A 55779-nucleotide genomic window follows, 5' to 3' on the forward strand; every position below is an offset into this window, starting at 1 on the left:
TGTCGCTGACGGCATCGGCACTCACGAGGAGCTGCTCGCCCGCGCCGGTGATGTCCTCGATGGTATCGAACAGGGTTGGCTGACCTCGCGGATCCACACCACCCTGCCGCTGACCGAGGCGGCCGAGGCGCACCGTGTGCTGGAGAGTCGCGAGAGCATCGGCAAGATCCTGCTGTCTCCCGGGGCCTGAGGTGTACCCACAGGGCCTCCTGCCCGTGCCGGACGCTTCTTAGAGTGGAGACCACATCCGGGCGGGAGCCCGCCATTGCTGAAGAATCTTCACCGAACAAAGGACGATCATGACCACCATCGCCATCATCGGAGCCGGGGCCGGACTCGGCCAGGCCACCGCACGCCGCTTCGGCCGAGAAGGATTTGCCGTCGCGCTCATCTCCCGCACTCAGGCCAACGTCGACACGCTCGCCGCTGAGCTGACCGACGAGGATATCACCGCCCGCGGCTACGCGGCGAACGTCCGCGAGCCGCAGGCGCTGCGGGCCGCCCTCGACGCCGCGGCCGCGGAGCTGGGCCCGATCGAGGTCTTGCAGTACAGTCCGGTCCCGGCGGAGGAGTTTATGAAGCCGGTGCTCGAGACCACCGCCGAGGATCTCGTCGGCCCCGTCGAGCAGTCCGTGTACGGGCCCGTCACTGCAGTGCAGCACGTTCTGCCCGGTCTGCGGGAGCTGGGCCGCGGGACGATCCTGTTCATCAACGGGTCCAGCGCCGTGCGCCCGAGTGGCGGCGTGGCCGGCACCTCGGTCGCCTTCGCCGGTGAGTCTGCCTATGGGCAGATGCTCCACGACGCCCTCGCGGACGACGGCATCCACGTCGCGCAGCTGATCATCCCGCGCGGCATCGGCGGCGGCGAGCCCGACCACGAGCCCGAAGCTTTGGCCGATCGCATCTGGTCTCTGCACCGCGACCGCGGCGAGTTCCACACCTTTGTTGGTGATGGGACCGCATGACCGGCAGGAGCATTTCATGTCGCGCATCCTGATCACTGGGTCCACCGACGGCGTGGGCCGGGCCACCGCCGCGTCACTGCTCGACGACGGACACGACGTCGTCGTCCATGCACGAAACCCTGAGCGCCGTCGAAGATTTGACCTCCCGGGGCGCTGTGAGCGTTGTCGGCGACCTCGCGCACCTCGACGAGGTGCAGGCCATCGCCGAGCAGGCGAACCGGCTCGGACCCATCGACGCCGTCATCCACAACGCCGGGGTCATCGACGGCCCCGGGCTGCTGCCGGTCAACGTCATCGCGCCTTATGTGCTCACCGCGCTCATCTCGGCGACGCGGCTGGTCTACCTCTCCAGCAGCATGCACCACGGCGGAAGCGCCGACATCACGGGAGCGGACTGGGGCGGTTCCCGGAAGACGGCATCGTATTCAGACAGCAAGCTCTACGTCACGACCTTGATGGATACCGTTGCGCGACGGCGGCCCGACGTGCTCTCGAACGCCGTCGACCCTGGCTGGGTGCCGACGAGGATGGGCGGTCCGTGGGCGAGCGATGACCTCGCACTCGCCCACGTCACCCAGGCGTGGCTCGTCACCACAGAGGATCGCGAGGCTCTCGTCTCCGGCCGCTACTGGCACCACCAGCGCACCGTGCAGCCGCATCCGGGGGTGCGGGACGAGCTGTTCCAGGACGAGTTGCTCGCAGCTCTGGTCGAGTACACCGGCGTCGACCTGCCGCGTCCCTGACCCCTGACCGCCCGAACTCGAGGAGAACGCGCTCATGACCGTCACCTACTTCACCGGCGAGACAGCCTTCGTGACCGGCGGCAGTGCCGGAATGGGCGCGGCCACCGTCCGCGCTTTCGCCGAAGCTGGTGCGAACGTCGCCATCGTCGACCTTGACGGGGACCCGGCCCAGAAGCTGGCCGATGACCTCGCGGCCAAGTGCCTGAAGGCGCTGGCGGTGCAGTGCGATGTCACCGATGACGACCCGGTCGCGGCGGCAACCGTCGCGTGGACTGGTGGGACATTCGAGCGGGGTCAAGTTTGCCGTCAGACAGGCGCGGGGGCGAGCCGGTATCCTGAAGTTCTATGACTGACGAAACGCCGCTCGTCCGTTCCGTCGCTCGCCTGACCGGGGCTGCTGCTTTGGCGCTCGTTCATTCCGCAGAGCGGGCGGCGATGGAGCAGTGCCTCCAGGTTGCGGTCGCGATCGTCGGGGACGCCGGCCAGGAACTCGCGACCTACTGCATGGACGGGACCGGGCCACAGGCACTAGGGGTGGCTAGGAAGAAGGCTTATTCCGCGATCGCTTATCGGATGCCGACCGATGAGTTCCACGAGCAGACCCATGAGCGGTTCGGTGCCGACGGGGCAGCGATGATCACGGCTGCTGTGGAGGGGACGATGCTGCTCGGTGGCGGCGAACCTGTCGTGGTCGACGGCTACGTCGTCGGTGCTGTCGGCGTCAGCGGAGGCCGAGGCGAGCAGGATAGGGCGATCGCCGGCGCGGCGATTTCCGAGGTCGTCGGGTCCTCTTCTGCTCCGGCCGAGGGCTCCTCGGCTGAGAGGGCCGCACCGCGGTTGCAGTGACGGCGCTGCCGGTGCACCGTCGAGGGTTCACTCTGGGGCGAAGAGCTCCTTGGCCACGCCCATGGCGGCCATGCCCTTGGGCCAGCCGGCGTAGAAGGCGACGTGGGTGATGGCCTCGATGAGCTCGTCCTGGGTGAGGCCGTTCTCGATGGCGCGGCCGAGGTGGAAGCGCAGCTGGTCGGTGTCCTCACCGGTAGCGAGGACGGCCACGGTGATGAGGCTGCGGTCGCGAGCGGGTAGCTCGGTCCGGTTCCAGACGTCGGCGAAGAGCACGTCGTCGGTGAGGTCGGCGAGTTTGGGCGCGAAGTCGCCGAGCGTCTTCCTGCCGCCGCCGACCTGCTTGGGCTGGTCCGTCATGGTGGTCTCTTTTCTCTTGTCGTGCTGCGATGCCGACGTCGTCGCCGGCAATCAGGCCTCCGCGGAGACGTCCTTCGCTTCCGTGAACGCCGGTGCGGTCCAGCTGGCCAGGAGCTTCATGGCGTCGGCGGTGGGCGAGTCGGGCTCGACGGTGTAGACGAGCATGACCAGGCCGGGGTCGGTCGACAGCTCGAAGGACTCGTAGCCGAACTCGAGGTCGCCGACCTCGGCGTGGGTCAGCAGCTTGGCCCCGGCCCGGTAGCGGAACACGTCGTGCGAGGCCCACATGGTACGGAACTGATCGCTCTGGGTTGACAGGGTCCCGATGACCTCGATGAGCTCCTTGTCGTAGGGGTCCTGCGCGGTCGCAGCGTGGAGCAGGGCCACGACGTTGTGCGCGGCGTCGGCGTAGTCGCGGTGGAACCGCTTGGCCCGAGAGTCCAGGAACAGCCACTGCGCGTAGTTGTACTGGTCGTGTGATCCGTCGGCCGGCAGGGAGTGCAGGGCCCGTCCGATCCGGTTGAAGGCGAGGCGGTCCAGTCGCGCGTTCTGCACGAGCGCCGGTGTGTCGATCGAGTCCAGTACGCTCTGGATGCCCGGTCTGACGATCGTGCGGTTCGAGCTCTTCTTCCGCGGCGATCGGCGCTGGGTGATCTGGACCAGATTGAACAGGTGGTCGCGCTCGTCGTCGTCGAGCTTGAGGGCGCGGGCGACGGCTTCGAGGACCTCGCGGGATGCTCCGGAGATCTTGCCGCGCTCGAGTCGGGCATAGTAGTCGGAGCTGACGCCGGCGAGGTGGGCGACCTCCTCGCGGCGCAGGCCGGGGACCCGACGGGAGCCGCTGTAGAGCGGCACGCCGGCCTCCTCGGGGCTGAGCCGGGCGCGCCGCGAGTTCAAGAAGCTGCTGATCTCGGCTCGGGAATCCATGTATTCAAGGCTACGCTGGGCTTCTCGATCCAGACAGGGTCCAGCGGACCAGGACCTGGCAGGTCCTGTTTCTGGCGCGCATTCGCGGGCAGCGCCCACGGATGCGCCTGGGGTGTCCGGGTCGCCGTAGCTCATGCAGTCCAGCGCTAAGCGGCTGATCTTCAAGCCGGTCGTGCCGCGGCGGTGCGTTCCATGGTGATCTCTGCTTACTGTCAGTTTTGGTCGAGCATGAAGTCGGCCATCAGTGCCTGGACCGCCTCGACCATGTCACTGCCGGTGGCGGTTCGGCATCCGGTGTCTCGTGCGGCCTGGATGAACGGGGTGGTGCCGTGACCGGCGATGACGTCGCCGACGAACATCGACGCGTCGAGCAGCGAGGGGTCGATCGGCAGCGGGTCGCTGTCGGCCATGCCCAGCGGCGTGGCGTTGAAGACGAGGTCGAATCCGGTCGGGTCGCCGGGGCCGGCAGTGGCCTGTCCCGTGCCGAACCCGTCGAGCACTTCGATGAGTCCGCTGGCGCGGTCCTCGTCCTTGTCGTGGACGACGAGCTCCTTGACGCCGGCCTCGAGCAGGGCGACGGCGATGGCGCTGCCCGCGCCGCCCGCGCCGACGAGCAGGGCTCGCGCGCCGTCGATGGTCGCGCCGCGGTCCTGCTGGGCTTTCACGAAGGCGAGGCCGTCGAGCATGTCGCCGTGCCAGGAGCCGTCAGGGCTGCGGCGGATGACGCTGACCACCTCGAGCAGCCGTGCCCGGTCCGAGCTGGTGGCGCAGTGGGCGAAGGCCGTGTGCTTGTGCGGCATCGTGACCAGGATCCCGTCGATGTTCCCCGTCGCGGTCAGGCCCGCCATCACCGGGTCGAGCGCGTCGTCGGGTACCTGCATCGGCACGCAGATCCCGTCGTGGCCCCGGTCGGCAAAGGTCTTCGTCAGCCACACCGGGGACTCGACGTACTTGATGGGGTCCCCAATGATCGGGTACAGCCGGGAGGCTCCGGTCGGTGAAGGAGCCATCGTCGTCTCGCTTTCGTCAGGGTTCACGGGATCAGCGGCCGGTGCGCCGGGGAGTGACCCGGACGGTGGTTGAGCGCGGTCCATCGGCGACCACGGCCGCGACGTAGGGGCTGCCGCTGTATTTGTCGCGGTAGGCCTCGTCGACGACGTCGAGCACGCCCGCGTCCGCAGGGGCGAAGGCGACCTCGTGCTCCGCGCCGGCGAGGCGAATGCGGCCCGCTTTCTGTGCGATCGCCGCCCGGTACCACCTCGAGCCCGGCCCGTTGTAGGGCCGGATGTACAGGTTCCCGTCGGCAACGACCGACCAGATGAACGTCGGCGTGCCTGGCGTGGTCCCGTCCTCCCGATACGGGGAGACGTGGAAGTCGTCGGCGGGCGCGAACGACTGCAGTTCGCTCTCGGTCCAGGTGCTCATGGAGTTGTTCTCCTTCTCTGGTTGGTTCATGGTCGCAGCAGCGCCTTGATCGCGCGGCGCTCGTCCATCGCCTTGAAGCCCTCGGCGGCGTCCTCGAGTGGGAGATCGAGGTCGAAGACCTTGCCCGGGTCGATCTCGCGCTTCCAGATAAGGTCGATCAGCTCGGGCAGGAAGCGGCGGACCGGGGCGGGACCGCCAGTGAGGTGGACGAGGGCGAAGAACAGCTCGTCGCCGGGCAGGGCGACGTCGTGGGAGACGCCGACGTAGCCGACGTGCCCGCCGGGGCGCGTGGAGCGGATGGCCTGCATCATCGACTCCTGCGTGCCGACCGCCTCGATCACGCTGTGCGCGCCGAGCCCGTCGGTGAGCTCCTTGATCCTCGCAACGCCGGCGTCGCCGCGCTCTTCGACGATGTCGCTCGCGCCGAACTCCCGGGCCAGCCTCTGTCGGTCCTCGTGGCGGGACATGGCGATGATGCGCTCCGCGCCCAGCTGCTTCGCGGCCAGGACCGCCATCAGGCCGACCGCGCCGTCGCCGACCACGGCGACCGTCTTGCCCGGGCCCGCCTCGGCGGCGACGGCGGCGAACCAGCCGGTGCCCAGCACATCGGAGGCCGCCAGCAGGGACGGGATCAGGTCCTCGTCAGGTTGGCCGGGTGTGGCGACCAGGGTGCCGTCGGCGAGCGGCACCCGCAGGCGCTCGGCCTGTGCGCCGAGGGTGCCCATCAGCACCGCGTGGACGCAGCGGGACTGGTAGCCGGCCCGGCAGATCTCGCAGGTGTTGTCCGAGGCCCAGAACGAGCCGACGACGAAGTCGCCGATCTTCACGTTCTTCACATCCGCGCCGATCTGCTCGACGACGCCGACGTACTCGTGGCCCATCGGCGTCGGGCCGTTCACGGGCTCGACCCCGCGGTAGGGGTGCAGGTCCGAGCCGCACACGCAGGCGGCGACGACCTTGATGACTGCGTCGGTAGGTTCCTCGATGACCGGCTCGTCCCGGTCGACCACCCGGACGTCGCCGGGTGCGTGCATCATTGCTCCGCGCATGGCGAAGCCTCCTCTCGTCCAGCGTTCGTGGTGCCGCTCAGGGGCGGCGGGAGGCGTCGTCGGCGACGTGCTCGAGCCAGGTGGTGGTCGTGGCCGGGTCCTCGCCGTTCTCGGTGATCGCCAGGTGCTCCATAAAGTTCTCCGGCGTCGCCCCGTGCCAGTGCTCCTCGCCGGGCGGCGTGTACACCGTCTGCCCGGGTTGGACGTCGAGCACGGTGCCGTCGCGTTGGCCCAGGAGAGCCACGCCGGCGATTACGTGCAAAGTCTGGCCGCGCTCGTGGGAGTGCCACGCGGTCCGGGCACCCGGCGCGAACCGGACCCGCCCAACGACCGCCTGCTGGCCGGCCTCCTGCGGGGCCGCGACCACGTCCAGCCACACGTCGCCGGTGAACTGCTCCGGCGGATTCTTAACCGTCGCCGGCTTCGGAAGTATCTCCATCGTTCTCGTCTCCTCTCGATGAGCGGCCGTGCGCGCGTCGACGCCCGATCGATCAGGGGACACGCGCTCTGAGAAGCCGCGTCTTCGACGCTACGCCGACGCCCGGGGCTGAGACAGGACCTGTCAGACCATGGTTCATCCGGTCCTTCCGCGCGCTGGTGAGACGAGGGATCGTCGAAGAGTCCACCGCCAGGCCTGCGCCGTCGTGCTGCCGCGGTGCGGAACACCGATCCAATGAAAGAAGACGCCCTCGCATGACCCATTCCACCGACACCGCAGCGCCCGGCCGCACCCGGCTGCCGTTCGTCGTGCCCCTGCTCACCCTCGGCACCTTCCTGATGATCACCACCGAGTACATCGTCGCCGGCCTCCTCCAGGAGATCGCCGCCGACCTGCACGTGAGCATCGCTCAGGTCGGCCTGCTCATCACCGCCTTCGCCGTAGGAATGATCGTCGGCTCGCCGGCGATGGCGCTTGCCACCCTGCGGCTGCCGCCGCGTGCCACCCTCGTGCTCGCGCTGGTCGTCTTCGCCATCGGGCACGTCGTCGCCGCTCTCAGCAGCGACTTCACCGTGGTCCTGATCTCCCGCGTGGTCACGGCGCTGGCCGCCGGCGCGTTCTGGGCCGTGGCGGCGGTGGTCGCGACCACCGCCGCCGGACCGGAGCGCTGCACGCGCGCTCTGGGCGTGATGATGAGCGGTGTCGGCCTTGCCACCGTCGCAGGCGTCCCCCTGGGCACGTTCGCCGGGCAGCTGCTCGGTTGGCGCGGCACCTTCTGGGCTCTGGCCGTCCTCGCCCTCCTGGCCGCTCCCGTGATCGCGAAGTTCACCCCGCACGACGCCGACCGCGCCATCCCGTCGATCCGCCGCGAGCTGTGCGCCGTGGCGACCGGGCGCATGCTGGTCCTCGTCATCGCGACGGTACTGGCCACCGGCGGGTACATGACCGCGTTCAGCTACCTCTCACCGCTGGCCACCGAGCGCGCAGGGATTCCCGAATGGGCGGTGCCACTGGTGTTCGTCGCGTTCGGCGTCGGCGCGGTCATCGGCACCAACCTCGCCGGCCGCTTCGCCGACCGGCGGCCCCTGACCACGTTCATCGCGGCGACGTCAGGGACGATCCTGCTGATGACCCTGCTCATCCCGCTGTCAACGGTCCCCACCGCCTTGTTCGCGCTGATGCTCCTCCTGGGTGTCGCGGGCATGGGCATCCCGCCCGTCGGCACCGGCCTTGCCGTGCGCTTCGCCGCGGCCGCGCCCACCCTCGCCGCAGCCCTCGCCGTGTCCGCGTTCAACGGCGGCACCGCCCTGGGTACGTGGACCGGATCGATCGCCCTCGAGTCCTCGCTCGGCCTCCTCGGGCCCCTCACGATCGCGATCGCCATGGCGGTCCTCGGCCTGGTCACGCTGGTGATCATGGCCGCACTGCGCTTGACGACGGAGCACAGGCGCGTCGGCTGATGCACCGACGTCGGCGTCTCGGAGACATCACCTCGACGAGACGGAGCCCGGCCGCCGAGGTGATGTCGGTGGTCGGGTCTCAGAAGTCAATCTCGAGTTCTCGTCGCGCGAGGCGGGCCTTTCGAGACGTCGGGCCCGCTGCTACGGGCGCTCGACGGGATAGGCCTCGTCGAGCCGCTCCACGTCGGCGCTGCCCGGTCCGGCAGCCAGGGATGCGGCGGTCTCGCGCCACGACGTGAGCTCGGCGGTCGCGCGGGCCGGGTTCCCTGTCGAGAGCGCCGCCCGCGCCGCCTCCGTGAGGTCTCGCGCGCAGGACTCCTGATCGGTCGGCGATAGCGCGAGCGTCCAGTGGAGGGGCAGCGATCTCGAATACCGCAACCGAAGCATGTGAAACGGAGATGTATCGCGGCTGCAGGGTAGTCATTCACGCCTTCCGACATACCTCTGACCAGGAGGTTTGCTCCGCAAGCAGAGGCATTCAACTACCGCACACTTCAGCGAAGCATGTCTCAGTACGTGCTTCGGCAACTTGCCGGTAGTAAGTGATTTGCTCGAATATGAGGCTGTCTGGCCGCTGAGAATTAGGCTGCGGTCCTGGTTTTAGCTTCTCGCGCACATGCGCCCGTCACGTTATTTCGTGGCGGGCGTTAGTGTTTTTTTGGGTGGGCCGGTTCGATCATGACGTTCCTTTGTCAGGGTCGCTACCCGCAGAATTGCAACGATCCGATCGACTTGCGCCAATGTCAGCGCTGGCGCGCCTTTGGCCTTGATTGCTCCTGCTCGGCGGAGGCTTTCTAGGGCATAGACAGGCACCGATAGGGTCGGCTTGAGCTTCCGCGAAGAGCGTTCGTTTCCGATGGGTGGTGAGGCCATGCTCGTTGAATTCCGAGGCCGGGGTAATACTTGTTTTGAAGCTCGGGCAGAATCGCGCGGAGGCACTCCGCGTCGTAGTCGTAGCTACGGCTACGGCTCCGACAATTCGGCGGCCCGGAGTCAAGTCGTCAAGACAGTCTTGTCAAGCTCCGTGCCGGCATCCTTGAGTGCCGCCAGTGCATAATCGCCGGTCGAAGCCCCTGCATGCAGGTGGACGCATGCACCCTAAGTGCCGCAACGATGGAACGCTAGGAAGTCGGACACGAGCTTGCCGGAGGATCGCATGGTGGCGGACGTCGCGCCGATCGTGCGAAGGTACGCGGTAGCAGGCTGCGCTATCTCGTCCGCATGCTTCGCAAGGTTCTCTTCGTCGGCGATGCGAGCTAGGGCAAGTCTCCTTTATTCGAGGCTGTAGGGCTGGCACTGTGGACGGGTGACTACGCACGACCGCCATCAAGTCTTCATGGACGAGCAGTGGGAGAAAGTCGAACCGTTGTTCGTCGGTGAAGACGTGGCGTCGTTGGTCTGTAGTCACTCATTCAGCGTGTCAGTTCAGAACTCTTGAATAAGGGAGACATGCCCTAGTTTGGGTGCCTGTTTCCCGCGCTCATAGCCCCATACTTTCGTGGAAAGTTGCTGGGTATGCTCCTGGCTGCAGAATCCGACCTGTGCGACCAGAGATAAACCTGCCCCGCGAAGTTCCGATGGACTTAGCCCGTTGAGCTATCGTCCTGCCAACCTTGCAACGCAGACACATAAGCACCTTGGAGCAAGGTCAGAACCGATGGCATTGGCAGACCTTGCTTATTGAGATCCAGAAGCTCTCGTGGGTCGAACATCATGTTAAATAGGAAGAGGGCATTCTCCAAGTGCTCGTCGCGTATGCAGTGTGCCTTCATCACACGTCGAAGTGGTCGCTCCCAAGCTTCTCGGACCACTTGCATGGTCTCATCCCCCGAGCGCAAACGCTCTAAGAACCCGCGTCGAGAGCGCAGCTGCACAAGGCCCGGACCATAGATTTCCACGACCCTGCCCCACTCGCCGAGAACGTCGTTGAAGAGCGCGGTGCCGGGTGTGTTGCAGTCGTGCGAAAAATCGCGTACTTGGGAGACGACTTCGGTGAGGTATCTTCCGAGAAGAGCCTCTGTCGAAGGATAGTAGCGATAAACGGTCGGTGCAGAAAGCCCAGCACGCTCAGCGACGGCGGGAATAGTAACGCCTTCGGGGTCGACCCTCATGATCTCCCCAGCAGCCTGCAGAATCGCGCGGTTATTTCTGACGACGTCCTTGCGTTGGACTTGCAGCATTCACGCCCCCTCTGTTTCTTTTCATGGTACCCATTCGCCGCCATTTTCGCATGAAACACAAAAGTGCTCCTAGTTTTTCGCAAGCCCTGTCGACTCTGATCTGCCTTGGGATGTGGTCCGTCGCCCGACCGGCACAAAGAAGACGGGCAATTCAATCCAGCGACTGTGACGATTTGAGTCATTGCTGAGCTGGACGGTACTTCGCTCGTATGGAGATAAAGTGCGACTGGTGTTGCATTTTATTGTTGGTGTGACTAGCGTATTGGAAAAGCGACACGTGACGCGCATCACTCCCTTCGCCGTGAGCCAACGAACGCGAGGGAGCGCTATTCGAAGGGTGAGCCCAATGACGAGAACAATTGACCTAGTAGCCGACGTCGGAGAGGCATTTGGTGCCTATAGCCTTGGCGATGACGTACACCTGCTCGATCTCCTCACCTCAGCGAACGTGGCCTGCGGGTTCCACGCTGGTGATCCGCAAATCATGACTAAGACCGTGGCAGCCTGCCGAACACGAGGGGTGGCGGTGGGTGCACATCCAGGGTTCAACGACCTCCGCGGATTCGGACGGAGAGCAATCGCGATGTCAACAGATGAGGTCCGCACAGACGTTCTCTATCAACTTGGCGCGTTGCAGGGAATCGCTCAAGCTCAAGCTGTGGAACTCTCCCACGTCACCCCACATGGGAGCCTCGGAAATCTGTCTGTGACCGATGAAGGTTATGCACGCGGAGTAGCGGAAGCTGTCGCAGCGTTCGATCCAAATCTACCGATTGTCACTCAAGAGGGTCAGCTTTCGAAGCTCGCTCGCTCGGAGGGACTTCGAGTCGCAATCACTGCGATGGCCGACCGCTCGTACAACCCGGACGGCTCACTGGTCTCACGAAAAATAAAGGGAGCTGTCATTCACGACGAAGACGTTGTCGTTGAGCGGGCAGTACGTATGGTCACGGATGGAACCGTGGTCGCTCACGACGGTTCTCTGATGGAGATCGACGTCGACACGGTCCTCCTTCACGGCGACAACGCCGAAGCTGTCGAAGCTGCAGGCCGAATTCGCGATGCTCTGTCTGCGGCAGGCGTCGGGTTCGCGTCACTGGCGACAGTCCTCTCGGAAAAGAACAGCGTATGAAGGAAATAGTTCTTTCAGATCCCTCCGGCTCGGCAGCACGCACGGTGCACGTGCGACCGTTCGGTGACTCAGCGTTGCTCGTCCACCCCAGCGACGATGACAAGGAATCACGATGGCGGATGGCCCACGCTCTCGCAGCATCGCTTCGAAAGGCGAATCTCGTCGGCGTAGAAGGCATCACGCCGACATTTGAATCTTTGACCATCGAATATGATCCGTTGCGATTAGATGTCTTCTCTCTCTGCGAAAGCCTCACTGAGGCTCTCTCAACCGCAGGCAACATTGCGATCGAAGAGCGTCTTGTCGAGATACCTCTCGTCTACGGAGGCGACTTTGGCCCCGACCTGACTTCGGTTGCTGGCCACCTCGGAATCAGCGAAAACGACGTAATCGAGAAGCACTGCGCGACCATGTGGCGACTGGCTTTCAATGGTGCCCCTGCTGGTGCTCCGATGCACGAAGGTGACGCCTTCGGCACGCCGATTCCGCGAATGAGCCACCCTCGGGTCAAAATTCCCGCTGGGTCCGTCGCGGTGTCGGGACACCAGGGCACTATCTACACGATTCCTGCCCCTGGAGGATGGCGGCTCATCGGAACTACGCCATTGCGGATGAACAATCCTTCAGGACAACCATTCGTCGCTTTGACCCCTGGCGACACACTCCGATTCGTTCCTATCTCTGTCGATGAGTTTCACCGAACTGAACCCGTCTTCATCGGAGAGCTGTTATGACTTCCGTAGAGATCAACATCCGCGAAGCGGGAGTATCGGTTGTGACTGATCTAGGACGGTACGGCTTCACCGATCAGGGCCTCCAGGTCAACGGGGCTGCAGATCAGTTCTCGGCAATGGCTGCCAATATTCTTGTCGGCAATGGTGAAGGTTCTCCGGTGATCGAACTTACTTCGATCCTTCCATTCGAAATGTGCACACCGGAACCAGTGTTGTTTTCCATTACCGGTTCGACCGGAGACATCACCATTGATGGAATCAATTTCACCTCACGTACACCGATCGTGACATGGCCAGATGCCTGCATACGCATAGAGCCGGCCCAAGCGGGACTGCGCGGCTATATCGCCATTCACGGCCGTATTGAGGGCGATGAGTACATGGGCTCGTGTGCCTATGACTCGCTCATTAACCGAGGCTGCAAGCTTGCCGACGACCAAAGGCTCCGAGTCGACGGCCACTGTGTCCAAGCGCCTCCGCATATGACTCCCTGTTTTCCCATCAGAGCACCACGCGAGCTCTACTCTCGTCATACTCCGCTAGGCATCATGCCTGGCCCGGAACTGCACGAGTACCCCGGCTTCTTCGACAATATTTCGAGCCAAATGCGCACAGTGGGCGCGCAGAGCGACCATGCTGGCATACGACTGGAAGGCACGGATGCTCCACGCAGTCGCACTTCGGAAATCCTCTCCCGTGGAGTGCCGGTCGGCGCAATCGAGGTACCGCCGGCAGGAGGAATGATCGCACTTCTCCGAGGGAGACCCCTCACCGCCGGCTATCCGGTGCCAGCAGTCGTTGCCCGCGGTTGGCACTCACAACTAGCTCAGATACGGCCCGGGGACACTGTATCCCTCATTCCCACTACGCCCGCTCAATCAATAAGCGTCGCACAGAGGCGAAGGGGTGAGCTCGACATACTCCGTAAGAAATGTTCGACGGCGTTCGCCGCTTCTCGACTTTTCAGCCCACGCACCACGTCCATGATCTAAACCTTCAACTCCACACAGGAGAGAACATGTCCACAACAACATCATCAAAACCAGAAGAGCTCTCGCCCAAACAACTACGGCGTGCAGTTTTGGGTGGAAGTGCCGGAGTCTTCGTCGAATTCTTCGACTACGGCATCTACGGCTTCCTCGCCGGAACCATCGCTATTGTCTTCTTCCCTCCTGAATCGCCGACTGCCGGACTGATCATGACGTGGGGGATCTTTGCACTGACCTTCCTGGTTCGACCCTTGGGCGGTATGGTGATCGGCGCATTCGCCGATCGAGTCGGCCGTCGTTCTGCTCTTGTTCTCTCGCTCATGTTGATGACCGGCTCTACGGTGGCGATCGGGCTCTTGCCCGGGTACGCAACCGTCGGGCTATTGGCTCCAGCCCTGCTTCTTATCTGCCGTTTGGTCCAGGGATTCTCTGCCGGTGGAGAGGTCGCTAGTGCCTTTTCGTTCGTCGCCGAGAATTCGCCCGACCACCGTCGTGGCTTCCTGACGTCACTGCCGCAGTTCGGTTCCTATTTGGCTATGCTTTGCGGAACCAGTCTGGGAGTAGGGATGGCAGCCTTTCTGCCTGAAGACTCGCTACAGGAGTGGGCATGGAGAATTCCGTTCCTTCTCGCTGGTCCGATTGGGCTCATCGGCTTCTGGATTCGCCGAACTTTGCACGACACCGTGATCTTCCGACAGGCGAAACAAGAGGGGGATACCGTCTCCAATCCGCTATCCGAGAGTCTAAAGGACAAAGAGACCCTGCGCCGTGTGTTCTTTGCCATCACCTTGGCTCTGCTCAACAGCTCGGGTTACTACGTTCTGTTCAACTACATGCCGTCGTATCTCAGTCGGGAACTGAACTTCAGCACCGGCGACGGGCTCGGAGTTACGGCTCTTGCCGTGCTGGTGATGCTGGCAGGTATCCCCACGATGGGAGCGCTCTCAGACAGAATCGGCCGGCGAAAAGTTCTGATCGGGTCGGCCGTCGCCTCTGCCGTGCTTGCCATCCCCAGTTACTGGCTGATGGCGCAGGGCAGCTTCTGGCTGGCCGTTATCGGTGCGTTGGTCATGGCCGCTGCCTTCTGCGGCCACTCCGCCACCATAAATCTCACCCTCGCTGAACTGTTCCCCACCCGAGTGCGAGGCACAGCATATTCCCTGGGATACAACATCTCCACGGCGCTCTTCGGTGGAGCGGGACCGCTGGTCATGACCAGCTTGATCGCCGCTACCGGTGTGACCTCGATCCCGGCCTACTACGTGGTACTCACAGCACTTGGCACTGGTCTCACCGCGTTCTTCATCGCCGAAACCGCCCGCAAGCCTCTCGCATAGAAGTGCGTTCCTCGAATTCGATTACAGTAAAGGTGTAAGGAGCAACATGGAACAGTCAGCATTTACGATTCCGGTCACTCCTCCTGGGTCCTCTGCTCTCACGGAGAGAATCACGCAGGTCTCACGTCGCCCTAGCAATCTCGGTCAACTAATGCCCGGAGTAGTTTCTCTTGCGATGGGGGAGCCCAACGCGGACACGGCTCCAGAAATCGTCGCGAGCGCAGTGGGTTCCTTGGAGTCTGGGCGAACTCACTATGCCCCGCTCAGCGGACTTCCCGATTTGAAAGTCGCCCTAGCCGAACGAATATCTGCGACAACAGGTCGGAACACATCTGCCGACGAAGTGGTACTCACTCACGGTGCCAGTGCGGCTTTGGCCGCGGTCACCTTGGCATTGGTCGAGTCAGGGGACAAAGTCGTCGTTCCCGAACCAACCTATTCGCTCTACGCTGACCAACTGGCGATGGTAGGTGCTGAGATAGTGAACGTCCCTGCCCTCGAGGATGGATCGAACGATCTCGCGAGCATCGGCGAAGCTCTCAGAGGTGCACGCATGCTCATCCTGTGCAATCCATCGAACCCGACAGGGGCGGTCATGGATGGCGAGGACATGGCACACCTCGAAACCCTTCTCACCGACAACCCTGAAACTGTGTTAGTTGCCGACGAAGCATACAGCGGCCTGGTCTTCGATGATGAGGAATTCGTCTCTGCATTGTCACTGACCTCGCTGCGTGGTCGGACGATCATAATCGGCACATTCTCGAAGACGTACGCCATGACCGGATGGCGACTCGGTTATTCCGTAGCTCCCGTGAACATTGCGAAGCGGATCGACCTCGTGCACCGAACTATCAACGGTGCACTTAACACCTTTGTTCAAGACGCCGCGGTCACAGCGCTGGAGACTCCTCAACATGTGCTCAGCAAGATGCGCGACGACTACCAACGGCGTAGGGACCTGGTCATCGATGCACTGTCGTCCATGCCGAAAGTGTCAGTTAATGCGCCCCGGGGGGCATTCTATGCATTTCCGAAGATTCACAGCTCACTGACCTCGGAACAGTTGGTCGAGGAGTTCGCGAAAGGCGGAGTACTGGTGCGCGCCGGTTCCGAGTACGGAGCCTCTGGCGAAGGGCATGTGCGCATCTCTTTTGCCGCTGACGAGGCAAGTATAGAAGAAGGACTGCGTCGCTTCGGCCAGGTGCTTGAGGGCTTGTCCGCCTGACCGTTGCACCGGAATTAAGAATAGACGCTTCGGCAATCACGAAAACCAGTAGTACACAACGGGAGGACATAGCAATGGCACTCGAAGAAAAGGTTTTCGCCCGATTGGGAGAACTGGGCGCGGCGACAGTTTATGAAGCACACGGGCAGAAAGGGGCCATCGATCCGGCGATCAAACCACTTGATCCAACCTCAGTGCTCGCCGGTCGAGCTGTCACCGTCAAGCTCGATCCGGCCGATAACTGGTTTATCCACGTGGGACTCATGCACGCAGGTCCCGGTGATGTCCTCGTTGTTGACATCGGAGGCTACACGGACGCTGGCCCTTGGGGAGACGTATTGACATTGGCTGCACAGGAAAGAGGGGTTGCTGGCCTCGTCATCGATGGGGCGGTTCGTGATAGCCGCGACATTGTCGAGTCCGGGTTCCCTGTCTTTACCCGCGGAGTGTGCATTCGTCGCACCACGAAACGGCAGATAGGAGCGATCAACGTCCCGGTCACGATCGGCGGCATCGAGGTCGTGCCAAAAGACATCATCGTTGGAGATGCTGATGGGCTGGTCAGAGTACCGGGGGTGGAAGGGCAGGCGGCGCTGAAGTCCGCTGAAGCCAGAGAAGCGAAGGAGATAGGACAACGGGAGCAATTGCGCCAGGGTGCTTCTACGCTTGATCTCCTTGGCCTTTCTTGGCCAGAGTCTATTGCGAGACTTGGCTCTGAAACATGAGTACAAAAATTCTCCGGAAATGATGTCGCCACCCGACTAGTGCCCGGATATTCGAGACGGAACCCCGGTCCCGCCTCAACTATCCAAACATGGATCTCAAGCACAGACTGACCAATCGACGCGCTCAAACGTGTACTCGCCCCCGGTCTCCGTCTGTGCTGGGTCCGGCGTAGTGCCGATCGCGCGGCTGTTCATTCTGGACTGAGTGCCGATGTTGCTCATGTTCCTGGAGATTCACATAGGGATGTTCATCTTGGCGTCAGGGGGTGCCGGAAACATTCTGTCGGGCCCTGCGCAGATTTTCCGACACAGGTCTAGCCTACGGGGGCTTCGTAGTCCTGCGACCTAGCCGGCATCTTCTCGCAGGAATGACTTCATCGCTTATTATTCGGACGACCGAGAGTGGCCCGTTTTCGACAGGAACAAACGGTGCTTTTGACTGCTGAGATGGCAATCACTGCATTGTGCCGACTGCCTTTCGGACGACTTCATATCCGCGATCAATGGCCTCGCGCTGATCACGCGTGACCTCGTGTACGGGGTACTCGTCGAATGCCCAGACGAACGGGTCGGGAGTGAGCTTGTCGATGCCAGCAAGAGTTTCGACCACCGAAAGCCCGCAAAATGGAACATAGGCAGGGGAGTACCCTCCCTCATGCGAGAAAACAAGCCTTCCATCGCACAGTGAGTCTGCCGCGGACATCAGGACCTTTGTCATCTGCGCATAGCCCGCGGCTGTGACGCACATACGACCTAAGGGATCTGCCATCGATGCGTCGAAGCCGCAACTGACGATGATCACTTCGGGGCGAAACGCTTCGAGAGCAGGAACGACGTTCTCGGAAACGGTGGCGACGTACGCTCCATTGCCGCACCCTGCCGGAAGCGGAAGATTGATGTTGGTCCGATCGCTGTCTTCGCCACCGGTTTCGTCGAACATGCCGGAGTCAAGCGGGAACAAACGGTCTTGGTGGACGGAGATCGTCAGCACCTCGGGATCGTTCCAGTAGATCTTCTGTGCTCCGTTTCCGTGGTGGACATCGATGTCCACGATGGCTATTCGGTGCGCCTTTTCCTGACGTCTTGCTTCGTTGATCGCGATGCTGACGTTCGAGAATATGCAGAACCCGCGACCCTGTTGAGGTTCCGCGTGGTGGCCTGGGGGGCGTACTAGTGCGTAGGAGTTGTCGACGGTGTCGTCGAGCACGTTGAGCAGCGCCGATGTCGTTGCGCCAGCGGCCATCTGCGCGATTTCGTAGCTGCCGGGGCCAAAGGGTGAAGTGCCATCGCCGGCGTCACCGCCTCTGGAACTGCTCTGTTTGATGATCCGGTCGACGTAATCGTTCGTGTGTACCGAAAGGATTTGTTCCTTTGTGACAGGGGCGAATTCCAGGTCGGTCAGGCTTTTTCGCAGGCCGCTGACTTCGATGAGACTCGCCATTCGTGTCTTGGACGCCGAGCTTTCAAAGTGCTCGAGAGGTTGGAGCAAACCGCCTGCAGGGAGGAAGCCGACGTGGGTAGAAGTGTCGTGCCATCCGAATCGTTCGTGCCAGATGTAACCGGTGTTGCGTGAATTTGTGCGTTCTGCGTTGGTCATGATGCTTGTTTCTCGTCCTTCTGCTTCTGGTTGAGTTCGGCAAAGAGGTTGTCGACTCGGGTCTGTTCTTTTGCGCTATTGGGCATGAGCAGGCTGACGGCCACCATAACGGCAGTGTTGATGATCAGCCCCGCTATGCCTGAGGTCATTCCGCCCAGCCATGGCACTGAAATCGGGTAGAAAATCTGCACGATCGCGGCGGTACCGAAACCGAGAATCATTCCTAGAATGGCGCTGAGCGCAGTCGTTCGTCGCCAAAAGATGCCGAGGAACAGCGTCGGTGCGAGTTGGCAGATTCCTTGATACGAGACTTGGGCCCACAGCACGAGACCTGACGTAGTCGAAGCCGTTGCCAGCGCTCCGAGAGACGAAATGATCGTGACAGCTGCAACAGAAATCTTGCCGATCCGTGCGTTCTGAATCTCTTGCTTCTTCATCGGCCCGATGATGTCGTTGGCGGTCATGGCTCCGATTGCCTGGAGGTTTGCGCCGACGTTGCCCATTGAGCCGCACAGCACGCAGATCCCGGCCAGGCCGAGGAGCAATGGGCCTCCGAACGAGGCCAGGACGAACCACACAGTGTCCGGTGCCGCGGCAACCTCTGGCACTGATGATGCCAATAGTGCCAGCACGTTGAGGGCGGTGGCGAAGACGAGCAGGATCGGGACTGCCTGGACGGAGGTGCGACGGATGGTGCTCACGCCATTCTGTGTGAAGAGGCGGACGAAGATGTCCGGCCAGCACCAGCCGCCTAACGCGCCGGTGAGGACCAACGAAAACAGATAGAGAGGACCAAGCTCGCTTCCTGGCCCGGGCAGGACGAGGAGCGCCGGGTCGACTTGGTCGAATCCATGGTTGTTGGCGATGAGCCAGACAATAAGCCCGAAGATGACGACGAATCCGATCAAGTAGGCAGCGATTCCCTGGATCAAATCCGAAATCATCACTCCTCGCATACCGAATTTCACGGTCCAGATCTGTCGGATCGTAAGGACGACGACGCCGAGGACAACAGCAAAGACGGGTCCGATGGCCCCGTCGGATGAGAAACTGAAGATGAGCGCCAGCGACTGCATTCCCAGAACGACCCACGGGATCGATGCGATGACCCCGATGATCGCAGCGATGACGCGGACTGTTGTCGAGCCGTAGCGGAGTCCGAGAAGGTCAGCCTGGGTGCGGAGATCGTACCGTGTGCCCCAGAGGTAGGCTGGCTTGGCCAACAGGAACATGATGATGGCAGCGAAAACGCTGTACTGGACGAGATAGAATCCAGTCACTCCACTGCCGGCGGTAAGTCCTGCGAACGAAATGAAGACGGTACCTGGCAGCCAGGTGTTGATGAACGCAGCTGTCCCGTAGACGGAGTTGAACGACCGGCCGCCGGTCGCGTAGTCGGAAAAGGAAGCGTCCTTGGCAGTGGAGCGTTCCATGACGATGATGACGAAAATGAAGAAGGCAGCGATCATGCCGAATGTGATCCACATGCTCAATCGCCTCCCTCGGCAGTGAGCGTAATCTTGTTGAGTGCGAGAATCATTGCCGCGACGAGTGTGGAACTGCCGACGATGTAGGCCAATGACCACCAGCCTTGGCCGAAGATCCAGTGCAGGGGAGGGAATAGTATGAGGACGGCGGCAATCGCAATGATTGCTCTGACTGTTCGAGTGGTACCTGTCTTCTTTGACATGAACAACAACCTTCAAAACGTTGGATTGCGTCATGCCGGAACGTTCCGGCATTGAAAGAGTGTAGCCACATACGTTGGTTCCGTGTCAAGGGGTCGGGCCCCCGTAATCGACTAAATGGGCAATGAACCCTCGACCCGATCCCTTTCATTCGGGCTGGTACTGTTCCCGTATGAAACGACCGTCGCCCACGCTGCATGATCTCGCTGCTCACGTCGGATTGTCCGTGACAACGGTGTCCGACGCGTTGCGACGTCGGGGGAGAGTTGCCGAGGCTACGCGTGCCAAGGTTCTCGAGGGTGCAGCCGAGTTGGGTTACTCGCCGAACCGACCTGCGCAGTCGCTTCGCAGCGGGTCGAGCCTCAACGTCGGAATCTACATTCCCAGGCGGGTGCTCGGGATGGAGTTCTACATGGCGTTTGCGATGTCGGTCGCGGACGAGTTGGGACAATATGGTTATGACCTGACGATCATTTCCGACGCTAAAGATCCGCGTCGGTGGACGCAGTTCGCTGCAGTGATTGTTGTCGATGCGTGTCTGAGCGATGGCCCTCTTCGCGAGAATCTCGATAATGGATCAACAGTATTTACGGCCGGCCGAATTGAAGGGCTGCCGACCAGTCGATTGGCCGGCCTGATCGAGATCGACTATTGGAAGATGCTGACGGAGGCACTCGACGGACTGGAACAGCAGCGTGCAGTGACATCACCGTTCCTCATTGCATTCGAACCTCTGGACAAGTATTCGTGGTCTCAGATGCTCATCAGCTCATTCGTCAATTGGTGCACCGTGAGAGGGTTGGAGCCAGACGTGCTCACTGTCTCTCCTGACCCGAATTCATGGTCATTCTCTGAAGACTTCTCACGACGAATCATCGATCGAAAGTCGTACGATCTGATTGTTCACGGGGGAACACTGTTGTCGATGGCGGCACGCTCCCAGAAGCTATACACCGAACTCATTGACCTGGAATCAGCTCGTACAGCCGTACTGACAACGAATGAAATTGAAACCAGACTCATAGACTGCGACGTGGCACTAAACATACGTGCGAAAGAATTCGGGGCGGCCATAGCCCGTTTGTGTCTCGACCGAGTGCTTAAAGGTGAGAGCGAATTTACTCACGAATGGTTTGCACCCGAGATTTTCATATCCGAACGTAGTTGACTATGTCTGACCAGCTTGATTATTTATCGATGCTTCAACGCATCGGCACGGTGATGCTTCCAAGTCGTTTTTACCTAATTCTCTGATTGCTTATGGCCGCCTCTTCTTGTTGAACATGCCAATCGTCTCAATGACGTCGGCGCGAGCATTGAGCCATCCGACAACGTCTCGGTCTCCCGACCAAGCCTCGGCTGCGCGTCGAAGCGTAACGGCGGCCACGCCTGCGTTACTGCGCTGATGTTCGCGGTCGAGGTTCGCGTTGAGGATGCGAGAATTACGCTGATTGCTACCGTGCGGACTTCGGGCTCTCGGGGATGACCATGACTCTGCGGGACTATGCCAACCGCAGGTGATTGTCGGGACCAGTTCGACCTCGAGCTCGCCGAGCATTCTTTCGCATTGTGGTCGCATAATCGGATTGGTGAAGATGCCGCCCGTCTTAGCAATCTTGTCGAATTCAATTTATTCCTCTGGGGCGGGGGAGAGATATGGCGAGCGATGCTCACTGATCTGACCCCGGTCCATTGGATTCGAGTGGGCCAAAGCGAACCCTGTTGGCCGTCTTGCGCCGCGATTTCGTCCGCCATCGGACGCACCTCCACGAAAAACTTCTGAGCTCACATTAAGCATTAATAGCTTTTGGGCCGCGTCGGCCAGCGCATCGATGTCATAGAAGAGAACGTTGAAACCGTTCACTCTGTGGGTGATCATGTCGCGAGGGCTGTAACCGAAGTCTTGGGGCCAAAAAGGGGCGAGGACCCATTCTTCCCCCAAAAACACCACCGGAGAAAAATGAGGACCGGCCCTGGACCTACCGAAGTAGGCGGAACCGGTCGTGATGGGTCAATATTATCCCGCGCAGGGAATCTTTACGGGTGGCGCTCCGCGAAGACCTCAATACAGAAAATGTAGTCCCGCGTGACCCTGTGAGGCACGACCACTGGCTACGCGGGACTATCGGTGAGTCGCGTAAAACTCTTGCGTGCAATATACGAGCCGTATACAGTAAGCAATGACAATGTGATTGAGATCGCACAAAATCTCAAAATGAAGGCGCTCCGAGCAACCAGGCCCAGTAGGACACAACAACGAAGATTTTCTGCAAGCGACGGACGCCCAGAGGAGAGAATCATGTCGACTACAAACACGCCCAGTCTCGAACTTGGAACTGATGCGAAAACGCTGCGCAAGGTCGTTGTTGCCGCGTCGATCGGTAACTTCATCGAATGGTACGACTTTGCGGTGTATGGATACCTAGCCGTCGTTCTTTCGGCTCACTTCTTCCCAGGCGACGACCCCGCAGCGTCACTGTTAGAAACATTTGCTGTATTCGCAGTGGCGTTCGCCCTACGCCCGATCGGAGGGATCTTCTTCGGGCGACTCGGTGACAGAATTGGTCGAAAGAGAACACTTGCGATCACGATTCTGTTGATCTCGGGATCCACTGCGGCTATCGGTGCCCTTCCAACCCACGAGTCAATAGGTGTCTGGGCTCCCGTGCTGCTCGTGATTGCTCGTTGTATTCAAGGATTCTCCGCAGGCGGCGAATACGCCGGAGCCTGCGCCTATGTGCTCGAGCACGCACCCAGAGAGAAGAAGGCGACCTACGCCAGTTGGGTGCCGGTGAGCACCTTCCTCTCATTTGCCTTCGCCGCAGGGTTTACGTTCATGCTCTCGCTACTGCTGGGCGGCACCGTCATGGATGATTGGGGCTGGCGAATCCCGTTTCTATTGTCTGTGCCTCTTGGTCTGTGTGGCTTCTACATGCGATTTCGACTCGACGAGACCCCGCTGTTCGACGAGATCGAAGACGAAGATGTCGCTTCGACGCCGTTTAGGGAGACTCTTCGCGAGCATGGCCGCACGATCCTGCTCTTCGCTGGCTTTATCGCGGCCACTGCGCTCTCCTTCTACATTTTCACTACCTATATGTCGACGTTCCTCCAGGTGGTTGGCGGGCTCGACTCGACGTCGGCACTGCTCAGCACATTCGTCTGCCAGATCCTTGCAGCGTGTCTTTGTCCTTTCGCGGGTCGAATTTCAGATCGGATAGGTCGAAAGAAGACGACCATGACAGCGTGCATCCTGCTGCTGGCGGGAACATTCCCCGCCTTCGCTCTCGGAAGTACTGGCAGCATGACGCTGGGAATCATCGGCCAGCTTCTCCTCGGCAGTGGGGCTGTACTGACTGGAGTCGTGACAGCAGTGCTTATGTCCGAACTCTTCCCGACACGAGTGCGTTACACAGCTTCGGCTGTTACCTACAACTTGGCCTACACGATCTTCGGCGGGACTGCTCCATTCATCGCGACCTGGCTCATCACCGCGACTGGAAACAATCTCTCACCGGCCATATACCTTCTTGCCATCAGCATCATGGCACTGGTGACGGCATCTCGACTACCGGAGACATCGAAGAGATCACTCGACTTCTGATCGGCGTCTACCTTTATCTCACCTATTCAACCAAGCCTCAGAAAGGGGAAGTGCTATGGCACTGAACAATACGACTGCGTTTCACGACGAAATCGTCGTAGTTGACGGACTCATCATCGCTAAATGGGATCGAGAGCTCTTTGTCGACATGCGAAAAGGAGGACTGACCGCAGCCAACTGCACCGTATCGGTCTGGGAAGGATTCCAGTCGACTGTCAACAACATCATCGAAGTGAATCAACTCATCGCCGAAAGCAGCGAATTGGTACGTCCCGTCCGCACCGTAGATGACATCCGAGCTGCAAAGGAAGAGGGACGTACAGGAATTATTCTCGGTTTCCAAAACGCTCATGCTTTCGAAGATCAGCTTGGCTACATCGAAATCTTCAAACAGCTTGGCATCGGAGTCGTCCAGCTTTGCTACAACACTCAGAACCTAGTCGGCACCGGATGCTACGAGCGCGACGGCGGGCTCTCAGGGTTCGGACGCGAAGTCATCGCTGAAATGAACCGAGTCGGAATGCTCTGCGACCTCTCGCATGTCGGTGCGGTGACGTCCCGCGAGATTATTGAAGAGTCATCCAAACGAGTGTGCTACTCGCACTGCCTTCCCTACGGGCTCAAGGCCCACCCCCGGAACAAAACAGACGAAGAGCTGAAGTTCATCGCCGATCACGGAGGGTTCGTGGGAGTAACAATGTTTACCCCATTCCTGGCGAAGGGAACACAAGCGACGATCGACGACTATGCCGAAGGCATCGAATACATTATGAACATCGTGGGGGAGGACTCCGTCGGCATTGGCACCGATTTCACCCAAGGCCAGGACCAGGCGTTCTTCGAGTGGCTCACCCATGACAAGGGATACGCCCGCGAGCTCACTCAATTTGGGGAGATCGTCAATCCCGAGGGAATCAGAACCATTGGAGAATTCCCCAACTTGACCGAGACCTTGCTGCGACGAGGCCATTCGGAGGATCGAGTACGTAAGATCATGGGAGAGAACTGGTTACAACTACTAGGCGACGTCTGGGGCACGGCCTCATGACACAGGCACCACAGGTCCCGATCGAAGTCGATGAGGAGACTGGACGCTGGAGCACAGATGGTTTGCCGATGGTCTATGTGCCGGTCCACTTTTTCCTCAACAATCACCGCGCAATCGAAAGCGAAATCGGTGTTGAGCGTTACGCGCAGATTCTCTACACCGCCGGATACGAGTCAGCCTGGACATGGTGTGAGGCTGAGGCAAGTACGCACGGGCTCGTCGGCGAGGATATTTTCCGTCACTACCTTGACCGTCTCTCTAAGCGTGGATGGGCGAAGTTCACCGTTCGACACCTGGATCCCGTAGAACTTCGAGCGACAATCGAGGTACGCAACTCGATTTTCGCTGACGATAGTCAAGAAGAGTCGCAGGACTACATGTTCACAGGTTGGTTCGCCGGCGCAATGGACCAGATCACCGGCAAGCGAGGACTAGCCATGTGCCGACAGGTCCGTGGAGAAACTCAAGAGGCCGAAGGCCTGTTCGAAGTGTCACGCCGCGTTCAGTAACCGGCACCTATGGACATCCTGTCGTCAGTCCAAGCGGGCCGACGACAGGATATCTCCTCCTAGATTCACATCATTGACGGTTTCCATCTTCATGAATGCCATGATGCGATCACGGAACAGCAGAACGTGCCGGCCTGCGATCTCTTCGGCAAGATCTGGGTCACGGGCCTCATACGCCGCGATGAGTTCGTGATGATCGCCTTGGACCTTGGAAAAATGGTCCCGGAGTAGATCCCACGATGTCCGGCCACCAAAAGCGAGGAACCCAATTCGCTGACCGTGATCGTGAATCGACAGTGCAAGGCTCTCCAAGAACGAATTCTTCGATGCAGTTGCTTCCAACCGATGAAGGTGGGCGTTCGTGGACGCGACAGCGGCAGGATCCTCATCCCAGATCGCCCTGACTACCGCCTGCTCCGCCGTCTTCATTTCGTCGAGATTCTCCCTCGTCGCCCTGACAGCTACGAGGCGCGCGATGGCACGCGCGGTGACCATATGTGCTTCGAACAGGTTCGACACACTGACCAGGTCCATAGGCCGAACGAAGAATCCGCTCTTGCCGCTATCGGAAAGAATGAGACCTTCCGTCGACAGACGGAAGAGGGCCTCACGCACCGGAGTCCTGCTGACACCAAGCTCCTTGCTGATGCTAATGTCATCGATCGGCATACCCGGCTCTAGCTCGAGCACCATGATTCGATGTTTAATGTCCGCATATGCAGTCTCCATTATCGAACGAGGACGACCAGCCATAGAAATGTGCTCCTTGAAAATCGGTACCTGCCAATTCTATCTGGCAAGACGAAGACTGGAGGCCGCCCAAAGCTATGAGTCTTTCATCTACTTAGGAATGGGTAAGGCTTTGAAAGTGGAGCGTGCATGCGATGGCGGAGCGAAGTTTGGACTCATCGGTGCGGCGTGCCGACATATGAATACTGATGAAAACGCAATAACATAGGTGCACATGTCTTCCAGCTGGTTCTCGTGCATGAAGTGAGTGAGCAGTTGTGGCTGTGCGAAATGAGGGCAATGTGCCCTCGCAGGTGAGATGCAAAAGAGTGGAAGGAAGCCCAAGGCCGATAGCCACTCAGAATCTCTACTCCTGATCGTCTTCGTAGATTCGCCGGAATTCTTCGTCAACTTCATCCACGGAGCGGGCACTGCCGGTAGGGCCTATGGCGTCTGCCATGCCCGAGATCCTGCCAGTCATTCGAAGATGTTCTTCTGGATTCAACGTTCACCTCTTTATTCGTAGTTCACAACAGTATGGAACATCGACGAGCGCGATTGCTACGTATGTACGATCGGCTGGCAACCAAACACGATCTTGCGAAATACCCGTATCGAAAGCGCCAAATTTTCACTCGGTTACAATAGAGGCAGGCACAGGGAGGTCTGTGGCCACATGCTTTCGCAGGCGTCAGCATGAATTCACTTAGCTCGTGTCGCGGCATTCACCGTTTGGCACCTGACGAAAGTAGTCACCTTTATGAAGACCGCTCAGTATCCCTGCCCTAAATGTAAGAGCCCACTCATTGATGAAGCACCAGTTTCCGGTTTCGGATCGAGGGAAACGATCACCTCGAAGTTGCACTGCGAAGCACGGTGCGGTGTGACTGAGAAAGAGCTGCTGACTGTTCGCAGGATTATGGCCGGCAAGATGTGATCGGTTACGACGAAAGGCCCCCAACACTCAGTGTGAGCTGAGTGGTGGGGGCCGTGTCGTGACCGTGGGGCTAGACCCTCGGGTAACGTGCATGGTCTCGAAGATGAGGACAGAATGAGCGTGTGCGCCGTCGTGTGGTGCGACCGTGCTCTAGTGGCACGGGGTCTCTGCAAGCGGTGCTACGCGCGGTACAAGCGTGGGGTGAGTCCAGAAACGACTCGACGGTACACAACGCGAGAGACCAAAGAACGCGTGCGTGACGATGTGACTGAGCGTCGAGTGGCTGGTGAAAGCATCGCCGACGTTGCCCTGTCGACCGGTGTGAACGAGTCAACTTTGGGGAAGTGGTTCCGGGAATGGGGGTCAAGCCTGCGGTAGGGAAGTTCGGGCGGTCTTTAGCGACGAATCAGTGGCGGCCTTGGACTCGCGAATACGCGGTGACTGCGTACACGTGCTCAGATTTATCAATCGCGGAACGTGCCCAGATCCTGGGTCGGTCGTACACGGCTGTCGCTGGGTTTATCCGCGACTACCGGCAGCGACAGCGCGACCCTTACGGGATCAAGTAGAGGGGACTGGCTACCCAATGACCGTAGCGGGATGGTTCGTCTGAAACAGTGGCATTACCGTGATCTGTGCTTCTCTCAATTTTTCCTTGTGGGACCTGCGATTTTCGATACCCCCGTTACCTTTTAAGTAGCCTCACAATCCGTCAGGATAGAAGGGGTCGCTGGCCTAAGATTCCCGGCATGATTCATGCCCCCAGCCATTCATGGTCCGGGGGGTGTTGTCACCGGGAGTCGAAGGCACCAGGGAAATCGCTAATAGGGGCCAGAACCACTGGCAGAACACATGCCTTGAGCCCGACCGTAACGTGGATGCCGAACCCCGGAGCCACACCTAACACCACCGGCCAGCCGAACCACTCATAACCGCAGTCACACCAGTCGAAGAAGATGAGTGACATGATCACCAACCACGCTGAGATCGACGTATTCATCGGCATCGATGTCGGCAAACACGACCACCACGCCGTGGCTCTGGCCAGGGACGGCACCCAAATCCTGTCGAAGGCCCTGCCCCAGAACGAGGGGAAGCTCCGGGGCCTGCTCGGCAAGCTGCGTACCCACGGGACACTCCTCGTCGTCGTGGACCAGCCCGCCACGATCGGAGCACTGCCCGTCGCTGTTGCACAAGCGGCCGGCATCACTGTGGGCTACCTGCCCGGGTTAGCGATGCGTCGCATCGCTGACCTGCATCCAGGAGAGGCGAAGACTGATGCCAGGGATGCTGCGATCATCGCCGAAGCTGCTCGGACCATGCCGCATACCTTGCGGGGGATTCGGGTCAGTGATGAAAACGTCGCAGAGCTTTCCATGTTGTGCGGTTACGACGACGATCTCGCGAAACTGGCCACGGCAACATCGAACAGGATTCGTGGTCTGCTGACACAGATCCATCCCGGACTGGAGGCTGTCATCGGTGCTCACTTGGACCATCCTGCGATGACGGCGCTGCTGGTGAAGTATCCGACTCCGAAGGCTTTACGTCGGGCCGGTAAACGCCGGGTTGAGACACTGCTGGCCAAACACGCACCCAGAGCGTGGAAACGCTGGGCGACAGCGATTTTCACCGCCTTGGAAGAGCAGACTGTGGTGGTCGCGGGCACCGATGCGGCAGGGATCGTCCTACCGCAACTGGCCACAGCTTTGGCTCAGACGAGGTCGTCGCGGGACGAGGTCTTTGCACGGATCGAGGAGTTGGTGGAATCGCATCCTCTTTTCGAGCTCCTGACGTCGATGCCGGCAGTCGGCGTCAGGACAGCGGCGAGAATCCTGACCGAGGTCGTGGGCAAGGACTTCGCCACCGCCGGGCACTTGGCCTCTTACGCCGGTTTGGCACCGGTGACGTGGAGATCGGGGACGTCGATCCGTGGTGATCATTCGTCCCGCCGGGGCAACAAAGTGCTCAAACGGGCGCTATTCCTATCGGCATTCGCAGCGTTGAAAGACCCGTTGTCGAGGACGTATTACGACCGGAAACGCGCCCAGGGCAAGAAGCATAACCAGGCCCTGATCGCGTTGGGTCGTCGACGCTGCAACGTGTTGTTCGCGATGCTGTGTGACGGTGCCTATTTCCACGTACCGATGGAGGCCACCGCCGCGTAGACAGGTTCACAAGCGCCCACGTCCAGTCCGAGACTCCGGTCCCGGACCAATCAGTACTGCCCAGCATCAGCCGGCAAGACTATTCGAAGAAGCCCCCGTCACCCCTTGACGAAAACCATAGGGGCACCCCCCCGGCTTCCGACGCCCTCTGAGTCCTTCCATGTTCATCGCTCGATGTGAGGGAATGGCATCCATGTCCACGTCTTGTCCTGGCATCGCAAGTATCGATGCCAGAAGTTGGACCAAACCCAAATTGCGTCCACGCCGGAGAATCCCTTAGGCACTACCGAAGGGGCATTGAAGTCGTCGGTGAAATATCGCGCGGGGAGAGCCTCGTCGACGGCAACGAGGAATAAATGCCGCTCCGAGACTGCTGGATCTTTCTTCAGCTTCTCGATGTGCGAACCCATGTGCGGCTGTTGGTGCCAGGATTCTACGACCTGTCCGAAGTCCTGGGCTGCCGCGTCCATGAACTCTGCTCGTGTGCTCTGGTACAGCCTGATGCCAGGCCTGAAGTGTGTGCGTCGAAGGTTCCCGATGTTGTCAGCAAGAAACTGGATCAGCCCCTGTTCGTCGGCCAGGACTTCAGCTGGCAATTCTGCGGGGCTATCAACGGACCACTGGTCGCAGAGTTCCACCGCTCTGAGGGCGACACGGCGCGTCTGTTTGTACGGAAAGTTCACTCTGCTAGTCCGGAACTCCCATGATGTTGCTGCAGGCCAGAGCCATCCCTCTTTCGACGCTAAGCCCTGCCAAGCGATGGATTCTGCTTCGACAATTAATGTGACCTCGAGGGCACCGAGGCGACCATCAGGCCAGTCAAGTAGGAAATCGACCGCTGATTGGCGACCGTTCGTATCGTAGGGAATCGCTTTGGTTCCAGTCGCGTGGCCGACGAGGTGGGCCGCAATCTGCTCGGCTCGATTTGAAAGCTCGGTCATGCATTCAAGCTTCGCACACCGTCGTCCGTTGGTATGTAACGTGGCAGAGGTCTTCCGATTGGCTCCAAATGGCTCTCAGGCATCATCGCGACATAGGGATGATGACCGCTGGCAGGGCTCGCAATGACTTAGAGGTCAGCCACTTGATCAGGTGAAGCCAGACAGAGTACGCGGGTCCGTTGCTAACTAGTGACTACTAGTGGCGGTCACGGAAGATGCCTCTTCCAGAACGAATCGCTTGTGCAGGATGCGGGCCAAGGTCTATTTCGGCCGGCCTGCGGATTGGGGGAATAGATACCGCAACCGAAGCATGTCAACGGAGGTGCTTCACCAACTGCAGGGTAGTGCCCAATAGTGTCTAACAAAGTACCTCTGACCAGGAGTTTTGCGCCTCCAATGGAAGCAGCATTGACGCCGGAACGGTGAAACGGCACCAAAAGAAGCTATCGAAGCATGTAACAGTACGTGCTGCGGCAACTTGCCGGTAGTTGAGCCGATCGGCTCAGACACGAGACGATCTGGACGCTGACGCGGACGGCCGCATGTAGCTCCAGCCTCTCACGCATGCGCCCCGTCAGGCTTCGGCCTGGCAGGGCGCATGCGTCTTCTGTATATGGCTCAGTCGAGGTGTAGACGTCAGGACGGGGCATCGGCCCAGTCTTGAGGGATTCCCATGCCGCGCAGGTTCACCGGGAGTCGGGAATCGATCAGTCCGTGGAGCCGTCGCGACCAGCCGCTACTGGGGGAGATCGTCTCCAGAGCCGTCTGCAGGGATACGAGGAGGGGTAGAGCCACTTCCTCGATTTCTCCGGCAGCGCATCGTCTCCCTCGAGCCAGGACACGGTGGGCGAGGTGGTCAACGAGTTCGTCCAGCGCCATGGGCGGCTTGTCGTAGTGAAGGGTCCCCCGCGGACGAGGTGGGCGAGTCGAGCGTCGTGGCGAGTCATTGGCCCACCTCGTGGACATGGGCAGAGAAAATCCCCCAAGTGCGCATCTCGGAGAGGCGTGGGGGATGTAGTGATTTCAGTCTAGCACGGGCTGGCCCGGTCCGAACTACGATCTATGAGGCGCAGATCGGTTCGCATGGCGCGTTGATCGTGATTGTGCTCAATCGAAGGGTTGTGACGAGGCCGAGTCTTATAGACATCAGTTCCGCAACGGCGGTGTACTCCCCGCGATTAGAATTAGCCCCGCCTTGCAGCGGGCTGATCGTGATGGCACGACCATAGCGCGAAGAGGAGGTGACAGATCGTTCGTCCCGACTCCGGGTGGTGAGGACGGTCGCACTTCTGACACCGAGTGACTTTGACGTACAGCGAACGGAGACGTTGCGGGGCGACAGCTCGACGGCACAGGCGCGGTGGATGCTTCTGTCGTGAGGCTAGGGAAGCCAGGTTGTGCCCGCAGAAGTGCTCTCCAGACTCTTGAAGTAGTTGAGTAGCCCCGGGATCGCGGGATGTGCGTTGTCCTTGCGGTACACGAGCGAGTAGGGGTAGATCGGAGCTGGATCCCTCAGCGGGATTCGGCGAAGGTCGAAATGCGTCGGCCAGAGGTAGCGATCCCTGTCGCCCACGAACGTCATCAGGGACTTCGAGTCAGCGATCTCCTCGAGCAAGGCCTCGTCGCCGAAATGCGGGCCAACGCCATCGATACTGAGATCGAAATCGGCAGCGAGCCTGTCGTAGTAGTGAGCCCATTCGGTTCCTGGCAGGATCCCTGGGATCCAGATGCGATGGGCCCGCAGGTCATGAGGTGCCAGCGACTTGGCGGAGGCAAGCGGATGATGTGGGCCGACGAGTACCTCCATTCGTGATTCGAAGACCCGGGGTGCAGCGATGTCAGTCCACTGGTCCGGCGATTCGTGCAGGACCGCGCGGAAAGAGGCATCGATGGTGCCTGCGCGAATCGCGTCGATCGCGTGGATGACGCTGGCCGTGCCAAGGGTTACGACGTCGAGCAGCATGTGGGGGTTGCTCCGGTGGAACTCGCGCATCAGCACTGAGGGCGCGATCCTTCGGTGGAGGACGTCGACCCGCAGCGCCCGACGTCCGGGATGGACCGAGTCGACAGCGCGTTCCGCAACCTGAACCAGCTCCCGAGCGTGCGGAAGGAACGCCTGTCCGTCGACGCTGAGCTGCGCTCCTCGCGGCGTGCGGGCGAAGACGCGGACTCCGAGCTCCGACTCCAGCCGGGAGACGCGCTTCGAGATCGCCTGTTGGGTGACCCCCAGCTCGGCCGCCGCCTCTTGGAACTGCCCGAACTCGGCGACGGCGAGGAACGTCTTCACTGTTTCCACATCCATGCCGCCACTCTACGGGGTACAACGTCTGGTTGTGGCGCACCGATGTCCACGTTGTTGGATGCACGTCTGTATGCACTGTTGAACTGGACCGGTCAACCACGCGTTGTTCGGAAGGACGCAGATGCCAACAGAAGAGTTTGTCCATCTCCACGTGCACAGCGAGTACTCCATGCTCGATGGGGCCGCCCACATCGGTCCGCTCGTGGACGAAGCCGCCCGTCAGGGCATGCCCGCGGTCGCCGTGACAGACCACGGGAACGTCTTCGGGGCGTTCGAGTTCTGGCGGACCGCGAAGGACGCTGGTATCAAGCCGATCATCGGGACCGAGGCGTATCTGACCCCAGGCACTCACCGCTCGGAGCGTACCCGTGTCCGCTGGGGTGACGGATCTCGAGACGACGTGTCGGGGGCCGGGGCGTACACGCACTTGACGATGCTCGCGGAGACGACCGGGGGCATGCACAACCTCTTCCGGCTCTCATCGTTGGCCTCGATGGAGGGGCAGTACTTCAAGCCGAGGATGGACCGCGAGCTCCTGAGCACTTACGGACGGGGCCTCATCGCGACGACCGGCTGCCCCTCCAGCGAGGTCCAGACGCGTCTTCGTCTCGGACAGTACGACGAGGCCCGGCAGGCGGCGGCGGACTTCCGCGACATCTTCGGGGCGGAGAACTACTTCTGCGAACTCATGGATCACGGCCTGGGAATCGAGAAGCGTGTGATGGGCGACCTCATCAGAATCGCGAAAGACCTCGGCCTGCCGCTCGTGGCCACGAACGACCTGCACTACGTCGCTGCAGACGACGCGAAGAGCCACGCCGCTCTGCTGTGTGTGCAGTCCGGGTCAACCATGGACGACCCGAAACGCTTCAAGTTCGACGCCGACGAGTTCTATCTGAAATCAGCCGCGCAGATGCGGCACTTGTTCCGCGACTTCGCGGAGGCCTGCGACAACACATTGCTGATCGCCGAACGGTGCAACGTCGAGTTCGATACCTCGGCGAACTACATGCCGCGGTTCCCCGTGCGCGACGGGGAGACCGAGGAGACCTGGCTGGTCAAGGAGATCGAGCGCGGACTGAACATGCGCTACCCGGGTGGCATCAGCCAGGAGGTACGTGAGCGCGCGGAGTACGAGACCGCGATCATCCTCCAGATGGGCTTCGCCGGTTACTTCCTCGTTGTCGCCGACTTCATCCAGTGGGCCAAGAGCCAGGGCATCCGCGTCGGACCTGGACGCGGCTCCGGAGCCGGGTCGATGGTCGCCTACGCGCTGACGATTACCGGACTCGACCCGCTCGTCCACGATCTGATCTTCGAGCGGTTCCTGAACCCCGATCGCGTGTCGATGCCTGACTTTGACGTGGACTTCGACGATCGCCGCCGGGGCGAGGTCATCCAGTACGTCACCGATAAGTACGGTGACGACCGGGTCGCACAGATCGTCACCTACGGCACGATCAAGGCCAAGCAAGCACTGAAGGATTCTGCTCGCGTCCTCGGACACCCCTTCAGCATGGGGGAGAAGGTCACCAAGGCCATGCCTCCGACCGTCTCCGGCAAGGACATCCCCCTCAGCGGCATCTTCGACTCCGAGCATCCGCGCTACGCCGAAGCTCAGGACGTCCGGGCTCTCATCGAATCCGACCCCGAGGTTCGGACCGTCTACGACACCGCGACAGGGTTGGAGAACCTCAAGCGGCAGTGGGGAGTGCACGCGGCCGGGGTGATCATGTCCAGCGAGCCCCTCATGGACGTGATCCCACTGATGAAGCGGGACCAAGACGGGCAGATCATCACCCAGTTCGACTATCCGACGTGTGAGGGCCTCGGCCTGATCAAGATGGACTTCCTCGGTCTGCGGAACCTCACCATCATCAGCGACGCGCTCGACAACATCCGCACCAACCGTGGCGAGGAGATCGACCTCGAGGAGCTGCCGCTCAATGACGCCGGCGTCTTCGAGCTCATGCGCCGCGGCGACACGCTCGGGGTCATCCAGTTCGACGGCGACGCCATGCGGTCTCTACTGCGGCTCGCGCGACCTGATCACTTCGAGGACATCACCGCTGTGGGTGCCCTGTACCGGCCAGGCCCGATGGGGGCCAACTCGCACATCAACTACGCGCTGCGCAAAACCGGGCAGCAGGAGATCGTCCCCATCCACCCCGAGCTCGCCGAGCCGCTGGATGAGGTCCTGGGCAAGACGTACGGGCTGATCGTCTACCAAGAGCAGGTCATGACCATCGCTCAGGTCCTTGCGGGCTTCACGCTCGGTCAGGCCGACCTGCTGCGCCGTGCGATGGGCAAAAAGAAAAAGGCCGAGCTCGACAAGCAATTCGAGGGGTTCTCATCCGGGATGCGTACGAACGGCTACAGCGAGGAGGCGATCACGACCCTGTGGAACATCCTCCTGCCGTTCTCCGACTACGCCTTCAACAAGGCCCACTCCGCCGCCTACGGCCTCCTCAGTTACTGGACGGCCTACCTCAAGGCGCACTACCCAGCTGAGTACATGGCCGCACTGCTGACCAGTGTGGGCGAGAATCGCGACAAAATGGCGCTCTACCTCGGGGAGACCCGCAGGATGGGTATCCGCGTCCTCCCACCGGACGTCAACGAGTCGATCCGGTACTTCGCCGCCGTCGGCGAAGACATCCGCTTCGGTCTCGAGGCGATCCGCAATGTGGGCGGCAACGTGGTCGAACAGATCGTGCGCACCCGGAAAGAGCGTCCATTCGAAGAGTTTCACGACTTCCTCCGGAGAGTTCCGCAGGAGGCGACCAACAAGCGGGCGGTCGAATCGCTGATCAAGGCAGGGGCGTTCGACCAGTACGGCCATTCTCGGCGTGCACTCGTCAGCATCCACAAAGAAGCTGTCGACGCTACGACGTCCGTCAAACGGGAAGAGGCACGCGGGCAGTACGACCTGTTCGCCGGGATCGATGGCGAGGGATTCGATGATGTGTCGGCCGAGATCCCAACACTCCCTGAGTGGGGAAGGCTCGAGAAGCTCGGTCACGAGCGCGACATGCTCGGACTCTATGTCTCCGACCATCCGCTTACCGGGCTTGAGCAGCAGCTCTCGAAGCGATCGACCCATGCAATCGAGCAGCTACTGGGCGAGAAGCCGCCCAAGGACGGTCAACGCATCACCGTGGCGGGTCTGATCACTCAAGTCCAGCAACGTGTTGCCAAGTCCTCTGGAAATCCTTACGCGATCGTTCGCGTTGAAGACCTGAGCGCTGATGTCACCGTCATGGTGATGGGCAAGACGCACCAGCTCTATTCATCGGCCCTCGAACAAGACGTAGTCGTCGCTGTGACCGGACGAGTGAGCGTCCGTGACGAGGGACTCAACCTCCATGCCGACGGCATCGAAGTCCTGGATGCCATGATCGACCGGCACGACCGGCCATTCACCATCCTTATTGCAGAAGACGCCACCACGGAACCACGGGTCACCGAACTCGGCGACATTCTGTCAAGGCATCCAGGAGAGACGGCGACCCATCTGAAGATGCGCAAGCCGCAGAGCATCGTCCACTTCGATCTCCCCAACCACCCGGTGTCTGTGACGAATGACCTCTATGCGGAAGTCAAGGCACTGCTGGGCGCGAACTCGATCGAGTAGCTGCCGGCCATAGGGAAATCAGCTTCCCTAGGATATCGGTCATGGGGCTCATGCTCAGGTGAGTCGAAACTTGGTGCTGCGCCTTTCACTGTGATGTCACGGCCGTGCGCCGCTGCCCCCGACGCGCCTGCTAGTTGTTGCGGGGCAGGAGGTTGATGTCGCGGCCACTCGAGCGTCGATGCATGCGAATCGCATATACTTCTGGTCATGGAACCCAACCTTGAAGAAGCGATCAACGAGTGGCATGCGAGCGTCAATGCCCGCGACCTGCAGCGATCTGAGCGTGCGGTAGGCGATCCGGTCGTCGTGCTCGGCCCGAAGGGCGCGGGCCCGATCACGCCTGCGCAGTTTGCCGAGTGGGTGGAGCGCTCGGGGATCAAGCTGGTCCCGCGGTCCTGGCACCCTGTAAGCGAGCGACTGATGGTGGTCGAGGAGGACGCGACCTGGCCCGAGAGCACGGAATCCACGCGAGTAGCGACCGTCTTCCGCGCTGCCGCCGGGAAGGTCACGGCTGCTTTCAGGCTGCCAGACCTCAAGGCCGCTCTCGAGCTGGCCTACATCTGCCGCGAGATGGCGGCAACCGAGTGACAGACCTCGGCCCGGGACAGGTCCTGTTCCATTTCGTCAGGCACTGGTCACGCCGCTCTGCCGCAGCAGACACTGGCGGTGAGCAGGGGCGGCTCGTGCTCGTGTGCGAGGCTGTCCATGCTCTGAGGCTGCGCGCCAGCCCGGCAACGGTGAACGCGATCGCGCAGGAGATCGGGATCGACCAGAGCGGCGCGTCACGGTTGATCAAGAGCGCCACCGCAGCCGGGTATCTCGTCATGGCAGCGTCCGCGACCGATGGCCGACGACGCGAAGCATCACTCACCTCTGCGGGCCGGTCGATGCTGGACCAAGCGCATCGTTGGCAGGAGGAAGTGTTCGTTGAGCTGACCACAGGCTGGAGCGACAAGAAGCGCCGCGACTTCCAACAGGCGATGACCGACCTGATGGACCGCTCATACGAGATGGACGCATGAGCCACGCCAACGCCCCGCTCAGCCTCGAGGGACGCCGCCGACTGGTCGAGCGATGTAAGACGCGTCCCATCGCCCATGTGGCCGCCGAGATGGGGATCTCGCGTGCCTGCGCATCTAAGTGGGTCAACCGATGGCGACGTCCCGGAGATGCCGGGCTGCGCGACCGCTCATCGAGCCCCCACCGGAGCCCGAACGCCACACCAGCCTGGGTCATCGAGCGGATCGAAACCTGGCGGCGTGAGCACAAGCGGTCAGCCCAACGCATCACTGACGAGCTCGACGAGCTCGAGGTCACGATCAACCGCCGAACCGTCAGCCGGCATCTGACCAGGCTCGGCCTCGCTCAACGACGGTTCATCGACCCAGAAGGGGATAACAACCGCAAGCCAGGAAAGATCTCGGCCCACTGGCTCGGCCACATGGTGCACCTCGATGTGAAGAAGGTCGGCAGGATCCCCGACGGTGGCGGCTGGTAGATCCATGGCCGCGACAGTGACCAGGCCAAGGCCGCAGGTCGCGCCAAATCAGCGGGCGCAAAGCGCGGCTACATCTACTTGCACTCCGCCGTCGACGGCTTCTCCAGGCTCTCCTGCACCGAACCGCTGAGCGACGAGAAGGGAGCCACCGCGGCGGCGTTCCTGGCCCGAGCGAAGGTCTGGTTCGCCGCACACGGCATCTTCCACATCCACCGCGTCCTCACAGACAATGGCGCGTGCTATCGCTCCGGCGACTTCGCCCGGATCGTCGGCAACTAGTCCCGGCACCAGAGGACCAAGCCATACACCCCTCGCCGCAACGGAAAGGTGGAGCGCTACCAGCGCATCCTGGCCGAGGAGCTGCTCTACGCCCGGGGCTTCGCCAGCGAGGACGCCCGCACGGCAGCGATCGCCGTCTGCAACATCCACTACAACTATCACCGGTCCCATTCAGGCGCGAGCGGCCAGCCGCCGGCGTCGCGCTTGCAGAAAGGCGTCACCAACGTCCGGCCCTCATACAGCTAACGTGAATGACATGGCCCGCAAGGCATGCGCGCGTACTGTTCGATCCGATGATCGCACTGGATATGTCTATCTCCGGCTCAGCGACCCGTCCGGCAGGTCAGCCCGCGTCTGCGCGCCAGTCGAGCACTAAGTCGACGAGCCCGGGGAAGCGGGTGTTCAGGTCCTCGAGGCGGACGCGACTGCGTCGCTCGAGGCCGTACTGGCGCTGGGTGATGACGCCGGCCTCGCGCAGTGCCTTGAAGTGATGCGTGAGTGTGGACTTGGGCCGGTCGAAGCCGAACCACCCGCAGGTCTGGTCGAAGTCCTCGGATGACAGCAGGAGCTTCTGGATGATCGTCAGCCTGAGGGGCTCGGCTAGCACACCCATGATGCGCTCGAGACGGATCTCATCCACCGCAGGCTCCGGCAGTCGCTCGGGGAGCTCGTCAGGCGGCCCCGTCTCATTGGCGTAGGTCGGCGCAAGTGTGTGCATGCCCGCAGTCTACCCGCTGTTGGAGATTCTTCGTACTGATGATAAGTTCGACTCGACTCGTACTGATACGAGTAGTTTCGAACTAGGCGGTGGAGATGAAGCGAGAAGTCGAACAACGGAATCTCAGATGGTCCGTGGCAGCAGCACTGACGGTCGTATCGGTGTTCGTGCTGTCCAACGCCTCGACGCCGCTGTACGTCGAGTGGCAGCGGGAGTGGGGCTTCTCGTCCGGGACGCTCACGATCATCTTTGCCTGCTACATGGTCGGGCTGGTGGGCACGCTCATCGTCGCCGGCGGGCTTGCCGACCGATACGGGCGGCGCGTGGTCCTCGTGCCGGCCATGGTGGCCGCGATTGCATCCGGGGGCGCTGTTCATGCTCGCCCTGGACGTCGCGTGGCTGCTGCTGGCCCGGCTGCTGGCCGGCGTCGCCGTCGGAGGAGCGGTGACGGCGGGGATGGCCGCAGTAGTCGACGTCGCGCCGTCTGCGCGCAAGAGGGCAGGCAGTCTCATCGCGTCCGCCTCCATGGTGCTCGGCGCAGGCCTCGGCCCGATGCTCTCGGAGATCACCGCGAAGACCACCCCCACACCGCAGCTGTGGACGTTCGCCGTCGTCACGGCGCTGGGCCTCGCGGCCCTGGCAGTCAGTATGCGGTTGCCGCTGGCACGGGCGGTGCAGATCGGAAGCACGGGCGAACGACTCCTTCGTTGGCCGATGCCTCCACGGGATCGTCGGCGTGAACTCCTGTGGGGCGCAGCTACCTTCGGCCCGGGCATCACAGCGACCTCCTTCGTGCTCTCGCTGGGGCCCTCGGTACTGGCTGGACCGATCGGCGTTCCGGACCCCCTGATTGCGGGGGCTGTCGCCTGCGCAATGTTCCTTCTTGCGACCGGGATCCAGTTCGCCGCGGGCAGCCTCTCCACTCGAGAGCATCTCGCACTCAGTTCCATCACCGCCGTGGTCTCGATGGGGATGCTGGGGCTCGCTGTCACCGTGACGCCATGGTGGCCGGTCTTCCTCGCCGCCGCTCTGTTCGCGGGCACCGCCCAAGGGCTGCGTCAGCTTGCCGGCCTCACGCTTATTGCCACACGGATCGTTCCCGAACGACGCGCCGAGTCCAACGCCGCGCTCAACATCTCCGGCTACGTCCCGGCTGGAGTCTTGCCGGTGGCCACCGGCTATCTCGCTGACGCCATCGGGCTCGGCAATGCCGTGATCGCGTTTGCAACGCTCCTCGGTGTCGTCGCAGTGATCGCCCTGGTCATCGTGCGCGTCAGCACGCGGGACGAATCAACAGAACGCCCACCAGCGAAAGTAGCCGACGAGACCATGCAGCCAACCACACTGGTGATCGCCGCCCACCCCGACCTGGAGAAATCACGCGTCAACGCCGCCTGGCTCCGAGCACTCGACACCGAAGAGCAGATCACCGTCCGCCCGCTGGCAGACGTCCGCGGAACCGACGGCTTCGACGCCGCAGCTGAGCAGCGGGAACTCGCCAGGCACAATCGGATCGTCCTGCAGTTCCCCTTCCGCTGGTACAGCGCCCCGCCACTGCTATCCGAATGGCTCGAAGTCGCGCTGGAACGCGGCTGGGCCTACGGGCCCGGCGGACACGCACTGGAAGGCAAAGAGCTCACCATCGCGGTGTCGACCTGGTCACGCGCCCACGACTACGTGCCAGAGGGGCGTTACGGACGAACGATGAACGAGCTCACCTCCCCGTACGCCACCACCGCCGCACGAGTCGGCATGAACTATTGCTCCGGATTCTTCGTCCACGGCGTCGGTGACCTCAGCGACACCGCGCTTGAAGACATCGCTCGCGAATACGCGTCATGGGCTGCAGGAGGGATATTCGCGTCGAGCTCGCCCGGAACGCAAGCGTAATTGGATGATGTGCAGTGGCGGTCGATGAGGGTGTCTCTTAGACATCTTCATAACGAGACGAGATCCCTGCAACGTTGCGGGAGTTTTGGTCTCATGGGTCGCCCTCGCAGCTACGACCGCCAGCGGCATCTGGCGGCGTGCTCACTCCTCGTCAGAGAACACTGACTTGAACAGGTCGGCGGCGTCGATGAGCTCCTTGGTCGGCACCGTGATCTCGCCGGTGGCCACCGTGTCGTTGCCGTCCTCGGTGAGGACCCAGGAGACCTCCACCAAGCCGGCTCCGGGATCCCTCGCGACGATCACGTAGTCGTCTTGGTCGGTGGTCCACGGATCGTTCGGACGCAACGATTCCGGGGTGAGCACGATCTCCGCGTCCTCGCCTCGGTTGCTCCAGCTCACGGGGTAGTCCCTTGGGAGGGGACGGAGCGTCGAGTAGTCGAAGCCTGGCCCGAGCGGATTCTGTCTCCGCAGCACTGGCTCGGCCGCTTTCTCGAAGTCTGCGTCGTCGGCATCGAGGTGGTCGAACAGTTCGCACCCGTGGAAGGTCAAGGTCAGGCGCGGCTTCGCGATGAAACGGTCGCGGCTGAGCACGCGGATCCCCGCTCCTAGCAGTCCCGCACCCAGGAAGTGCTCCCGGCTGCCTGCGATGTGTTCGGCCTTTTTACTCCGCCAAGCGGCCAGGGCCTTCTCGCGGTCTTCCCTCGACAGCGGTCTCGGGGTTCCGAATGCGCTCGACGCCAACTGGAGCGACGCCGGGGAGAAGGAGCTCTTCTCGTGCTGCTCCGGTTCCTTGCTGAATTGCTCTTCTCGGTAGTTCAGCAGCTGCTCCAGGACTTCCTCGACGCGGTCGACGCGATGGACGCAGCCGACCAGTTCCACCTCGAGCACGATCGGCGGCTTTCCGCCGCCGCGGGCGCGCTCGACGAGCGCGAGGACCTCTCCGGACCGTGCGGGACGGGTGTTGCTGGTGCCCCGCACGTAGATCGCTCCGTCCTCGAGGCTGTCGCGGCGGTCGTCGCCCTGATAGCTCTTGTGGCAGGGGAAGATCGACTGGCCGTCCTCGGGCGGCTGGGCGATGACGAATAGCACTTCGTTGTCGCGGCCGACTCCGATCCTCCCGAACTCGAAGGCGGGGAACTGCGGTCCGAGGTAGGGGCGGAGGCGGTCCTCGAGCTCGTGGGCCTCGGTGCCGCGAGGCACTCCGGGGGCATCGTCCTTCTGCGCACCGATCACGAGTACCGCGTAACCGCGGAAATGCCGGGCCGCCTCGTGCGGACGACGATTGGCCGCTCCCAGGAGGAACTTCACGATCTTGGCCGTGGACGTCTTGCTTCCCATGTCGAGCGGGCCCTTGACCTCGAGACAGGTTGTCTCGGCCTCGTCACCGACGGCCATCACATGATCGAGAATGCCCTGGAGAGCCCGCTCGCCGAGCGGGATGACGCTGGTGTCGAGAATGGACGCCCTGACTGAGGAGTCGGCTGGGGGCGAGAGGTCGGGCACGGAGCGATTCTCTCATTCACGCCGGCGGCCCAAGCATGCAATGGGTCCCAGGGGGCCGCCTAAAGCGTGCTCGGCACAGGTCGCCCACGCGCCCAGATCTCACTGCCGATCGTCTTGCCAAGCTCGCCGAAGCAGTCCTGGATCCCGTTCCGGTGGATGAAGAAGCATGGATCATCGGATCAAACCGAATGGAGCGGTGAGTCTGACACATGAACCGCTATCGCAGCATGTTGACCCGCCAAGATCAGCACCGAGACATGCTGCGGTAGCGGTAGGTGAACAAGTGGAAACAATCGGCGTCTGACCTGGGGTTTCAGTTTGCCGAACCTGTCTCTGAAGTGCCCAAGGGCCCGAACTGCCACTAACGAAAGCAATACAGTACGTGCTTCGCCAACTTGCCGGTAGTTGAGCCAAACTGCTCGAGTAGAAGACGATCTGGGACCTGAGACGCCCGGCCGTGTCTAGCTCCAGCGTCTCCCACATGCGCCCCGTCAGGCTTCGGCCTGACGGGGCGCATGTGTCTATCTATCTAAGGGTTCAGTCGAGGTGTCGACGCCAGAACGGGTCATCGGCTCAGTGACGAGGGATTCCCGTGCCGTGCAGGTTCATCGCGGGCCGGGAGCTGACCAGGTACAGGTGTCACCTGTGGCGGTGTCCCCATCGGTCGATCGCGGCGAACACATCGTCCAGGCTCCTTCCCTCCGCGGTGATGCGGTATGTGACCTGTGGCGGGACCGTCGGCGTGACCTCGCGTTCGACGAGGCCCGCGCTGACCAGAGACTTCAGTTCGCTGGAGAGCACCTTCTGAGAGATTCCGGCGACTCGGCGCTGCAGCTCGGCGTAGCGGTGCTCACGGTCGAGCAACTCCCACAGGATCAGCATCGTCCACTTGCCGCCGATGAGGTCGATCGCGCGCCGCACCGTCGCACCGCAGTAGCTGGTGAAGGAATCGCTTGTCGTTTCAGCCGTAGTGTCCATGTCCTACCTGTCGGTTAGTTCCTGACCTGAAAGTGCCGTCTTCCGCTCGAGCTCGGGGCGGCGCATGATCGGAGGAGATCACTAGTCGACTAACAGGAAGAATCTCGATCATGCCCATTGTCAATGTCGCCATCGTCCCTGAGCTCATGGCGGGTGAGCGTGCACCGCAGTACAAGGCTATCGCCGAAGGCATCACTGATGCCATCGCGGCCAGCACCGGTGCTCCTCCGGAGTCGGTGCACGTGCTGATCACCGAGGTCTCCGATGCCAAGTACGCGGTAGGCGGGACCATGCTCCGCGACGCGATGGGAGAGGAGTCGGCGGAGAGCTGATGCCGGGAGTTCAAGGGTGTGGTTCGCGCGTGTACGTGAGGATGACGACGCCGCTGGGCGCGACGACGCTATCGGTCAACTCGAACCGGGCGAAGTGCCCGCGTTCGTCGAACATGCGCTTGCCGGCACCGAGCACGACTGGGAAGAGCAGTAGTCGGTACTCGTCGACGAGGTCGTGCTCGGCGAGCCCACGGATCAGAGTCCCGGATCCGAGAACGACGAGGTCGCCGTCGGTGCGTTCCTTGAGGTCTGTGACGGCGGGAGCCAGATCACCCGTGACCAGTTGGGAGTTCTGCCAAGTGAGATCATCCGAGGACGACGTGACGACGTACTTCGGCATGCGGTTTATGGCTGCGATCGCCGGCTCGGATTCATCTGCTTGCGCCCATGCGCCGGCGAGGATCTCGTAGGAGCGGCGGCCCAGCAGCATGCCGGCTGCGCCGACTGTCGCATCCTGCATGAAAGCGTTGACGGCCTCCTCGCTGTACGGCGGGACCCAGCCGCCGTGCGCGAAACCGCCGTCACGATCTTCGTCGGGCGACAGCGGCGACTGGATCACTCCATCGATACTGACGAAGTTCGCGACGACTATCCGACCCATTTGTGTGCCCCCTCAAGCTCAACGACGCCGAACATTCTTCCGGTTGGGCAGCCAACGCCGACTTCGCATCTAACACTACGGAGTCTAGGTGATCTGACTGTGCCGATCTTTCCCGCGAGGATGGAGCAAAGGGTCGCGCGCGGGTTCTTCAGTCGCGCATACTCCCGATGTGACAACGAGGTGCGATGCAGACACATATCGCGTCTATGACGCTGGTCGAGAAGCGGTCCACACGAGGAACGCCCCGATGGTGAGGATGCATGCGGTAGCGATCCCGATGATGACGAACCCGCCGGGCTGCAGGAGAGCGGCGATCTGCGGTCCGATGCTGGTGCCGAGGAACATGGAGGCGGTGTACAGCGCGGTTGATGCGCCGATCGCGCCGTCGGCTCGTTGGTGAATGAGTTCGACGATGGCCGGGGCGGCTGCCGCGATTCCGCCGACGAAGATCAGGAGCGCGGCAGCCAGGACAATGACGTTCTCGCCCAGGACCGCCGCGACGGCGACCGCAGCACCGGCGACCAGCAGAGCAATAGCCGCGCGGCGGCGGGATGCCCATCGTGACAGGAAGCCAGCCAGCAGTGGAATCGCGACCACGGCAGGCAGGGCGCTGGCGCGCAGTATGAGAATCGTGCCCGGCTTGCCGGCGATGGCGGCTGGGCCGGCGAGCTCGAGGCCGGTGTAGACGATGACGAAGCTGCCCATCAAGGTCAGCGTCGCCGCGTAGAGGCCCAAGAGTGCCGGGCGGGTGAGCAATCGCGGCATTCGTGCCAGCGCGCCCAGCACACTGTCGGCCCGTTCGCCGGTATCGGGGCGCAGCCCGCGCCAGGCGACGACAGCCAGCACGGCCAGGAGCACAGCGGAGACGATGAAGATCGACTGCCATCCCCACGGCGTGAGGACCTGCGCGGCGACCTGCATCAACACTGCCGCGGCCAGGCCCGCACTGCTCAGGGCACTCAAGGCGGCCGGGCGGCGAGTCTGTGCGATCTGGTCGGCGACGTAGGCGAAGCCGGTCGGCGCGAGCGCGGCGATCGTGAATCCCTGGACGGCCCGCAAACCGATTGCCATCGGCAGGGTCTGCGCCGTTGCGACGGCTGCTGTGGAGACCGCTGCGGCGATGAGGCCGATGAGGATGACCCGTCGTGGTCCGAAGCGGTCGGCGCAGGGTCCGGCGAGGAGGAAGCCTGCGGCGAAGCTCAGGCTGAACGCTGTCGCCAGCCATGCCGCGGCTGAGGCGGACGTGCCGAGGTCGGCGGCGATCGTCGACAGCAACGGCAGGACGGTGTAGGTCTGACCGATGCCGACGATGGCCGTGCTGACCAGTATCGCGACTGTCTGGAGAACGGGTGCACTGTTCGGGGTCGAGGTGGAGGTTGTCATGCCGTCCACCATCCCAACCAACTAGTTGGGTGTCAACCAACCAGTTGGATTTTGTGGTAAGAATGGAGGCATGGCAACTCGAAACACGACCCGGGATCTATTGCTCGCCGCTGCGCGCGAGCAGTTCGCCGATCATGGCATCGCCGGGGCGCGGGTCGATGCCATCGCCGCACGGGCAGGCGTCAACAAGGAACGCATCTATGGCTACTTCGGCAATAAGGAGAAGCTGTTCGATGCTGTCGTCACAGAGGCAAAGGCCGAGCACGCCCAGGGACTCGGCCTGCCCGAAGGGGATCTCGCCGAGTATGTGGGACGACTCTACGACTTCCACCGCGACCATCCCACGCTGCGCCGACTCATGCTGTGGGAGGCGCTTTATTATGGCGACCGGCCCGTTCCAGAGGACGACGCTCGCACCCGCGCCTACGAGGCAAAGGCCGACGCTCTCGCCAAGACGCTTGGAAGAGACGCCGATGAACAGACTGCGTCCACGCTGATGACGCTCATCGGCATGGCCTGTTGGCCGCACACCATGCCGCAACTGACGCGATTCCTCCTGCCGGACGCCACTGACGAGCACCGGCACGAGCTCGTGCGGGCACGTGTCGTCGAATTCGCGCGACAAGGACTACGCAAGGCTTGACCAGCGGGTTGATGAGACCCCGGAATACGAATCGGCTATAGGGCTCCTGAGTGGGGAGTCGTTACTCGGAGAAGCTGGGCGAGGATGGCAACGCCCAGCTTGTGTGTCGCGTCAGGCTTTCACGTGGCTGCGCAGGTGTTCAGCGGTGTGGGTCTCGCTCTGCGCGACCATCTGCTCAGGAGTTCCTTCGAAGACGACGCGGCCGCCGTCGTGCCCGGCTTCGGGGCCAATGTCGATGATCCAGTCTGCGGCGGCGATGATGTCAAGGTTTCGCTCGAGGTCACGAGACGCGCACAACGGCTATATCGCCGAATATTGCCGTCGCAGCCTTCTGCAACGAAAGTCCGTTCGGAGCGTCGGGGCCGGCCCCGTCCAACCACGTCACGCGCATTTCGGATCCAGTGATCGTCCACGTCCCGGCAAGGCGTCCACCGATCAGCACGACGTTCTTCTTCCCGGCGGACGCCATCTGCCGGATTCCTCGAGGGACAACCCATTCGTCGGCAGTTCCCGCACCGAGGATCCATGGATCCTGACCGCCAGCGAAAACGGGTTCCCCGCTTCCCGACGAGCCGACCAGGGACTCCATGTCTTCGGTACGGGCCAGCGCCATTGTCCCGTCGACGTCGATCGTTGAAACCAGGGTGCCGAGATCGGCGAGCCAACGTTCGATGTTTCTGCGGCCGGCGCTCAGTCCCTCGACGAGCCAGTAGTGCAGGCGTTCCCGTGTCGCCGGGCCAAAGGAGCGTAGATGTGCGGTGATGGCTTGTAGGCGATGCCGGCCGCGATCGTGATGACCAGGATGCCGGGCAGCAGGTAGCTCACATAGGGACCCGACCCAGGGCCGGTGTCAATCGCGCCGCCGAGCACATACACGAACAGCAGCATGAACCCGATCGGCTGGATCGCGGTCGTGATGATCGTGTCGGGGCTGCGGAGGACGTGGCGCAGCGAGCGAGCGGTGAGGACGCCGGTGTCGGTGAAGAAGTGCGTGGTCATCGTCGTTCCCCTACTTGTCGTTCGATGTGGTGTCGGTTCCGGCAGCACCGTTGGTGCCGTTGTCGCCGACGAGAGCGAGGAAGACCTCCTCAAGGGAGGGATGTTTCTCGACGTATTCGACCTTGGCGGGCGGGAGGAGCTGCTTGAGCTCGGTGAGGGTGCCGCTCTGGAGGATCCGTCCCTGATGCAGGATCGCGATCCGATCGGCCAGTTCCTCGGCCTCGCCCAGGTACTGTGTCGTCAGCAGCACCGTCGTGCCGCGCTGTGCCAGGTCCTTCACGGTCTGCCACACCTCGATCCGTGCCTCGGGGTCGAGTCCGGTGGTCGGCTCGTCGAGGAAGATTACCGAAGGGTTCCCAATGAGGCTCATGGCGATGTCGAGGCGTCGCCGCATCCCACCGGAATACGTCGCAGCCTTCCTGCCTCCGGCGTCGGTGAGAGAGAATCGGGCGAGCAGGTCGTCGGCGATCGCACCTGGATTCTTGAGGTGTCGGAGCTTGGCGACCAGGATCAGGTTCTCCCGGCCGGTGAGGACTTCATCGGCGGCGGCGAACTGCCCGGTCGGGCTGATCGCCTCCCGCACCTGCCCCGGCTGCGCGGCGACGTCGAAGCCTCCAACTCTCGCGGTACCCGCGTCGGCTTTGAGCAGGGTGGACAGGATGCGCACGGCTGTCGTCTTCCCTGCGCCGTTGGAGCCGAGCAGCGCGAAGATGCTCCCGCGGGCGACCTCGAAGTCCACACCGCGCAGCACCTCCAGCTCCCCGAATCCCTTCTCCAAGCCCTGCACTTCGATCGCCGGAGTCGCCGTCTGTGGGGTCCTCATGAGCGTGTCTCCCCGCCTTCTGTCTCGACCTCTTGGGTGAACGTCGTCATATACCTGCCTCCTTCGCGCAGCCGCCCGTTGCGGAGAACCCGTACCGACAGGATGCAGGGTTGGTGTGGGACCAAGGTCAAGCCCGGATTGCCCGTTCCTCACAGTCGCCGGAACAGACAGTGCACCGTGGCTGCGTGGAGCGGGAGCACTCTGTTGCCGAGCGCTGCCGTCTACTGGTTCGACGTGAGACGGTGATGAAACTGGACTCGTAGCGAGTGCACTCGTCGACCGATCTCAAAAAGATATTGACAACAAAATGTTGGTAATGGCAGTGTGGGCGCATGGTTTCTGGCATCCCGAATGAGTTCGATGAGCTGAATGAGGTGGATTCGGCGCGACGACGGCTGTTCGAGTCCGGTGCTGATCAGTTGCCACGGGCACCGTGGCTGCCGGCCGAGGCCGTGCACGATGACGTCACGCTCCTTCGCTTCGCCATGTGGCGAGCGAACTCGGCTGTCGGGGAAGCCTCCCACGAGGATCTTCGTGCCGCGCTGAAGCTGCTGGAGTCCGCTCGGGCTGATCTCGACGCTCTTGAAGCAGGGCTGATGCTGATCGCACGAGCTGAGGGGCTGACGTGGCCGGATATCGCCAAGCAGCTGGGGGTCAAGTCTCCGCAGGCTGCCCAGCAGCGCTTCCAGCGGGTATCGACACGCACCCAGACCAGCGACGGTGCGGAGGAATCAGAATGATCCCTGACCGATCGGATCTGAAGCGGCGCTCCAGTGATGAGTTACTGGTGCTCCACGCGGTTCGCCTTGCCGGGTTCGCTGACTCTGGGGCGGTCGTTAACCGCGTCGACCTGCCAGCCAGCAGCGTCGGCGACACTCTTCGAGGTCTTGAAGGGCAGCGCCTGATCGAGCGGATGGCTTTCGCTGACTCCGGCGGCTGGATCCTCACCGACGCCGGCAAGAGCCGGAACGCCGAATTGCTGCGGGAAGAGCTGGAGGCCTCCGGAGCTTGGCCTGTTCTGCACGCCACGGCGGAGGACTTCGAGAGCAGCGTCAATCCTCGCCTCGTCCGGGTGATCACCGAGTGGCAGCTGGACCGCGCGGACAACAGTGTGGAGGTGCTGCTGCGGGAGCTGACGGACCTGGCTGACGCTCTTAGCGCCCTCATGGGTGAACTGGCTGCCCGGCTTCCGCGATTCGCCCGGTACTCCCGGCAATTCTCTGCCGCTGTGGAGAAGGCGCGCGCGGGCGAGGATCAGTGGGTCGCCGGCGTGGGACGGCTCTCCTGCCACATCGTGTGGGCCGAGCTCCATGAGGACCTGCTGTCCAGTCTCGGTCGTGACCGCTCGACCGAGCCACGTTCAGGAGATCGATGATCCATGGTTGCTCGCACTGTCTGTCTCGTGCGCCACGGGGCCGCCGACGCCTGGGGCGAGCTGACCGACGAAGGCCGGGAGCAGTCGCGGCTGATCGGGCAGCGTCTAGGGCGGTTGCCCATCGACGTGGTGTGGCATTCGCCCCTGCCCCGGGCGGTCGACAGCGCCCGGACCATCGCCGCGCAGATGCCGCGGGTGCTGGTCGACGAGGCAGCCGAGCTCGTCGATCATGTCCCGTTCGTCCCGGAGGTCGAAGACCTTTCCCCATCGTGGGCGGGATTCTTCGACGGCTACGACCGCAGTGAAGCCGATGCCGGTCGCCGGACCGCAGACGCCCTGGCGGCACGGTTCGGCATCCCGAACTCCAAGGCACAGCGCCCGACCCACGAGGTGGCGGTGACCCATGCCTACCCGATCGGCTGGTTGGTGCGCGACGCGCTCGGTGCCCCACCGGACCGATGGATGTCCCTGGCCGGTGTTGCGAACACGAGCCTGACGGTGATCGAGCTCTACGAGGAGGAGCCAACGGGTGTGGTGATGGTCAACGACATGTCTCACCTGCCCACCGAGCTGCGGTGGACAGGCTTCCCCGGTGGGGGACAGCTATGAGCGTCGTGGACCTCGTCAATGCTGAGCCCTCGACCGCCGGAGGCAAGGCCGCGCCCTTGGCCGAGCTGACACGCGCCGGCCTCAACGTCCCCGCCGGATTCGTCGTGCCAGCAACCACCTATCGAGCTGCGACCACTGCTCTTGACCTCGGCGAACTCGCCGCCGATCGCGCCGAGGAGGCTCGATCGCGCATCCTCGGATCTCGCCTTCCGGAGGCAGTCGTCGATGAGGTTTCCCGGGCGCTGGAGCGCATGACCGCCGGGGCCCCGACCGACTATGTGGCCGTTCGTTCCTCCTCGAGCACCGAAGACAACAGGGAAGCCTCCGGAGCAGGGCAGCACGACAGTTTCCTGGCCGTGCGCGGGGCCGAACAGGTCTGCCAGGCGATCCTTCGGTGCTGGGCCTCGATGTGGACCGAACGCGCTGTCGCGTACCGGGCCCGCCACACCGAAAAGGACCCGGTCGCGGTCGACATGGCCGTGCTGGTCCAGCGGTTCGTCGACGCCAGCGTCTCCGGGATCATGTTCACTGGCACCACCAGCGTGATCGAAGCGTCGTGGGGGATCGGAGAAGGCATCGTCGCTGGCCACATCACCCCCGATTCCTGGCGCGTCGGAGAGTCCGGCATTTCCGAGCGTCGACCAGGGCTCAAGACCGAACGCACCGACCGCCACGACGGGCGTCTTGTCACCCGCCCCATCGCCCCGGGTGAGCAGGAGACGCTTTGTCTTTCGGATCGCCAGGTCCTCCGATTGCACGCGCTTGGCGAAGAGGTCTCGGCCATCCTGGGCGGCCCCAGAGACATCGAGTGGGCCATCACAGACGACGCGAGGTGGATTCTCCAAGCCCGGCCCGTGACAGCGCCCGTGCCCGCACCCACGGAACCGCCACCTGCGACCGTGACTGACAGTGCCACCCTCACGGGAGAGCCGGCCAGCCCGGGAGTCGCTTCCGGTCCCGTGCGCCTGGTCCGCGGGCCCAGCGACTTTCCCACGTTCAAGCGCGGGGACGTGCTCGTCTGCCGCCACACTGATCCCGCGTGGACTCCGCTGTTCACCATGGCATCGGCCGTGGTGACCGAGACAGGCGGAGTGCTCTCCCACGCAGCCATCGTCGCCAGAGAAGTCGAGATACCCGCCGTCCTCGCCGTCCCACGAGCCACCGAGTTCCTCACTCCTTCGTCCGCGGTCACCGTCAATGGCGATACTGGAGACGTCTCGATGTGAGAAAGCGGAAGACGTTCTCGAACAAGCCGAGGCAGGGCTTGGTCGCGCGCACAGTTCCTTCATCCTCGTTGTGACGGCTCAGGGCTTCTGTTGTGCCTGGACGCCGTCAAGAATGACATCTAGTCCTTCTGTGAACCAGTCTCGTTCGCCGGCGGGGAGGGGGCCCGCGATGAGGCTGCTCAGGCGCGGGAAGTCACTCAGGTCGACGTCGTGGAGACGCTGTTTCCACATGCGTCCAGGGTCGTCTCCGGCTTCAGACTGCCGGTCGCCGAGGACGACGCGCGCGCTGCCCTGGACGTAGTTGTTGATGGTCATGACCACGCGGGCAGCCGCGTCCGGCGGAAGGTCCGCCTCTTCCAACGCCGTCAGCGCCCATTCCATGGCCGCCAGCGAGGCGGTTCCGAAGGGTGGGGTGACGGTGGCGGTGGCGGTGAGCATCCACGGGTGAGCTAAGAACGCGGCCCAGTCCTGGCCGGCGAGGACGTGCATGGCCTCCCGCCAGCTCAGGCCGGAAGGATCGGGGTAAGAGAATTCGGCGGTTACCTGCTCGACCATGGCCCCGATCAGCTCGTCCTTGTCCGAGACATGCCTGTACAGCGACATCACCCCGGCACCGAGCCGTGCGGCGACACGCTTCATCGTCATCGCCTCCAATCCCGCCTCGTCGGCGACCTCGATGGCTGCAGCGATGATCCTTTCGTGCGATAAGAGGCCGTACGGGCCGACTCGGGGACTCATCCTGATCACCTCCACAGCTCAGTCTAGCGCGTTGCGTATTTCATACGCTACGCTGATTGCGTACTTCATACGCAACGTGATCGAGGAGACGCACGATGCCTACCCGGAACTCTCAATCGTATGGCCGGCGGTCGCGGTGGCTCGGCTTGGCCGTGCTGACGCTGCCGGTGATCCTGACCTCGATGGACATCACGATCCTGCACATCGCGATCCCGACCATCACCCAGGAGCTGAGACCGGGTCCCAGTCAGACGCTGTGGATCCTCGACGCCTACGGGTTCGGCCTGGCCGGCCTGCTCATCGTCATGGGCAATGTCGGCGACCGAATCGGTCGTCGCAGGCTTCTTCTGCTCGGTGCTGCCCTGTTCGGCGCGGCGTCAACGCTTGCGGCGTTCGCGCCGACCCCGCAGGTGCTCATCGCCGCGCGCGCCCTGATGGGGTTCGGCGGTGCCACGCTGATGCCCTCGACGCTGTCGCTGATACGCAACATGTTCACCGACCCGGCAGAGCGCACCCGGGCCATCGGCATCTGGACCGCGAGCCTGTCTGGCGGCATCGCACTGGGGCCGATCATCGGCGGTGCGCTGCTCGAGGCCTTCTGGTGGGGGTCGGTCTTCCTCATCAACGTGCCGGTCATCGCGGCACTGCTGGTGCTGGCACCCCGCCTCGTTCCCGAGTACCGCAGTCCGGCATCGGCGCGGCTGGACGTGTTCAGCGTCCTGCTGTCCTTCGCCGCGATCCTGCCGGTCGTCTGGGCGATCAAGACAGCTGCCGAGGAACTCGCCCTCACAATCCCTGCTGTGGTCGGGCTGGTCGTCGGCGTGCTCGCCGGCACCGTGTTCCTGATTCGGCAGCGTCGACTCAAGGAGCCGTTGGTCGATGTCGGGTTGTTCGCCAACCCTCGTTTCAGCGGTGCCGTCCTGGGTGCGGGTCTGGCGATGTTCTCGCTGGTCGGCGTGATGTTCTACAGCGCGCAGTACCTGCAGCTCGTCGCTGGCCTGTCCCCGCTAATCGCCGCCCTGGCGATGCTGCCGATCATGGTCGCCGTTGGTGGGATGTCTGTGCTGGCCTCCGTGCTCGTGCCCCGCTTCGGCTACCCCATCGTCTTCGGGGCCGGAGCTGCCGTGGCGGCCGCAGGGATGCTCGTCTTCAGCCGGGTCCCGGTCGATGATGGATTGATCGTCGCCGTCCTCGCCTCGGCCTTCATCGGTGCTGGCATCGCGCCGATGATGACGCTGGCCACCGATGTCGTGGTCGGCGCAGCACCACCGACCCGCTCCGGTGCTGCGTCCGCCCTGTCCGAGACCGCCGCGGAGCTTGGTGCCGCGTTGGGGATCGCCGTGCTCGGCTCGATCGGCACGGCCCTGTATCGCTCACAGGTCCTCGACGGAGTACCTGCCGACCTCCCGCCGGAAGCCGCCGGGGCCGTCAGCTCGAGCCTCGGCGCAGCCATCAGCGTTGCCGAGCAGCTTCCGTCCGAAGCCGCGGCTCACCTCACTGGCCTTGCCCGCCACGCCTTCGTCGACGGGCTCGGTGCCGCCACCATCGCCGGGGGTCTCGTCCTCGTCGCGACCGCCATCGTGTGCCCGCTGCTGCTCCACCGAGGAAGTACCTCGCCCGAATCCACCGACCAACCGTGAAGGTAGCCGCCGACTCGTTCAACCGGGCTTCGTCATCGGAGTATGTCCGCTCGTGCGGTTTCGGACGCGACGGTCGGCGGCAAGAGACGTGAGGGCGACAGTGAGGGCCGCCAGCGCCAACAGGGCTCCGATCCAGCTCGGGGCGAGGAGGCCGGCTCCGGCGGAGATACCGAGCCCACCGAGCCACGGGCCGAGCGCATTGCCCAGGTTGAAGGCCGAGATGTTGCTCGTGCTCGCCAACGTCGGTGCATGGTCGGTCAGGTTCATCACGCGGGTCTGCAGGGCGGGGTTGATTACGAACGCTCCCACGCCGAACAGGGCAAGGGTGACCACCATCGCGATCTTATGACCAGCAGTGAGCGAGAAAGCGGCCAGGATCGCCGCGAGTCCGATCAGGCCGAGGCACAACGTGGCCATCAAGGACCGGTCGGCGAGTCGGCCACCGATGAGGCTACCGGCGAAGGTGCCGACGCCGAACAGGCCGAGCAGCGGGGCCACCCATCCGGGGGCGAAGCCGGTGACGTCGGTGAGCAACGGCGCAATATAGGTGTAGGCGGTGTACAGACCGGCCTGGGACAGCATGGTCGTGGCTAGCGCCAGCCACACGCGAGTGTTGGCGAACGCGGACAGCTCCCGCCGCAGGTCCAGACCGCTTGATGAGCCGGGCTGTTTCGGCACGAGTACGGCCACACCGATCAGATCGACGATACCGAGGACGGCAACCGCGCCGAGGAAAGCAGCCCGCCACCCGATCTGCTGACCGAGGAAGGTGCCCAGCGGCACCCCGGCGATCGTCGCGATCGTCAGGCCACCGAACATAATCGAGATCGCCCGCGCCCGACGCCCAGATCCGACGAGATCGGCGGCGAGGACAGCCCCGATGCCGAAGAACGCCCCGTGCGCGACCGCGGTCACCACCCGGGCGGCCATCAGCACCTCGAACGACCCGGCGAGCGTGGCGACGACCTCGCCGGCGATGAAGACCACCAGCAACCCGACTAGAGCGGACTTGCGGGGGATGCGGGTAGTGGCGGCGGTGATCAAGGGGGCACCGACCACCACGCCGAGGGCGAACACCGAGATCAGCCAGCCCGCCTGGGAAACCGGCACCCCGAACTCAGTGGACAGCTCGGGCAGCAGCCCCGCGACCATGAACTCCGTGGTCCCCAGGCTGAACACGGTCAGCCCGAGAACGAACACAGCCACAGGCATCACAGATCCTCCCTTTCGTTCAGATCGTTTCGCGGTCGGTCGAACACGGTCAGCCCGGCGGCGGCGACGCGGACGTCCTCGCTCCAATGGCCGCCGGAAACGCCGATCGCCCCGACCACCTCCTCGTCGATCACGATGGGCAGCCCGCCGCCCATCGGCACCAACCGGTCGATGCCGGTCGGCGCGCCAGCTGCCAGTACGGCGTCGGAGGCCAGCGCCTTCGACCACTGCTCGGTCGACATCTGCGACGCAGCGGCGGTGTAGGCCTTGTCCTGGGCTACCTGCACCGCGTTGAGCTTTGCGCCGTCCTGGCGTACGAATCCCTTCAATGCACCCGCGTGGTCGACCACTGCGATGGCGAATCGCAGCTGCCCCTGAGCCACAGCGGCATCGTCGGCGGCCGCAATGATCCGTTGCGCCAACCCGGCGCTGATCGTTGAGATGCTCTCGACGTCGCTCATTCCTGGCTCCTCTCCATCTGACGGGCACGCCCGCCACGACAGTTGGTAGTTCCATGTGGAACAACTAGACTAGTGGCGCGTGTCGTTAGTTTGTTTACGGTTTGGGGTTTGGGATCATGGGGGCATGGCGAATCGACCTGCTCCGGCTCTGGTATTGCGCGAGGGTGACCTCGAGCAGTTGCGACGGCTGATCCGTGCGTCGACGGTGAAGGCGGGGCTGGCGCAGCGGGCACGGATCGTGTTGCTGGCCGCCGAGGGGGTCTCGAACACCCAGATCGCCCAGACGGTGGGGGTCTCCCGGCCGACCGTGCTGGCCTGGCGGGACCGGTACCAGGTCAAGGGCATCGAGGGGCTGGAGGATGAGTCCCGCTCGGGACGGCCGCGCCAGGTCGATCACGGGCAGATCGTCTCGGCCACGCTGGCTCCGCCGCCGAAGAAGTACGGGGTCACGCACTGGTCTTCGCGGCTGCTGGGCCGGCACCTGGGGATCAGTAACGGCACCATCGCCAAGGCCTGGCGGGAGTACGGGGTCCAGCCCTGGCGGAGCGAGACCTTCAAGTTCTCCACCGACCCGGAGCTGGTCGCCAAGGTCACCGATGTGGTCGGGCTCTACCTGGAGCCTCCCGAGAACGCGATCGTGCTGTGCGTGGACGAGAAGTCCCAGATCCAGGCGCTGGATCGCACCGCACCGCTGCTGCCGATGCAGCCGGGGCTGCCCGAGCGCCGGACCCACGACTACAAGCGCCACGGGACCTCCACCCTGTTCGCCGCCCTGGAGATCGCCACCGGCACCGTGACCGCGGCCTGCAAGAAACGTCACCGCCATCAAGAGTTCCTGGCCTTCCTGAGGCAGGTCTCCCGCGCCTATCCCGATCAGGAGTTGCACCTGGTGATGGACAACTACGCAGCCCACAAGACGCCAGAGGTCCGCGACTGGCTGAGCGCCCACCCCCGCGTCAAGTTCCACTTCACGCCCACGTCCGCTTCGTGGCTGAACCTGGTCGAGGTCTGGTTCTCGATCATCGAGAGACAGGCCATCCATCGCGGCAGCTTCGGCTCCGTCAAGGATCTCAACGCCAGGATCCGCGCCTTCATCAACGGATGGAACGACCGCTGCCATCCCTTCGTCTGGACCAAGACCGCGGAGGAGATCCTCACGAAGGCAAACCGTAAACCCA

53 protein-coding genes and 2 pseudogenes (2 of these 55 cut by a window edge) are annotated in these 55779 nt (G+C 62.5%); 30 read left to right on the forward strand and 25 right to left on the reverse strand.

Features of this window, described 5'->3' with window-relative positions:
* From BLT92_RS17685 to BLT92_RS17705, 5 genes are all read left to right on the forward strand, one after another.
* Positions 1–190 carry the 3' end of a quinone oxidoreductase family protein gene (locus BLT92_RS17685; RefSeq protein ID WP_407922891.1) on the forward strand. Its footprint begins 692 nt before the window's first position, so 190 of the gene's 882 nt are visible here — the last part of the coding sequence; its start codon lies off the left edge, out of view; the stop codon is at positions 188–190.
* A gap of 109 nt (positions 191–299) precedes the next feature.
* Complete coding sequence (locus tag BLT92_RS17690) at positions 300–965, forward strand: SDR family NAD(P)-dependent oxidoreductase (RefSeq protein ID WP_026818587.1); 666 nt, start codon at positions 300–302, stop codon at positions 963–965.
* A gap of 107 nt (positions 966–1072) precedes the next feature.
* Positions 1073–1708 carry an SDR family NAD(P)-dependent oxidoreductase gene (locus tag BLT92_RS17695; protein ID WP_331712213.1) on the forward strand — a complete coding sequence of 212 codons (636 nt, stop codon included), beginning with the start codon at positions 1073–1075 and terminating at the stop codon, positions 1706–1708.
* Between the two features lie 34 nt (positions 1709–1742).
* Positions 1743–2057 carry an SDR family NAD(P)-dependent oxidoreductase gene (locus BLT92_RS17700; protein WP_051298501.1) on the forward strand — a complete coding sequence of 105 codons (315 nt, stop codon included), beginning with the start codon at positions 1743–1745 and terminating at the stop codon, positions 2055–2057.
* On the forward strand, positions 2054–2554 hold the full coding sequence (locus BLT92_RS17705) for a GlcG/HbpS family heme-binding protein (protein WP_092107726.1): 501 nt from the start codon (positions 2054–2056) through the stop codon (positions 2552–2554). The genes BLT92_RS17700 and BLT92_RS17705 overlap by 4 nt, the downstream gene beginning before the upstream one ends.
* 27 nt (positions 2555–2581) lie before the next feature.
* Here BLT92_RS17705 and BLT92_RS17710 read toward each other — a convergent pair whose 3' ends face one another.
* From BLT92_RS17710 to BLT92_RS17735, 6 genes are all read right to left on the reverse strand, one after another.
* Complete coding sequence (locus tag BLT92_RS17710; RefSeq protein ID WP_092109579.1) at positions 2582–2911, reverse strand: carboxymuconolactone decarboxylase family protein; 330 nt, start codon at positions 2909–2911, stop codon at positions 2582–2584.
* Positions 2912–2962: 51 nt separating this feature from the next.
* Positions 2963–3838 carry a helix-turn-helix transcriptional regulator gene (locus BLT92_RS17715; RefSeq protein WP_035768242.1) on the reverse strand — a complete coding sequence of 292 codons (876 nt, stop codon included), beginning with the start codon at positions 3836–3838 and terminating at the stop codon, positions 2963–2965.
* A gap of 212 nt (positions 3839–4050) precedes the next feature.
* Complete coding sequence (locus BLT92_RS17720; protein WP_197679634.1) at positions 4051–4875, reverse strand: shikimate dehydrogenase family protein; 825 nt, start codon at positions 4873–4875, stop codon at positions 4051–4053.
* Between the two features lie 4 nt (positions 4876–4879).
* The gene (locus tag BLT92_RS17725) at positions 4880–5263 is read right to left on the reverse strand and encodes a DUF2255 family protein (RefSeq protein ID WP_026818584.1); all 384 of its coding nucleotides are present in this window, start codon (positions 5261–5263) and stop codon (positions 4880–4882) included.
* Positions 5264–5289: 26 nt separating this feature from the next.
* The gene (locus tag BLT92_RS17730) at positions 5290–6312 is read right to left on the reverse strand and encodes a zinc-dependent alcohol dehydrogenase family protein (protein WP_092107728.1); all 1023 of its coding nucleotides are present in this window, start codon (positions 6310–6312) and stop codon (positions 5290–5292) included.
* 37 nt (positions 6313–6349) lie between these two features.
* A complete protein-coding gene (locus BLT92_RS17735) occupies positions 6350–6751 on the reverse strand; it encodes a (R)-mandelonitrile lyase (protein ID WP_092107730.1) in 402 nt (133 codons plus the stop codon).
* A 254-nt stretch (positions 6752–7005) separates the two neighbouring features.
* Here BLT92_RS17735 and BLT92_RS17740 point away from each other — a divergent pair, with 254 nt between their 5' ends.
* Positions 7006–8211 carry an MFS transporter gene (locus BLT92_RS17740; RefSeq protein ID WP_092107732.1) on the forward strand — a complete coding sequence of 402 codons (1206 nt, stop codon included), beginning with the start codon at positions 7006–7008 and terminating at the stop codon, positions 8209–8211.
* Positions 8212–9794: 1583 nt separating this feature from the next.
* On the opposite strand, the gene BLT92_RS17750 is transcribed toward BLT92_RS17740, so the two are convergent.
* Positions 9795–10391, reverse strand: a complete 597-nt coding sequence (locus BLT92_RS17750) for a TetR/AcrR family transcriptional regulator (RefSeq protein WP_092107734.1) — start codon at positions 10389–10391, stop codon at positions 9795–9797.
* A 346-nt stretch (positions 10392–10737) separates the two neighbouring features.
* On the opposite strand from BLT92_RS17750, the gene BLT92_RS17755 reads away from it, so the two are divergent.
* The 6 genes from BLT92_RS17755 to BLT92_RS17780 all read left to right on the forward strand — a co-directional run bounded on the left by BLT92_RS17755 (position 10738) and on the right by BLT92_RS17780 (position 16536).
* Positions 10738–11523 carry a LamB/YcsF family protein gene (locus tag BLT92_RS17755; protein ID WP_092107736.1) on the forward strand — a complete coding sequence of 262 codons (786 nt, stop codon included), beginning with the start codon at positions 10738–10740 and terminating at the stop codon, positions 11521–11523.
* Entirely contained in the window at positions 11520–12257 is a 738-nt protein-coding gene (locus tag BLT92_RS17760; protein WP_092107738.1) for a 5-oxoprolinase subunit B family protein, read from the forward strand. Before BLT92_RS17755 ends, BLT92_RS17760 begins: the two co-directional genes overlap by 4 nt.
* Positions 12254–13249: a 5-oxoprolinase subunit C family protein gene (locus tag BLT92_RS17765; protein WP_092107740.1), complete on the forward strand. Its 996-nt coding sequence runs from the start codon at positions 12254–12256 to the stop codon at positions 13247–13249. The genes BLT92_RS17760 and BLT92_RS17765 overlap by 4 nt, the downstream gene beginning before the upstream one ends.
* Complete coding sequence (locus tag BLT92_RS17770; protein ID WP_231938902.1) at positions 13189–14583, forward strand: MFS transporter; 1395 nt, start codon at positions 13189–13191, stop codon at positions 14581–14583. The genes BLT92_RS17765 and BLT92_RS17770 overlap by 61 nt, the downstream gene beginning before the upstream one ends.
* 46 nt (positions 14584–14629) lie before the next feature.
* Positions 14630–15811: a pyridoxal phosphate-dependent aminotransferase gene (locus BLT92_RS17775; RefSeq protein WP_092107744.1), complete on the forward strand. Its 1182-nt coding sequence runs from the start codon at positions 14630–14632 to the stop codon at positions 15809–15811.
* 74 nt (positions 15812–15885) lie between these two features.
* Positions 15886–16536 (forward strand): 4-carboxy-4-hydroxy-2-oxoadipate aldolase/oxaloacetate decarboxylase, encoded by a 651-nt coding sequence (locus tag BLT92_RS17780; RefSeq protein WP_092107746.1) that lies wholly within the window; start codon positions 15886–15888, stop codon positions 16534–16536.
* A 454-nt stretch (positions 16537–16990) separates the two neighbouring features.
* Here BLT92_RS17780 and BLT92_RS17785 read toward each other — a convergent pair whose 3' ends face one another.
* Positions 16991–18133: a class II histone deacetylase gene (locus BLT92_RS17785; RefSeq protein ID WP_092107748.1), complete on the reverse strand. Its 1143-nt coding sequence runs from the start codon at positions 18131–18133 to the stop codon at positions 16991–16993.
* Positions 18130–19875, reverse strand: coding sequence for a sodium:solute symporter family protein (locus BLT92_RS17790; RefSeq protein ID WP_231938903.1), 1746 nt, complete (start codon positions 19873–19875; stop codon positions 18130–18132). The genes BLT92_RS17785 and BLT92_RS17790 overlap by 4 nt, the downstream gene beginning before the upstream one ends.
* 118 nt (positions 19876–19993) lie before the next feature.
* On the opposite strand from BLT92_RS17790, the gene BLT92_RS17800 reads away from it, so the two are divergent.
* The 4 genes from BLT92_RS17800 (at position 19994) to BLT92_RS17815 (ending at position 24982) form a co-directional block, all read left to right on the forward strand.
* On the forward strand, positions 19994–20989 hold the full coding sequence (locus tag BLT92_RS17800; RefSeq protein WP_157691490.1) for a LacI family DNA-binding transcriptional regulator: 996 nt from the start codon (positions 19994–19996) through the stop codon (positions 20987–20989).
* Positions 20990–22120: 1131 nt separating this feature from the next.
* Complete coding sequence (locus BLT92_RS17805) at positions 22121–23425, forward strand: MFS transporter (protein WP_092107757.1); 1305 nt, start codon at positions 22121–22123, stop codon at positions 23423–23425.
* Between the two features lie 55 nt (positions 23426–23480).
* Positions 23481–24473: a dipeptidase gene (locus BLT92_RS17810; protein WP_092107759.1), complete on the forward strand. Its 993-nt coding sequence runs from the start codon at positions 23481–23483 to the stop codon at positions 24471–24473.
* Positions 24470–24982, forward strand: coding sequence for a DUF5943 domain-containing protein (locus BLT92_RS17815; RefSeq protein WP_092107761.1), 513 nt, complete (start codon positions 24470–24472; stop codon positions 24980–24982). Before BLT92_RS17810 ends, BLT92_RS17815 begins: the two co-directional genes overlap by 4 nt.
* A gap of 24 nt (positions 24983–25006) precedes the next feature.
* Here the strand turns inward: BLT92_RS17815 and BLT92_RS17820 are convergent, their stop codons facing one another.
* The gene (locus tag BLT92_RS17820) at positions 25007–25735 is read right to left on the reverse strand and encodes a GntR family transcriptional regulator (RefSeq protein ID WP_092107763.1); all 729 of its coding nucleotides are present in this window, start codon (positions 25733–25735) and stop codon (positions 25007–25009) included.
* Between the two features lie 1878 nt (positions 25736–27613).
* Between BLT92_RS17820 and BLT92_RS17830 the strand changes: the two genes are divergently transcribed.
* A complete protein-coding gene (locus BLT92_RS17830) occupies positions 27614–28816 on the forward strand; it encodes an IS110 family RNA-guided transposase (protein ID WP_092107767.1) in 1203 nt (400 codons plus the stop codon).
* 164 nt (positions 28817–28980) lie between these two features.
* Here BLT92_RS17830 and BLT92_RS17835 read toward each other — a convergent pair whose 3' ends face one another.
* The 3 genes from BLT92_RS17835 to BLT92_RS17845 form a co-directional block, all read right to left on the reverse strand.
* Positions 28981–29757, reverse strand: a complete 777-nt coding sequence (locus BLT92_RS17835) for a hypothetical protein (RefSeq protein WP_092107769.1) — start codon at positions 29755–29757, stop codon at positions 28981–28983.
* A gap of 636 nt (positions 29758–30393) precedes the next feature.
* Complete coding sequence (locus BLT92_RS17840; RefSeq protein ID WP_092107771.1) at positions 30394–30636, reverse strand: hypothetical protein; 243 nt, start codon at positions 30634–30636, stop codon at positions 30394–30396.
* 502 nt (positions 30637–31138) lie between these two features.
* Positions 31139–32059 carry a LysR family transcriptional regulator gene (locus tag BLT92_RS17845; protein ID WP_092107773.1) on the reverse strand — a complete coding sequence of 307 codons (921 nt, stop codon included), beginning with the start codon at positions 32057–32059 and terminating at the stop codon, positions 31139–31141.
* 121 nt (positions 32060–32180) lie between these two features.
* Here BLT92_RS17845 and dnaE point away from each other — a divergent pair, with 121 nt between their 5' ends.
* From dnaE to BLT92_RS17865, 4 genes and pseudogenes are all read left to right on the forward strand, one after another.
* Complete coding sequence (gene dnaE / locus BLT92_RS17850; protein WP_092107775.1) at positions 32181–35693, forward strand: DNA polymerase III subunit alpha; 3513 nt, start codon at positions 32181–32183, stop codon at positions 35691–35693.
* A gap of 207 nt (positions 35694–35900) precedes the next feature.
* Positions 35901–36281, forward strand: a complete 381-nt coding sequence (locus BLT92_RS17855; RefSeq protein WP_092107777.1) for a hypothetical protein — start codon at positions 35901–35903, stop codon at positions 36279–36281.
* Positions 36278–36715, forward strand: a complete 438-nt coding sequence (locus BLT92_RS17860) for a MarR family winged helix-turn-helix transcriptional regulator (RefSeq protein WP_092107779.1) — start codon at positions 36278–36280, stop codon at positions 36713–36715. The genes BLT92_RS17855 and BLT92_RS17860 overlap by 4 nt, the downstream gene beginning before the upstream one ends.
* A pseudogene (locus BLT92_RS17865) lies at positions 36712–37716 on the forward strand (IS481 family transposase). The gene BLT92_RS17860 and the pseudogene BLT92_RS17865 overlap by 4 nt, the downstream one beginning before the upstream one ends.
* A gap of 97 nt (positions 37717–37813) precedes the next feature.
* On the opposite strand, the gene BLT92_RS17870 reads toward BLT92_RS17865, so the two are convergent.
* Complete coding sequence (locus BLT92_RS17870; RefSeq protein ID WP_092107781.1) at positions 37814–38188, reverse strand: ArsR/SmtB family transcription factor; 375 nt, start codon at positions 38186–38188, stop codon at positions 37814–37816.
* 375 nt (positions 38189–38563) lie between these two features.
* On the opposite strand from BLT92_RS17870, the gene BLT92_RS17875 reads away from it, so the two are divergent.
* Positions 38564–40078, forward strand: a complete 1515-nt coding sequence (locus BLT92_RS17875; protein WP_197679635.1) for an MFS transporter — start codon at positions 38564–38566, stop codon at positions 40076–40078.
* Positions 40079–40219: 141 nt separating this feature from the next.
* On the opposite strand, the gene BLT92_RS17880 is transcribed toward BLT92_RS17875, so the two are convergent.
* Together BLT92_RS17880 and BLT92_RS17885 are read right to left on the reverse strand one after the other, a co-directional pair.
* Entirely contained in the window at positions 40220–41581 is a 1362-nt protein-coding gene (locus BLT92_RS17880) for a hypothetical protein (RefSeq protein ID WP_092107783.1), read from the reverse strand.
* A gap of 639 nt (positions 41582–42220) precedes the next feature.
* On the reverse strand, positions 42221–42559 hold the full coding sequence (locus BLT92_RS17885) for a winged helix-turn-helix transcriptional regulator (protein ID WP_092107785.1): 339 nt from the start codon (positions 42557–42559) through the stop codon (positions 42221–42223).
* Between the two features lie 110 nt (positions 42560–42669).
* Between BLT92_RS17885 and BLT92_RS17890 the strand changes: the two genes are divergently transcribed.
* Positions 42670–42891, forward strand: coding sequence for a 2-hydroxymuconate tautomerase (locus BLT92_RS17890; protein WP_092107787.1), 222 nt, complete (start codon positions 42670–42672; stop codon positions 42889–42891).
* Between the two features lie 10 nt (positions 42892–42901).
* On the opposite strand, the gene BLT92_RS17895 is transcribed toward BLT92_RS17890, so the two are convergent.
* Together BLT92_RS17895 and BLT92_RS17900 are read right to left on the reverse strand one after the other, a co-directional pair.
* Positions 42902–43492, reverse strand: a complete 591-nt coding sequence (locus BLT92_RS17895; RefSeq protein WP_092107789.1) for a dihydrofolate reductase family protein — start codon at positions 43490–43492, stop codon at positions 42902–42904.
* Between the two features lie 204 nt (positions 43493–43696).
* Positions 43697–44875 carry an MFS transporter gene (locus BLT92_RS17900; protein WP_157691491.1) on the reverse strand — a complete coding sequence of 393 codons (1179 nt, stop codon included), beginning with the start codon at positions 44873–44875 and terminating at the stop codon, positions 43697–43699.
* A gap of 70 nt (positions 44876–44945) precedes the next feature.
* On the opposite strand from BLT92_RS17900, the gene BLT92_RS17905 reads away from it, so the two are divergent.
* Entirely contained in the window at positions 44946–45518 is a 573-nt protein-coding gene (locus tag BLT92_RS17905) for a TetR/AcrR family transcriptional regulator (RefSeq protein ID WP_092107793.1), read from the forward strand.
* Between the two features lie 111 nt (positions 45519–45629).
* Here BLT92_RS17905 and BLT92_RS17910 read toward each other — a convergent pair whose 3' ends face one another.
* From BLT92_RS17910 to BLT92_RS17925, 4 genes and pseudogenes are all read right to left on the reverse strand, one after another.
* Positions 45630–45815, reverse strand: a complete 186-nt coding sequence (locus BLT92_RS17910; protein ID WP_092107795.1) for a hypothetical protein — start codon at positions 45813–45815, stop codon at positions 45630–45632.
* The gene (locus tag BLT92_RS17915; RefSeq protein WP_231939172.1) at positions 45799–46281 is read right to left on the reverse strand and encodes a DNA glycosylase AlkZ-like family protein; all 483 of its coding nucleotides are present in this window, start codon (positions 46279–46281) and stop codon (positions 45799–45801) included. Before BLT92_RS17915 ends, BLT92_RS17910 begins: the two co-directional genes overlap by 17 nt.
* A gap of 5 nt (positions 46282–46286) precedes the next feature.
* Positions 46287–46517, reverse strand: a pseudogene (locus tag BLT92_RS17920) (ABC transporter permease); the annotation flags it as partial.
* Between the two features lie 10 nt (positions 46518–46527).
* Positions 46528–47340 (reverse strand): ABC transporter ATP-binding protein, encoded by an 813-nt coding sequence (locus BLT92_RS17925; protein ID WP_092107800.1) that lies wholly within the window; start codon positions 47338–47340, stop codon positions 46528–46530.
* A gap of 332 nt (positions 47341–47672) precedes the next feature.
* Between BLT92_RS17925 and BLT92_RS17930 the strand changes: the two genes are divergently transcribed.
* Genes BLT92_RS17930 through BLT92_RS17945 form a run of 4 tightly spaced genes read left to right on the forward strand, consistent with a single transcriptional unit; the run spans position 47673 to position 50550 of the window.
* Positions 47673–48080, forward strand: a complete 408-nt coding sequence (locus tag BLT92_RS17930) for a hypothetical protein (RefSeq protein WP_092107802.1) — start codon at positions 47673–47675, stop codon at positions 48078–48080.
* A complete protein-coding gene (locus BLT92_RS17935) occupies positions 48077–48715 on the forward strand; it encodes a hypothetical protein (protein ID WP_092107804.1) in 639 nt (212 codons plus the stop codon). The genes BLT92_RS17930 and BLT92_RS17935 overlap by 4 nt, the downstream gene beginning before the upstream one ends.
* A 3-nt stretch (positions 48716–48718) precedes the next feature.
* Positions 48719–49324, forward strand: coding sequence for a histidine phosphatase family protein (locus BLT92_RS17940; protein ID WP_092107806.1), 606 nt, complete (start codon positions 48719–48721; stop codon positions 49322–49324).
* On the forward strand, positions 49321–50550 hold the full coding sequence (locus BLT92_RS17945) for a PEP/pyruvate-binding domain-containing protein (RefSeq protein ID WP_092107808.1): 1230 nt from the start codon (positions 49321–49323) through the stop codon (positions 50548–50550). The genes BLT92_RS17940 and BLT92_RS17945 overlap by 4 nt, the downstream gene beginning before the upstream one ends.
* Positions 50551–50628: 78 nt before the next feature.
* Here BLT92_RS17945 and BLT92_RS17950 read toward each other — a convergent pair whose 3' ends face one another.
* On the reverse strand, positions 50629–51288 hold the full coding sequence (locus BLT92_RS17950; RefSeq protein WP_092107810.1) for a TetR/AcrR family transcriptional regulator: 660 nt from the start codon (positions 51286–51288) through the stop codon (positions 50629–50631).
* A 95-nt stretch (positions 51289–51383) separates the two neighbouring features.
* Between BLT92_RS17950 and BLT92_RS17955 the strand changes: the two genes are divergently transcribed.
* Positions 51384–52928, forward strand: a complete 1545-nt coding sequence (locus BLT92_RS17955) for an MFS transporter (protein ID WP_092107812.1) — start codon at positions 51384–51386, stop codon at positions 52926–52928.
* A gap of 18 nt (positions 52929–52946) precedes the next feature.
* Here BLT92_RS17955 and BLT92_RS17960 read toward each other — a convergent pair whose 3' ends face one another.
* Both BLT92_RS17960 and BLT92_RS17965 read right to left on the reverse strand, forming a co-directional pair.
* The gene (locus BLT92_RS17960; RefSeq protein WP_092107814.1) at positions 52947–54140 is read right to left on the reverse strand and encodes a Cmx/CmrA family chloramphenicol efflux MFS transporter; all 1194 of its coding nucleotides are present in this window, start codon (positions 54138–54140) and stop codon (positions 52947–52949) included.
* A complete protein-coding gene (locus BLT92_RS17965) occupies positions 54140–54601 on the reverse strand; it encodes a GlcG/HbpS family heme-binding protein (protein WP_092107816.1) in 462 nt (153 codons plus the stop codon). Before BLT92_RS17965 ends, BLT92_RS17960 begins: the two co-directional genes overlap by 1 nt.
* Positions 54602–54725: 124 nt before the next feature.
* On the opposite strand from BLT92_RS17965, the gene BLT92_RS17970 reads away from it, so the two are divergent.
* Positions 54726–55779: the 5' portion of an IS630 family transposase gene (locus tag BLT92_RS17970; RefSeq protein WP_157691492.1), read on the forward strand. Its footprint extends 20 nt past the window's final position; the window shows 1054 of its 1074 coding nt (coding positions 1–1054); its start codon is at positions 54726–54728; its stop codon lies off the right edge, out of view.

The sequence above is a fragment of the Brevibacterium picturae genome (genome assembly GCF_900105045.1).
Lineage (GTDB): Bacteria > Actinomycetota > Actinomycetes > Actinomycetales > Brevibacteriaceae > Brevibacterium > Brevibacterium picturae.

What these genes read in the sequence shown, in the direction of transcription:
- BLT92_RS17690 (WP_026818587.1), top strand. Translation starts at nt 300, where the DNA reads ATGACCACCATCGCCATCATCGGAGCCGGGGCCGGACTCGGCCAGGCC.
- BLT92_RS17695 (WP_331712213.1), top strand. Translation starts at nt 1,073, where the DNA reads ATGCACGAAACCCTGAGCGCCGTCGAAGATTTGACCTCCCGGGGCGCT.
- BLT92_RS17700 (WP_051298501.1), top strand. Translation starts at nt 1,743, where the DNA reads ATGACCGTCACCTACTTCACCGGCGAGACAGCCTTCGTGACCGGCGGC.
- BLT92_RS17705 (WP_092107726.1), top strand. Translation starts at nt 2,054, where the DNA reads ATGACTGACGAAACGCCGCTCGTCCGTTCCGTCGCTCGCCTGACCGGG.
- BLT92_RS17710 (WP_092109579.1), bottom strand. Translation starts at nt 2,911, where the DNA reads ATGACGGACCAGCCCAAGCAGGTCGGCGGCGGCAGGAAGACGCTCGGC.
- BLT92_RS17715 (WP_035768242.1), bottom strand. Translation starts at nt 3,838, where the DNA reads ATGGATTCCCGAGCCGAGATCAGCAGCTTCTTGAACTCGCGGCGCGCC.
- BLT92_RS17725 (WP_026818584.1), bottom strand. Translation starts at nt 5,263, where the DNA reads ATGAGCACCTGGACCGAGAGCGAACTGCAGTCGTTCGCGCCCGCCGAC.
- BLT92_RS17730 (WP_092107728.1), bottom strand. Translation starts at nt 6,312, where the DNA reads ATGCGCGGAGCAATGATGCACGCACCCGGCGACGTCCGGGTGGTCGAC.
- BLT92_RS17735 (WP_092107730.1), bottom strand. Translation starts at nt 6,751, where the DNA reads ATGGAGATACTTCCGAAGCCGGCGACGGTTAAGAATCCGCCGGAGCAG.
- BLT92_RS17740 (WP_092107732.1), top strand. Translation starts at nt 7,006, where the DNA reads ATGACCCATTCCACCGACACCGCAGCGCCCGGCCGCACCCGGCTGCCG.
- BLT92_RS17750 (WP_092107734.1), bottom strand. Translation starts at nt 10,391, where the DNA reads ATGCTGCAAGTCCAACGCAAGGACGTCGTCAGAAATAACCGCGCGATT.
- BLT92_RS17755 (WP_092107736.1), top strand. Translation starts at nt 10,738, where the DNA reads ATGACGAGAACAATTGACCTAGTAGCCGACGTCGGAGAGGCATTTGGT.
- BLT92_RS17760 (WP_092107738.1), top strand. Translation starts at nt 11,520, where the DNA reads ATGAAGGAAATAGTTCTTTCAGATCCCTCCGGCTCGGCAGCACGCACG.
- BLT92_RS17765 (WP_092107740.1), top strand. Translation starts at nt 12,254, where the DNA reads ATGACTTCCGTAGAGATCAACATCCGCGAAGCGGGAGTATCGGTTGTG.
- BLT92_RS17770 (WP_231938902.1), top strand. Translation starts at nt 13,189, where the DNA reads ATGTTCGACGGCGTTCGCCGCTTCTCGACTTTTCAGCCCACGCACCAC.
- BLT92_RS17775 (WP_092107744.1), top strand. Translation starts at nt 14,630, where the DNA reads ATGGAACAGTCAGCATTTACGATTCCGGTCACTCCTCCTGGGTCCTCT.
- BLT92_RS17780 (WP_092107746.1), top strand. Translation starts at nt 15,886, where the DNA reads ATGGCACTCGAAGAAAAGGTTTTCGCCCGATTGGGAGAACTGGGCGCG.
- BLT92_RS17785 (WP_092107748.1), bottom strand. Translation starts at nt 18,133, where the DNA reads ATGACCAACGCAGAACGCACAAATTCACGCAACACCGGTTACATCTGG.
- BLT92_RS17790 (WP_231938903.1), bottom strand. Translation starts at nt 19,875, where the DNA reads ATGCCGGAACGTTCCGGCATGACGCAATCCAACGTTTTGAAGGTTGTT.
- BLT92_RS17800 (WP_157691490.1), top strand. Translation starts at nt 19,994, where the DNA reads ATGAAACGACCGTCGCCCACGCTGCATGATCTCGCTGCTCACGTCGGA.
- BLT92_RS17805 (WP_092107757.1), top strand. Translation starts at nt 22,121, where the DNA reads ATGTCGACTACAAACACGCCCAGTCTCGAACTTGGAACTGATGCGAAA.
- BLT92_RS17810 (WP_092107759.1), top strand. Translation starts at nt 23,481, where the DNA reads ATGGCACTGAACAATACGACTGCGTTTCACGACGAAATCGTCGTAGTT.
- BLT92_RS17815 (WP_092107761.1), top strand. Translation starts at nt 24,470, where the DNA reads ATGACACAGGCACCACAGGTCCCGATCGAAGTCGATGAGGAGACTGGA.
- BLT92_RS17820 (WP_092107763.1), bottom strand. Translation starts at nt 25,735, where the DNA reads ATGGCTGGTCGTCCTCGTTCGATAATGGAGACTGCATATGCGGACATT.
- BLT92_RS17830 (WP_092107767.1), top strand. Translation starts at nt 27,614, where the DNA reads ATGATCACCAACCACGCTGAGATCGACGTATTCATCGGCATCGATGTC.
- BLT92_RS17835 (WP_092107769.1), bottom strand. Translation starts at nt 29,757, where the DNA reads ATGACCGAGCTTTCAAATCGAGCCGAGCAGATTGCGGCCCACCTCGTC.
- BLT92_RS17840 (WP_092107771.1), bottom strand. Translation starts at nt 30,636, where the DNA reads ATGGCGCTGGACGAACTCGTTGACCACCTCGCCCACCGTGTCCTGGCT.
- BLT92_RS17845 (WP_092107773.1), bottom strand. Translation starts at nt 32,059, where the DNA reads ATGGATGTGGAAACAGTGAAGACGTTCCTCGCCGTCGCCGAGTTCGGG.
- dnaE (WP_092107775.1), top strand. Translation starts at nt 32,181, where the DNA reads ATGCCAACAGAAGAGTTTGTCCATCTCCACGTGCACAGCGAGTACTCC.
- BLT92_RS17855 (WP_092107777.1), top strand. Translation starts at nt 35,901, where the DNA reads ATGGAACCCAACCTTGAAGAAGCGATCAACGAGTGGCATGCGAGCGTC.
- BLT92_RS17870 (WP_092107781.1), bottom strand. Translation starts at nt 38,188, where the DNA reads ATGCACACACTTGCGCCGACCTACGCCAATGAGACGGGGCCGCCTGAC.
- BLT92_RS17875 (WP_197679635.1), top strand. Translation starts at nt 38,564, where the DNA reads ATGCTCGCCCTGGACGTCGCGTGGCTGCTGCTGGCCCGGCTGCTGGCC.
- BLT92_RS17885 (WP_092107785.1), bottom strand. Translation starts at nt 42,559, where the DNA reads ATGGACACTACGGCTGAAACGACAAGCGATTCCTTCACCAGCTACTGC.
- BLT92_RS17890 (WP_092107787.1), top strand. Translation starts at nt 42,670, where the DNA reads ATGCCCATTGTCAATGTCGCCATCGTCCCTGAGCTCATGGCGGGTGAG.
- BLT92_RS17895 (WP_092107789.1), bottom strand. Translation starts at nt 43,492, where the DNA reads ATGGGTCGGATAGTCGTCGCGAACTTCGTCAGTATCGATGGAGTGATC.
- BLT92_RS17900 (WP_157691491.1), bottom strand. Translation starts at nt 44,875, where the DNA reads ATGACAACCTCCACCTCGACCCCGAACAGTGCACCCGTTCTCCAGACA.
- BLT92_RS17905 (WP_092107793.1), top strand. Translation starts at nt 44,946, where the DNA reads ATGGCAACTCGAAACACGACCCGGGATCTATTGCTCGCCGCTGCGCGC.
- BLT92_RS17925 (WP_092107800.1), bottom strand. Translation starts at nt 47,340, where the DNA reads ATGAGGACCCCACAGACGGCGACTCCGGCGATCGAAGTGCAGGGCTTG.
- BLT92_RS17930 (WP_092107802.1), top strand. Translation starts at nt 47,673, where the DNA reads ATGGTTTCTGGCATCCCGAATGAGTTCGATGAGCTGAATGAGGTGGAT.
- BLT92_RS17935 (WP_092107804.1), top strand. Translation starts at nt 48,077, where the DNA reads ATGATCCCTGACCGATCGGATCTGAAGCGGCGCTCCAGTGATGAGTTA.
- BLT92_RS17940 (WP_092107806.1), top strand. Translation starts at nt 48,719, where the DNA reads ATGGTTGCTCGCACTGTCTGTCTCGTGCGCCACGGGGCCGCCGACGCC.
- BLT92_RS17945 (WP_092107808.1), top strand. Translation starts at nt 49,321, where the DNA reads ATGAGCGTCGTGGACCTCGTCAATGCTGAGCCCTCGACCGCCGGAGGC.
- BLT92_RS17950 (WP_092107810.1), bottom strand. Translation starts at nt 51,288, where the DNA reads ATGAGTCCCCGAGTCGGCCCGTACGGCCTCTTATCGCACGAAAGGATC.
- BLT92_RS17955 (WP_092107812.1), top strand. Translation starts at nt 51,384, where the DNA reads ATGCCTACCCGGAACTCTCAATCGTATGGCCGGCGGTCGCGGTGGCTC.
- BLT92_RS17960 (WP_092107814.1), bottom strand. Translation starts at nt 54,140, where the DNA reads ATGCCTGTGGCTGTGTTCGTTCTCGGGCTGACCGTGTTCAGCCTGGGG.
- BLT92_RS17965 (WP_092107816.1), bottom strand. Translation starts at nt 54,601, where the DNA reads ATGAGCGACGTCGAGAGCATCTCAACGATCAGCGCCGGGTTGGCGCAA.